The sequence below is a fragment of the Cognatundibacterium crateris genome (genome assembly GCF_010078235.1).
GTDB lineage: Bacteria > Pseudomonadota > Gammaproteobacteria > Burkholderiales > Burkholderiaceae_D > Undibacterium > Undibacterium crateris.
Window position 1 is genome coordinate 1 of sequence record NZ_JAABOS010000011.1, and the last position, 57671, is coordinate 57671.

Annotated in this window: 43 protein-coding genes and 1 tRNA gene (1 of these 44 running past the window's edge); 28 read left to right on the forward strand and 16 right to left on the reverse strand. The window is 52.1% G+C overall.

The features are described 5' to 3' along the window. The first annotated feature begins 132 nt into the window (after nucleotides 1–132). From EYB48_RS17115 to EYB48_RS17170, 12 genes are all read left to right on the forward strand, one after another. A tRNA-Trp gene (locus tag EYB48_RS17115) sits at nucleotides 133–208 on the forward strand. A gap of 36 nt (nucleotides 209–244) precedes the next feature. Further along, nucleotides 245–628 carry a preprotein translocase subunit SecE gene (secE, locus tag EYB48_RS17120; RefSeq protein WP_162021606.1) on the forward strand — a complete coding sequence of 128 codons (384 nt, stop codon included), beginning with the start codon at nucleotides 245–247 and terminating at the stop codon, nucleotides 626–628. Next, nucleotides 628–1221, forward strand: coding sequence for a transcription termination/antitermination protein NusG (gene nusG / locus EYB48_RS17125; protein ID WP_162021607.1), 594 nt, complete (start codon nucleotides 628–630; stop codon nucleotides 1219–1221). Before secE ends, nusG begins: the two co-directional genes overlap by 1 nt. Before the next feature lie 128 nt (nucleotides 1222–1349). Next, complete coding sequence (gene rplK / locus EYB48_RS17130) at nucleotides 1350–1781, forward strand: 50S ribosomal protein L11 (RefSeq protein ID WP_162021608.1); 432 nt, start codon at nucleotides 1350–1352, stop codon at nucleotides 1779–1781. Then, a complete protein-coding gene (gene rplA, locus EYB48_RS17135; protein ID WP_162021609.1) occupies nucleotides 1781–2473 on the forward strand; it encodes a 50S ribosomal protein L1 in 693 nt (230 codons plus the stop codon). Before rplK ends, rplA begins: the two co-directional genes overlap by 1 nt. 291 nt (nucleotides 2474–2764) lie before the next feature. After that, a complete protein-coding gene (gene rplJ / locus EYB48_RS17140) occupies nucleotides 2765–3262 on the forward strand; it encodes a 50S ribosomal protein L10 (protein WP_162021610.1) in 498 nt (165 codons plus the stop codon). Nucleotides 3263–3321: 59 nt separating this feature from the next. Further along, nucleotides 3322–3693 carry a 50S ribosomal protein L7/L12 gene (gene rplL / locus EYB48_RS17145; RefSeq protein WP_162021611.1) on the forward strand — a complete coding sequence of 124 codons (372 nt, stop codon included), beginning with the start codon at nucleotides 3322–3324 and terminating at the stop codon, nucleotides 3691–3693. A 215-nt stretch (nucleotides 3694–3908) separates the two neighbouring features. After that, entirely contained in the window at nucleotides 3909–8015 is a 4107-nt protein-coding gene (gene rpoB / locus EYB48_RS17150) for a DNA-directed RNA polymerase subunit beta (RefSeq protein ID WP_162021612.1), read from the forward strand. Nucleotides 8016–8297: 282 nt separating this feature from the next. Beyond that, nucleotides 8298–12527 (forward strand): DNA-directed RNA polymerase subunit beta', encoded by a 4230-nt coding sequence (rpoC, locus tag EYB48_RS17155; RefSeq protein ID WP_162021613.1) that lies wholly within the window; start codon nucleotides 8298–8300, stop codon nucleotides 12525–12527. A 104-nt stretch (nucleotides 12528–12631) separates the two neighbouring features. After that, complete coding sequence (locus EYB48_RS17160; RefSeq protein WP_162021614.1) at nucleotides 12632–13435, forward strand: biotin--[acetyl-CoA-carboxylase] ligase; 804 nt, start codon at nucleotides 12632–12634, stop codon at nucleotides 13433–13435. A 12-nt stretch (nucleotides 13436–13447) separates the two neighbouring features. Further along, nucleotides 13448–14251: a type III pantothenate kinase gene (locus EYB48_RS17165; protein ID WP_162021615.1), complete on the forward strand. Its 804-nt coding sequence runs from the start codon at nucleotides 13448–13450 to the stop codon at nucleotides 14249–14251. Between the two features lie 15 nt (nucleotides 14252–14266). Further along, the gene (locus EYB48_RS17170) at nucleotides 14267–14944 is read left to right on the forward strand and encodes an SPOR domain-containing protein (RefSeq protein ID WP_162021616.1); all 678 of its coding nucleotides are present in this window, start codon (nucleotides 14267–14269) and stop codon (nucleotides 14942–14944) included. 56 nt (nucleotides 14945–15000) lie between these two features. Here the strand turns inward: EYB48_RS17170 and EYB48_RS17175 are convergent, their stop codons facing one another. The 6 genes from EYB48_RS17175 to EYB48_RS17200 form a co-directional block, all read right to left on the reverse strand. Further along, complete coding sequence (locus tag EYB48_RS17175) at nucleotides 15001–16305, reverse strand: M56 family metallopeptidase (protein WP_162021617.1); 1305 nt, start codon at nucleotides 16303–16305, stop codon at nucleotides 15001–15003. Further along, entirely contained in the window at nucleotides 16295–16672 is a 378-nt protein-coding gene (locus EYB48_RS17180; RefSeq protein WP_162021618.1) for a BlaI/MecI/CopY family transcriptional regulator, read from the reverse strand. Before EYB48_RS17180 ends, EYB48_RS17175 begins: the two co-directional genes overlap by 11 nt. A gap of 246 nt (nucleotides 16673–16918) precedes the next feature. Continuing rightward, nucleotides 16919–19093, reverse strand: coding sequence for a S9 family peptidase (locus tag EYB48_RS17185; RefSeq protein WP_162021619.1), 2175 nt, complete (start codon nucleotides 19091–19093; stop codon nucleotides 16919–16921). 78 nt (nucleotides 19094–19171) lie between these two features. Then, nucleotides 19172–20119 carry a hypothetical protein gene (locus tag EYB48_RS17190; RefSeq protein WP_162021620.1) on the reverse strand — a complete coding sequence of 316 codons (948 nt, stop codon included), beginning with the start codon at nucleotides 20117–20119 and terminating at the stop codon, nucleotides 19172–19174. A 261-nt stretch (nucleotides 20120–20380) separates the two neighbouring features. Next, on the reverse strand, nucleotides 20381–22873 hold the full coding sequence (locus tag EYB48_RS17195; RefSeq protein WP_162021621.1) for a zinc-dependent metalloprotease: 2493 nt from the start codon (nucleotides 22871–22873) through the stop codon (nucleotides 20381–20383). A gap of 193 nt (nucleotides 22874–23066) precedes the next feature. Continuing rightward, nucleotides 23067–23495: a GNAT family N-acetyltransferase gene (locus tag EYB48_RS17200; RefSeq protein WP_162021622.1), complete on the reverse strand. Its 429-nt coding sequence runs from the start codon at nucleotides 23493–23495 to the stop codon at nucleotides 23067–23069. Between the two features lie 278 nt (nucleotides 23496–23773). Here EYB48_RS17200 and EYB48_RS17205 point away from each other — a divergent pair, with 278 nt between their 5' ends. From EYB48_RS17205 to EYB48_RS17220, 4 genes are all read left to right on the forward strand, one after another. Then, nucleotides 23774–24586 carry an IclR family transcriptional regulator gene (locus EYB48_RS17205; protein ID WP_162021623.1) on the forward strand — a complete coding sequence of 271 codons (813 nt, stop codon included), beginning with the start codon at nucleotides 23774–23776 and terminating at the stop codon, nucleotides 24584–24586. A 40-nt stretch (nucleotides 24587–24626) separates the two neighbouring features. Then, entirely contained in the window at nucleotides 24627–25436 is an 810-nt protein-coding gene (gene hutG / locus EYB48_RS17210; protein ID WP_162021624.1) for an N-formylglutamate deformylase, read from the forward strand. Beyond that, nucleotides 25433–26803, forward strand: coding sequence for a formimidoylglutamate deiminase (locus EYB48_RS17215; RefSeq protein ID WP_235935238.1), 1371 nt, complete (start codon nucleotides 25433–25435; stop codon nucleotides 26801–26803). Before hutG ends, EYB48_RS17215 begins: the two co-directional genes overlap by 4 nt. A gap of 399 nt (nucleotides 26804–27202) precedes the next feature. Continuing rightward, nucleotides 27203–29965, forward strand: a complete 2763-nt coding sequence (locus tag EYB48_RS17220) for a M16 family metallopeptidase (RefSeq protein ID WP_162021625.1) — start codon at nucleotides 27203–27205, stop codon at nucleotides 29963–29965. A gap of 81 nt (nucleotides 29966–30046) precedes the next feature. Here EYB48_RS17220 and EYB48_RS17225 read toward each other — a convergent pair whose 3' ends face one another. After that, nucleotides 30047–31111 (reverse strand): 3-deoxy-7-phosphoheptulonate synthase, encoded by a 1065-nt coding sequence (locus EYB48_RS17225; protein WP_162021626.1) that lies wholly within the window; start codon nucleotides 31109–31111, stop codon nucleotides 30047–30049. A gap of 362 nt (nucleotides 31112–31473) precedes the next feature. Between EYB48_RS17225 and EYB48_RS17230 the strand changes: the two genes are divergently transcribed. The 3 genes from EYB48_RS17230 to EYB48_RS17240 all read left to right on the forward strand — a co-directional run bounded on the left by EYB48_RS17230 (nucleotide 31474) and on the right by EYB48_RS17240 (nucleotide 34312). Then, nucleotides 31474–32229, forward strand: coding sequence for a phytanoyl-CoA dioxygenase family protein (locus EYB48_RS17230; RefSeq protein ID WP_162021627.1), 756 nt, complete (start codon nucleotides 31474–31476; stop codon nucleotides 32227–32229). Between the two features lie 40 nt (nucleotides 32230–32269). Continuing rightward, on the forward strand, nucleotides 32270–33199 hold the full coding sequence (locus tag EYB48_RS17235) for an alpha/beta hydrolase (RefSeq protein WP_162021628.1): 930 nt from the start codon (nucleotides 32270–32272) through the stop codon (nucleotides 33197–33199). Between the two features lie 366 nt (nucleotides 33200–33565). Next, nucleotides 33566–34312, forward strand: a complete 747-nt coding sequence (locus EYB48_RS17240; RefSeq protein ID WP_162021629.1) for a substrate-binding periplasmic protein — start codon at nucleotides 33566–33568, stop codon at nucleotides 34310–34312. A gap of 42 nt (nucleotides 34313–34354) precedes the next feature. Here the strand turns inward: EYB48_RS17240 and lysA are convergent, their stop codons facing one another. Further along, nucleotides 34355–35602, reverse strand: coding sequence for a diaminopimelate decarboxylase (gene lysA, locus EYB48_RS17245; RefSeq protein ID WP_162021630.1), 1248 nt, complete (start codon nucleotides 35600–35602; stop codon nucleotides 34355–34357). 128 nt (nucleotides 35603–35730) lie between these two features. On the opposite strand from lysA, the gene EYB48_RS17250 reads away from it, so the two are divergent. The 3 genes from EYB48_RS17250 to EYB48_RS17260 all read left to right on the forward strand — a co-directional run bounded on the left by EYB48_RS17250 (nucleotide 35731) and on the right by EYB48_RS17260 (nucleotide 37556). Next, a complete protein-coding gene (locus tag EYB48_RS17250) occupies nucleotides 35731–36186 on the forward strand; it encodes an Lrp/AsnC family transcriptional regulator (protein ID WP_162021631.1) in 456 nt (151 codons plus the stop codon). A gap of 9 nt (nucleotides 36187–36195) precedes the next feature. Further along, entirely contained in the window at nucleotides 36196–36960 is a 765-nt protein-coding gene (locus tag EYB48_RS17255) for a transporter (RefSeq protein WP_235935240.1), read from the forward strand. A 74-nt stretch (nucleotides 36961–37034) separates the two neighbouring features. Beyond that, entirely contained in the window at nucleotides 37035–37556 is a 522-nt protein-coding gene (locus EYB48_RS17260; RefSeq protein WP_162021632.1) for a peroxiredoxin family protein, read from the forward strand. A gap of 85 nt (nucleotides 37557–37641) precedes the next feature. Here EYB48_RS17260 and EYB48_RS17265 read toward each other — a convergent pair whose 3' ends face one another. From EYB48_RS17265 to EYB48_RS17275, 3 genes are all read right to left on the reverse strand, one after another. Continuing rightward, on the reverse strand, nucleotides 37642–38763 hold the full coding sequence (locus EYB48_RS17265; RefSeq protein WP_162021633.1) for a beta-ketoacyl-ACP synthase III: 1122 nt from the start codon (nucleotides 38761–38763) through the stop codon (nucleotides 37642–37644). Between the two features lie 287 nt (nucleotides 38764–39050). Continuing rightward, nucleotides 39051–39680 carry a YitT family protein gene (locus tag EYB48_RS17270; RefSeq protein WP_162021634.1) on the reverse strand — a complete coding sequence of 210 codons (630 nt, stop codon included), beginning with the start codon at nucleotides 39678–39680 and terminating at the stop codon, nucleotides 39051–39053. A gap of 188 nt (nucleotides 39681–39868) precedes the next feature. Continuing rightward, nucleotides 39869–42073: a site-specific recombinase gene (locus tag EYB48_RS17275; protein WP_162021635.1), complete on the reverse strand. Its 2205-nt coding sequence runs from the start codon at nucleotides 42071–42073 to the stop codon at nucleotides 39869–39871. A 352-nt stretch (nucleotides 42074–42425) separates the two neighbouring features. Between EYB48_RS17275 and EYB48_RS17280 the strand changes: the two genes are divergently transcribed. Continuing rightward, the gene (locus EYB48_RS17280) at nucleotides 42426–43739 is read left to right on the forward strand and encodes a hemolysin family protein (RefSeq protein WP_162021670.1); all 1314 of its coding nucleotides are present in this window, start codon (nucleotides 42426–42428) and stop codon (nucleotides 43737–43739) included. 376 nt (nucleotides 43740–44115) lie between these two features. After that, entirely contained in the window at nucleotides 44116–47769 is a 3654-nt protein-coding gene (locus EYB48_RS17285; RefSeq protein ID WP_162021636.1) for a sensor domain-containing phosphodiesterase, read from the forward strand. A gap of 15 nt (nucleotides 47770–47784) precedes the next feature. Here the strand turns inward: EYB48_RS17285 and EYB48_RS17290 are convergent, their stop codons facing one another. Continuing rightward, nucleotides 47785–48894, reverse strand: coding sequence for a 6-phosphofructokinase (locus EYB48_RS17290; RefSeq protein ID WP_162021637.1), 1110 nt, complete (start codon nucleotides 48892–48894; stop codon nucleotides 47785–47787). Nucleotides 48895–48922: 28 nt separating this feature from the next. Beyond that, on the reverse strand, nucleotides 48923–49783 hold the full coding sequence (locus tag EYB48_RS17295; protein ID WP_162021638.1) for an MBL fold metallo-hydrolase: 861 nt from the start codon (nucleotides 49781–49783) through the stop codon (nucleotides 48923–48925). Between the two features lie 103 nt (nucleotides 49784–49886). On the opposite strand from EYB48_RS17295, the gene EYB48_RS17300 reads away from it, so the two are divergent. The 4 genes from EYB48_RS17300 to mdcG all read left to right on the forward strand — a co-directional run bounded on the left by EYB48_RS17300 (nucleotide 49887) and on the right by mdcG (nucleotide 54991). Further along, on the forward strand, nucleotides 49887–50696 hold the full coding sequence (locus EYB48_RS17300) for a sulfite exporter TauE/SafE family protein (RefSeq protein WP_268895158.1): 810 nt from the start codon (nucleotides 49887–49889) through the stop codon (nucleotides 50694–50696). Between the two features lie 717 nt (nucleotides 50697–51413). Beyond that, complete coding sequence (locus EYB48_RS17305) at nucleotides 51414–52730, forward strand: HD-GYP domain-containing protein (RefSeq protein WP_162021639.1); 1317 nt, start codon at nucleotides 51414–51416, stop codon at nucleotides 52728–52730. A gap of 9 nt (nucleotides 52731–52739) precedes the next feature. Beyond that, complete coding sequence (locus EYB48_RS17310; RefSeq protein ID WP_162021640.1) at nucleotides 52740–54293, forward strand: biotin-independent malonate decarboxylase subunit beta; 1554 nt, start codon at nucleotides 52740–52742, stop codon at nucleotides 54291–54293. Beyond that, a complete protein-coding gene (mdcG, locus tag EYB48_RS17315) occupies nucleotides 54290–54991 on the forward strand; it encodes a malonate decarboxylase holo-[acyl-carrier-protein] synthase (protein WP_162021641.1) in 702 nt (233 codons plus the stop codon). The genes EYB48_RS17310 and mdcG overlap by 4 nt, the downstream gene beginning before the upstream one ends. Before the next feature lie 5 nt (nucleotides 54992–54996). Here mdcG and infA read toward each other — a convergent pair whose 3' ends face one another. The 3 genes from infA to EYB48_RS17330 form a co-directional block, all read right to left on the reverse strand. Beyond that, nucleotides 54997–55257, reverse strand: a complete 261-nt coding sequence (gene infA / locus EYB48_RS17320; protein ID WP_162021642.1) for a translation initiation factor IF-1 — start codon at nucleotides 55255–55257, stop codon at nucleotides 54997–54999. Between the two features lie 440 nt (nucleotides 55258–55697). After that, complete coding sequence (locus tag EYB48_RS17325) at nucleotides 55698–57482, reverse strand: EAL domain-containing protein (protein ID WP_162021643.1); 1785 nt, start codon at nucleotides 57480–57482, stop codon at nucleotides 55698–55700. Between the two features lie 63 nt (nucleotides 57483–57545). After that, nucleotides 57546–57671, reverse strand: partial view of a methyl-accepting chemotaxis protein gene (locus tag EYB48_RS17330; RefSeq protein ID WP_328823475.1) — the 3' portion only. It continues 450 nt past the right edge of the window; the window shows 126 of its 576 coding nt (coding positions 451–576); its start codon lies off the right edge, out of view; the stop codon is at nucleotides 57546–57548.

Genomic DNA, 57671 nt, shown 5'->3' on the forward strand with positions numbered 1-57671 from the left:
TTCGCTATCCGTGAAGGTGGTCGTACAGTCGGTGCAGGCGTTGTTGCTAAAATCATCGAGTAATTTGTAGTAATGAATCAAGCGCGGCAACCTGTTCTGGTTGCCGCTCAAATTCAGCCAGTTTCAAAATGTAGGGGTGTAGCTCAATTGGCAGAGCGACGGTCTCCAAAACCGTAGGCTGGGGGTTCGATTCCCTCCGCCCCTGCCACCATCAAAGCCGCAGGGCGCCGAAAGTAAATACAGTATGTCTAATCATTCCGTCCAGACAGTCAGTACCTCCAATGACAAATATAAAGTCATTCTGGCGGTTTTTGCTGTAGTTGCTGGAATTGCTGCATTTTATGTTCTTGCTGGTCAGTCTACCTGGGTGCGCGCTGCTGCACTGGTGGTCGGTCTGGTAATTGCAGGTGGTTTGTTGGCAGTCTCAGATCTGGGACGCAATTTTGTTGAATTTGCTAAAGAATCTGTTCGTGAAACCAAGAAAGTAGTTTGGCCTACCCGTAAGGAAGCAGGTCAGATCACCGCAGTTGTTTTTGGTTTTGTGCTGGTGATGGCAATTTTCCTTTGGGGAACAGATAAATTCCTCGAGTTTATGTTGTATGACGTAATCCTTGGATGGAAAAAATAATGAGCGAAAACATTCAGGAAAACGAACAAGGTACAGCGCCAGTGGTGTCTGTGCCTAAAAGCGCTAAAAGATGGTACGCCGTCCATGCGTATTCCGGTATGGAAAAAAGTGTACAGCGCGCTCTGGTAGAGCGGATTGAACGCGCAGAAATGCAGGACAAATTTGGCCGCATTCTGGTTCCTACTGAAGAAGTTATCGAAGTGCGTAACGGCCGTAAGGCAGTGACTGAGCGCAGGCTGTTCCCAAGCTATGTATTCGTCGAAATGGAAATGACTGACGATACCTGGCATTTGGTGAAAAACACCAGCAAGGTAACCGGCTTTATCGGTGGTAAATCAAATAAACCATCTCCTATCCCTCAGCATGAAGTGGATAAGATATTGCAGCAGATGCAGGATGGTGTAGAAAAACCAAGACCAAAAGTCTTGTATGAAGTTGGTGAAGTGGTTCGTATTAAAGAAGGTCCATTCACAGACTTCAACGGTAGCGTGGAAGAAGTTAATTACGAGAAATCGAAAGTCCGCGTCACCGTGACTATTTTTGGCCGTGCGACACCAGTGGAACTGGAATTCGCTCAGGTAGAAAAAGTCTGATCAAAATAAAAGAATTAATCGTCAGTCAGTACGATGAAAGCAGTAATTCAGAAACTGATGCAAGCCGAGGAGCCTGGCAGTAGCAGTATCAAGTCAGGCGCTAATACTCATTTTATTTAGGAGCCAACATGGCAAAGAAAATTATTGGTTTTATCAAGCTGCAAGTGCCAGCTGGTAAAGCAAATCCATCCCCACCTATCGGTCCAGCTCTGGGTCAACGTGGTTTGAATATCATGGAATTCTGCAAAGCGTTCAACGCGCAGACCCAAGGTATGGAACCAGGCATGCCAATTCCTGTTGTGATCACCGCATTTGCTGATAAGTCTTTCACATTCGTGATGAAGACTCCTCCAGCAACATACATGATCAAAAAAGCAGCTGGCATCACTAAAGGTTCTGCTAAGCCACATACTGACAAAGTTGGTAAGATCACTCGTGCTCAAGCTGAAGAAATCGCTAAAGTTAAAGCAAAAGATCTGACAGCAGCTGATATGGACGCAGCAGTCCGTACTATCGCTGGTTCTGCCCGTTCTATGGGTATCACGGTGGAGGGTCTGTAATGGCTAAGTTATCTAAAAAAGCAAAGTTGCTCGCAACTAAAGTTGATCGTCTGAAAGTTTACTCTTTCGACAACGCAGTTACTCTGATCAAAGAGTGCGCAACAGCGAAATTCAACGAATCCATCGACGTTTCCGTGCAACTGGGTGTAGATCCTAAGAAATCTGACCAGGTTGTTCGTGGCGCAGTTGTATTGCCAGCAGGTACAGGTAAAACTGTACGTGTAGCGGTATTCGCTCAAGGTGCAAAAGCTGAAGAAGCGAAAGCAGCCGGTGCAGATATCGTTGGTATGGAAGATCTGGCAGAACGCGTTAAAGCTGGCGACATGCCATTTGACGTAGTGATCGCCTCTCCAGACACGATGCGTATCGTTGGTACACTGGGTCAGGTACTGGGTCCACGTGGCCTGATGCCAAATCCAAAAGTTGGTACAGTTACTCCAGACGTTGCAACTGCAGTTAAAAATGCAAAAGCAGGTCAGGTTCAGTACCGTACAGATAAAGCTGGTATCATTCACACTACTATCGGTCGTAAGTCTTTTGCAGATGCAGATCTGAAAGCCAACCTGGTAGCGTTGATCGATGCTTTGAACAAAGCAAAACCAGCTTCTTCCAAAGGTGTTTACCTGCGTAAAGTTTCCATCTCTTCCACGATGGGTGCTGGCGTACGTGTTGACCACGGAAATCTGGCTTAAGTAAGCAATTAAGTCCTCATGGCTAACGTCATGGGGCGATTCTTTGGGCTGGACAGATAGAAATATCTGTCCAGAGTGTCAAAGACCGTTGGGCTGATGTCCGTCAGGAATCAGTTAAACACCAAAGGCGCAAGTCTGAGGAACCCAACGCAGATGGTGTACCCGAACAAGTTTTGTAGTGATTACTGGTCCGCCAGTGAAACTCCTAACTTCGGACGCCGTGTTCGAAACGATACGAAGGAAGCATGTCATCCTGATATGCCTACTGACTATCATTAATGGAGGTTGACCGTGAGTCTCAATCTGAATGACAAAAAGGCCGTCGTCGCTGAAGTCTCTGCAAAAGTAGCAACTGCACAGACTATCGTCGTGGCTGAATATCGTGGCATCCAGGTCGGTCATTTGACGCAATTGCGTGCTTCTGCACGCGCTCAAGGCGTATACATGCGTGTGTTGAAAAACACACTGGCACGTCGCGCTGTTGAGGGAACTGTATTTGCCAGCCTCGCTTCTGAAATGACCGGTCCGTTGATTTATGCAATCTCGGAAGATGCCGTTGCAGCTGCTAAAGTCGTACAAGACTTTGCAAAAACCAACGACAAACTGGTTGTTAAAGCAGGTAACTATGCAGGCAAGTCGCTGGATAAAGCTGGCGTTGTTGCATTGGCAAGCATTCCTAGCCGTGAAGTACTGTTGGCGCAAGTTGTGGGCATGATGCAGGCACCTGTATCTGCATTTGCACGCGCTCTGGCAGCTGTGGCAGCGAAGAAAGAAGCAGAAGCTGCTTAATTGCAGTGTTTGTTTCCGTCAAATACCGTATCAATGTAATTAATTAATTGGAGTTTCAAATGGCAATTAGCAAAGACGATATCCTGGAAGCCGTAGGCGCGATGTCCGTAATGGACCTGAACGACCTGGTAAAAGCTTTCGAAGAAAAATTCGGCGTATCCGCAGCAGCAGTTGCATCTGGTCCAGCAGCAGCTGGTCCTGCAGCAGCAGCTGAAGAACAAACAGAATTCACTGTTGTTCTGGCTGAAGCTGGCGCAAACAAAGTTAGCGTTATTAAAGCAGTTCGCGAAATCACCGGTCTGGGCTTGAAAGAAGCTAAAGATCTGGTTGACGGCGCACCTAAAGCAGTTAAAGAAGGTGTTGCTAAAGCTGACGCTGAAGCCGCTAAGAAAAAGCTGGAAGAAGCTGGCGCGAAAGTCGAAGTTAAGTAATTTCGCATTAAGGCAAATCTTCGGATTTGCCGAAGTCAAAGGCAGGAATCCTCTTGTAAGAGAGGGTTCCTCTTTGGCTTCTTTGTCGTTCAGGGTTGTTTAGCTGTTCATTAAGACCGAGGGCTGAGACTTGAGGTTTTTTGTCGCAGAGTTACTTGAATTTTGTGCCAGGAATCCTGAATTCTCCATCCTTCCTTGTCACTCACGGAGTGTCCATGCACTACTCATTTACTGAGAAGAAGCGTATTCGTAAATCTTTTGCGAAGCGCGCCAACGTCCACAACGTTCCGTTCTTGCTGGCGACTCAAATCGAGTCGTATAAAAGTTTCCTGCAAGAAGACAGAACGCCGGTAAACCGTAAAAATGAGGGCTTGCAGTCAGCCTTCACTTCGATTTTTCCTATCGTTTCACACAACGGGTTCGCTCGTCTCGAATTCTTGTCCTATGTTTTAGGTGATCCGGCATTTGACGTCAAGGAATGTCAACTGCGTGGTCTGACCTTTGCATCGCCACTGCGTGCGAAAGTGCGTCTGGTCATTCTGGACAAAGAATCCCCGACTAAGCCAGTCGTCAAGGAAATGAAGGAACAGGAAGTCTACATGGGCGAATTGCCTTTGATGACGACCACAGGTTCTTTTGTGATTAACGGTACTGAGCGTGTGATCGTGTCTCAGTTGCACCGTTCCCCGGGCGTGTTCTTTGAACATGACCGCGGTAAAACTCACTCATCCGGTAAGCTGCTGTTCTCAGCACGTATCATTCCTTACCGTGGTTCCTGGCTGGATTTCGAATTCGATCCAAAAGACATTCTGTTCTTCCGTATTGACCGTCGTCGTAAGATGCCTGTCACTATTCTGTTGCGTGCTATCGGCATGAACAATGAACAGATCCTGGCGAACTTCTTCGTATTCGACAATTTCAATCTGCACAGCGATGGCGCGGAAATGGAATTCGTTGCTGAGCGTCTGCGTGGCGAAGTCGCACGTTTCGATATTACCGACAAATCCGGTAAAGTCATCGTTGCCAAAGACAAGCGTATCAACGCGAAACACGTACGTGAAATCGAAGCCGGTGGTGTTAAACACATCTCCGTACCTGAAGACTACCTGTTAGGCCGTGTACTGGCCAAGAACATCATTGATGCGGATACCGGTGAAGTCATCGCTAACGCCAACGATGAGCTGACAGAAGAGTTGTTGGCCCGTCTGCGCGATGCACGCGTGACCGATATCCAGACGCTGTACACCAATGATCTGGATCAGGGTGCCTACATCTCCCAGACTCTGCGTACTGACGATACAGCTGACCAGATGGCAGCCCGTGTTGCGATCTACCGCATGATGCGTCCTGGCGAACCGCCAACAGAAGAGTCTGTAGAAGCGCTGTTCAATGGCCTGTTCTACAGCGAAGAACGCTACGATTTGTCCGCGGTCGGCCGTATGAAGTTCAACCGCCGTATTGGCCGTGATGAACTGACTGGCGCCATGACTTTGTCTAACGAAGACGTTCTGGCTGTGATCAAGATCCTGGTTGAGCTGCGCAATGGCCGTGGCGAAGTGGATGATATCGATCACTTGGGTAACCGTCGTGTACGTTGCGTTGGTGAGCTGGCTGAGAATCAGTTCCGTGCCGGTCTGGTACGTGTAGAGCGTGCTGTTAAAGAGCGTCTGGGTCAGGCTGAAGCCGACAACCTGATGCCGCACGATCTGATCAACTCCAAGCCGATCTCTGCTGCGATCCGTGAATTCTTCGGTTCGTCCCAGTTGTCCCAGTTTATGGATCAGACTAACCCGCTGTCCGAAATCACGCATAAGCGTCGTATTTCCGCACTGGGACCTGGTGGTCTGACCCGTGAACGTGCCGGCTTTGAAGTCCGCGACGTGCATCCGACCCACTATGGCCGTGTATGCCCGATTGAGACTCCTGAAGGTCCGAACATTGGTCTGATCAACTCGCTGGCTCTGTATGCGCGTCTGAACGAATACGGCTTCCTGGAAACACCATACCGTAAAGTTATCGACAGCAAGATCACTAACCAGATCGATTATCTGTCTGCAATCGAAGAAGGCCGTTACATCATCGCTCAGGCGAATGCGACGATCGACGGCGCTGGTACATTGACCGATGAACTGGTTTCTTCCCGTCAGGCTGGTGAAACAATTCTGGTATCTCCAGAACGCGTACAGTACATGGACGTGGCGACAGGCCAGGTGGTTTCCGTTGCGGCTTCTCTGATTCCGTTCCTCGAACACGATGATGCGAACCGTGCGTTGATGGGTGCCAACATGCAGCGTCAGGCTGTTCCATGTCTGCGTCCTGAGAAAGCATTCGTCGGTACCGGTATTGAACGTACTGTTGCAGTTGACTCCGGTACGACCGTGCAGGCACTGCGTGGCGGTAAAGTCGATTACATCGATGCGGGCCGTATCGTTATTCGTGTGAATGATGACGAAGCACAGGCTGGCGAAGTCGGTGTCGACATTTACAACCTGATTAAATACACACGTTCCAACCAGAACACCAATATCAACCAGCGTCCTATCGTGAAGGTCGGCGACGTGGTTGCGCGCGGTGACGTACTGGCTGACGGTGCTTCGACCGATCTGGGCGAACTGGCACTGGGTCAGAACATGCTGGTCGCGTTTATGCCTTGGAACGGCTATAACTTCGAAGATTCGATTCTGATCTCCGAAAAAGTGGTTGCTGACGACCGCTACACCTCGATTCATATCGAAGAGTTGTCTGTTGTGGCACGTGACACCAAGCTGGGTGCAGAAGAAATTACCCGTGATATCTCCAACCTGGCTGAGAATCAGCTGGCGCGTCTGGATGAATCCGGTATCGTCTACATCGGTGCTGAAGTGACTGCTGGCGACACACTGGTCGGTAAAGTGACACCAAAAGGTGAAACTCAGCTGACACCGGAAGAAAAACTGCTGCGTGCGATTTTCGGTGAAAAAGCCTCTGACGTGAAAGATACTTCCCTGCGCGTGCCATCCGGCATGGTAGGTACGGTCATCGACGTACAGGTCTTCACCCGCGAAGGTATCCAACGCGACAAACGTGCACAACAGATTATCGATGACGAACTGAAACGCTACCGCCTCGATCTGAACGATCAGCTGCGTATCGTGGAAGGCGATGCATTCGAGCGTCTGGAACGTATGCTGGAAGGTAAGATCGCTGACGGCGGCCCGAACAAACTGGCCAAAGGTACCAAGATCACTAAAGAATACCTGGCAAGCATAGACAAATATCACTGGTTCGATATTCGTCTGGCTGCTGATGATGCTGCCAACGCTCTGGTTGCGATGAAAGATTCCATCGCTGAAAAACGTCATCAGTTCGATCTGGCATTTGAAGAAAAACGTACCAAACTGACACAGGGCGATGAATTACCACCTGGCGTACAGAAGATGGTTAAAGTCTATCTGGCCGTTAAACGTCGCCTGCAGCCTGGTGACAAGATGGCGGGTCGTCACGGTAATAAGGGTGTGGTTTCCCGTATCGTGCCTATCGAAGATATGCCTTACATGGCTGACGGTACACCGGCTGACATCGTACTGAACCCATTGGGTGTTCCATCCCGTATGAACGTGGGTCAGGTTTTGGAAGTGCATCTGGGCTGGGCAGCAAAAGGTCTGGGCTTGCGTATCGGCGAAATGCTGAAAGCAAAAGCCAAAGTGGAAGAACTGCGTGAATTCCTGAAGAAGATTTATAACGAATCTGGTAAACAGGAAGACATCGACAGCTTGTCCGAAGTTGAGATTCTGGAATTGACGAACAACCTGAAACATGGTGTTCCGTTTGCAACACCGGTATTTGACGGTGCCCACGAATCTGAAATTCGCCGCATGCTGGATCTGGCTTTCCCTGACCATATCGCTGAACAACTGGGTATGACACCGTCTAAAAACCAGGTCACCCTGTTTGATGGCCGTACCGGTGAAGCGTTTGAGCGTAAAGTCACACTGGGTTATATGCATGTTCTCAAGCTGCATCATCTGGTTGATGATAAAATGCATGCCCGCTCGACTGGACCATACTCTCTGGTGACGCAACAACCGCTGGGTGGTAAAGCTCAGTTCGGTGGTCAGCGTTTCGGTGAGATGGAGGTTTGGGCACTGGAAGCGTACGGCGCGTCTTACGTCTTGCAAGAGATGTTGACCGTGAAGTCCGATGACGTGAATGGCCGTACCAAAGTGTACGAAAATCTCGTTAAGGGCGATCACGTGATCGACGCCGGTATGCCAGAGTCGTTCAACGTTCTGGTCAAAGAGATCCGTTCTCTGGGTATCGATATCGACCTGGAGCGCGACTGATCGCTATCACCGGCAGGAAGGCCTTCTTGCTGGTGATGCTCACAGAGCAAAGTTTTTGTAGTCTTAGTAGTAAAACCACCGCCCGAACGTGTTTCGGGCGTTGGTCATTCAGCTAGCCCGCAGTTTGGAAGTGGATTTTCGTTCCCGGTATCTGATGGAACCAGTTTTTCAAGGTAAATTCTGGCTCTCCCGTCGATGCGAACAGGGTCAGCGACGAAACAACTTCTCTTGCAGCACTATTCAGCCACCAAGCGTTTGCCGCGCTTAACTGGAGTGATATACATGAAAGCCCTGCTCGATTTATTCAAGCAAGTCCAACCAAACGAACAATTCGACGCGATCAAGATTGGTCTGGCGTCACCGGATAAAATCCGTTCATGGTCTTATGGCGAAGTTAAAAAGCCAGAAACCATTAACTACCGTACCTTCAAGCCAGAACGTGATGGTCTGTTCTGCGCCAAAATTTTCGGACCGATCAAGGATTACGAATGCCTGTGCGGTAAGTACAAGCGTTTGAAACACCGCGGTGTTATCTGCGAAAAGTGCGGCGTTGAAGTCACACTCGCTAAAGTACGTCGTGAGCGCATGGGCCATATCGAACTGGCTTCCCCGACTGCGCACATCTGGTTCCTGAAGTCCCTGCCATCCCGTCTGGGTATGGTACTGGACATGACTTTGCGTGATATCGAACGCGTACTGTACTTTGAAGCATATGTTGTGACCGATCCGGGCATGACGCCGCTGAAAAAATGCCAGATCATGTCGGAAGACGATTACGCTGCCAAATACGAAGAATACGGTGATGAATTCACCGCGTTCATGGGTGCTGAAGGTATCCGCGAATTGCTGCGTTCTATCGACATCGACCGTGATGCAGAAACCCTGCGCACTGAACTCAAAGAATCTAAATCTGAAGCCAAGATCAAGAAGTACGCTAAGCGTCTGAAAGTTCTGGAAGCATTCCAACGTTCCGGCATCAAGCCAGAATGGATGATCATGGAAGTGCTGCCAGTGCTGCCGCCTGAGCTGCGTCCTCTGGTACCGCTGGATGGTGGTCGTTTTGCGACTTCCGATCTGAACGATCTGTACCGCCGTGTGATTAACCGTAATAACCGTTTGAAGCGCCTGATGGAATTGCGCGCTCCGGAAATCATCACACGCAACGAAAAACGTATGCTGCAGGAAGCGGTAGACTCCCTGCTGGATAACGGTCGTCGCGGTAAAGCCATGACAGGCGCGAACAAGCGTCCGCTCAAGTCTCTGGCTGAAATGATCAAAGGTAAAGGCGGTCGTTTCCGTCAGAACTTGCTGGGTAAACGTGTTGACTACTCCGGTCGTTCCGTTATCGTGGTGGGTCCACAGCTGAAACTGCATCAGTGCGGTTTGCCTAAGCTGATGGCACTGGAACTGTTCAAACCTTTCATCTTCAATAAACTGGAATTGATGGGTCTGGCAACAACCATCAAGGCAGCGAAGAAACTGGTTGAGATTCAGGAACCGGTAGTATGGGATATTCTGGAAGAAGTTATCCGCGAACATCCTATCATGCTGAACCGTGCGCCTACGCTGCACCGTCTGGGTATTCAGGCGTTTGAGCCGGTACTGATCGAAGGTAAAGCGATCCAGCTGCATCCACTGGTCTGCGCGGCATTCAATGCTGACTTTGACGGTGATCAGATGGCGGTTCACGTTCCTCTGTCTATCGAAGCACAGATGGAAGCCCGCACACTGATGCTGGCATCCAATAACATTCTGTTCCCATCCAATGGTGAACCATCCATCGTTCCTTCTCAGGATATCGTTTTGGGTCTGTATTACGCAACGCGTGAAAAGATCAACGGTAAAGGCGAAGGCATGATGTTCCCTGACGTCTCCGAAGCGATCCGCGCCTGGGACAACAAGGAAGTGGAACTGACGACACGTATCACCGTCCGTATCACGGAATATCCAAAAGATGTGGCAACTGGTGAATTCGTTAAGACCATCAAGCGTTATGAAACGACAGTTGGCCGTGCCATCCTGTCTGAAATTCTGCCTAAAGGTCTGCCATTCAGCGTACTGAACCGTCCGCTGAAGAAGAAAGAAATTTCCAAACTGATCGATACCTCCTTCCGTAAGTGCGGTCTGCGCGCAACGGTGGTATTTGCCGATCAGCTGATGCAATCCGGTTTCCGCCTGGCGACCCGTGCAGGTATCTCTATCTGTATCGACGACATGCTGGTACCACCGCAAAAAGTCACACTGGTTGCTCAGGCTGAGCACGAAGTAAAACAGATCGAACAGCAATATGCATCCGGTCTGGTGACTGCAGGCGAACGCTACAATAAAGTGGTGGATATCTGGGGCAAAACCGGTGATGAAGTCGGTAAGGCGATGATGGAACAGCTCAAAGTTGAACCCGTCACACGTCGCGATGGCACAGTCGGTACGCAAGAATCCTTCAACGCGATTTACATGATGGCCGACTCCGGTGCGCGTGGTTCTGCTGCACAGATTCGTCAGCTGGCGGGTATGCGTGGTCTGATGGCGAAACCTGACGGCTCCATTATTGAAACACCGATTACTGCGAACTTCCGTGAAGGTCTGAACGTTTTGCAGTACTTCATTTCCACTCACGGTGCGCGTAAAGGTCTGGCTGATACTGCGTTGAAGACAGCGAACTCCGGTTACCTGACACGTCGTCTGGTCGACGTTACCCAGGATCTGGTGGTGGTCGAAGACGATTGCGGCACAACCAATGGCTCTTCCATGAAGGCCCTGGTTGAAGGCGGTGAAGTGAACGTACCGCTGCGCGATCTGATCCTGGGTCGTGTTGCTGCCAACGATATCGTGAATCCTGAAACTCAGGAAACACTGTACGCTGCCGGTACACTGCTGGACGAAATTTCTGTCGAACGCATCGAAGCGCTGGGCATCGATGAAGTCAAAGTCCGTACTCCGCTGACTTGCGACACCCGTTACGGTCTGTGCGCGATGTGCTACGGTCGTGATCTGGGTCGCGGTAATCTGGTTAACTCTGGTGAAGCAGTTGGTGTTATCGCTGCGCAGTCCATCGGTGAACCTGGTACACAGTTGACGATGCGTACCTTCCACATTGGTGGTGCAGCGTCGCGTGCCGCAGTGGCATCTTCGGTAGAAGCAAAATCCAACGGTACTATCCGTTTCACAGCAACCATGCGTTATGTGACTAACGGTAAAGGCGATCAGATCGTGATTTCCCGTTCCGGTGAAGTCCTGATCACTGACGACCATGGCCGTGAGCGTGAACGTCATAAAGTACCTTACGGTGCGACCCTGATCGTGAAAGACGGTCTGGTGATCAAAGCGGGTACTGCACTGGCAACATGGGATCCGCTGACCCGTCCTATCATTACCGAATACACCGGTACGGTGAAATTCGAAAACGTCGAAGAAGGCGTAACTGTTGCAAAACAGGTTGATGAAGTGACTGGTTTGTCCACTCTGGTGGCGATCGATCCTAAGCGTCGTGGCGCAGCAGGCAAATCGGTACGTCCACAGGTTAAGCTGCTCAATGAAAATGGCGACGAAGTCAAAATCGCCGGTACTGAGCATGCAGTGACGATCGGCTTCCAGGTTGGCGCGCTGATTACAGTGAAAGACGGTCAGCAAGTTACCGTTGGTGAAGTTCTGGCGCGTATTCCTACTGAATCCCAGAAAACCCGTGATATTACCGGTGGTCTCCCACGTGTTGCTGAGTTGTTTGAAGCACGTTCACCAAAAGACGCAGGTATGCTGGCAGAAGTCACAGGTACCGTTGCGTTTGGTAAGGAAACCAAAGGTAAGCAACGTCTGGAAATCACCGACATGGACGGTCAGAAGCATGAGTTCCTGATCACCAAGGACAAGCAGGTTCTGGTGCATGACGGCCAGGTTGTCAACAAAGGTGAGATGATCGTGGACGGCCCGGCTGATCCGCAAGACATCCTGCGTTTGCTGGGTATCGAAGCGCTGGCACGCTACATCGTTGATGAAGTTCAGGACGTGTACCGTTTGCAAGGCGTTAAGATCAATGACAAGCATATTGAAGTGATCGTGCGTCAGATGCTGCGTCGTGTTGTTGTGGTCAATCCAGGCGACACCAACTACATCGTGGGTGAACAGGTAGAACGTTCCGAGCTGCTCGATGAAAACGATCGCGTCACGAAGGAAAACGGCATTCCTGCAACATATGAAAATATCTTGCTGGGTATTACCAAAGCTTCCTTGTCGACCGACTCCTTCATCTCTGCGGCGTCCTTCCAGGAAACCACACGTGTTCTGACAGAAGCGGCGATCATGGGCAAGAAAGATGGTCTGCGCGGTCTGAAAGAAAACGTCATCGTGGGTCGTCTGATCCCTGCGGGTACCGGTCTGGCATTCCACCGTGCACGCAAGCTGAAAGAGACTTGGGAAGCCGACGAACGTCAGGCTATGCTGGAAGCAGAAAAAGCAGTTTTTGCACCAGTACCTGAAGTCGCAGCAAGTGATGTGACAGAAGGCGGCGAAGCTTAAGCTGAGCTGAAGTAAAATAGAAACGGCACCGTAGTCAGACTACGGTGCCGTTTTTTATTGGTGCAGGCAGCGCATGCCTGGCCTTGACCCGGAAAATCCAACTTATGACTGATGATCTTGCCCTTTACGATGCGGCCAGCATACGTGCTCAGCGTGATCCCTTCGGCATGCTGGCCGATGTGGAAGTGCTGGCCGAAACCGGATCTACCAATGCGGATCTGATGGCACGTCTGGGCCAGTTACAGCGCCCGGTGTTGCTGGTGGCCGAGCGCCAGACTGCAGGCCGTGGCCGCGCCGGCCGCAGCTGGCATTCTGTGCCCGGTGGCGTACTGACTTTTTCACTGGCCTGGCATTTTCCAGCCGCTGCCCACACCCTGTCTGGATTACCGCTGGCAATCGGGGTTGCGGTGGCGGAGCTGCTGCAGGCACTGGACTTGCCGGTGCAGCTAAAATGGCCGAATGACATTTTGCGCGATGGTAAAAAACTCGCTGGCATACTGGTTGAGAGTGCAGCCGATAAGCAGGGTGGCAGCTGGGTTGTGGCCGGAATAGGTTTGAATTTACAAATTCCAGCTGAACTGGAAGCTCAGATAGGGCGCGAAGTCGCTGATGCCCCTTGGCTGGCCAGGATGGACAAAAACCTGTTGCTGGCACGTTTGCTGAATGCACTCGCGCGCTGCCTGGATCAGTTTGGCCGCGAGGGCTTCGCCGCTTTCGCAGAGCGCTGGAATGCACTGCATGCCTATGCGAATCAGCCAGTACAGATCATGGAAGCAGAGCAGATATTGCAGCAAGGTATTGCGCTGGCGGTGGATACTCAGGGTTGTCTGTTATTGCAAACCCAGGCTGGCATCAGAACTATCGTTGCGGGTGATGTCTCTTTACGGCAGGCTGCCAGTCACGCTTAAAGAAGGATGAATATGTTGTTATTGATCGATGCGGGCAATACACGCGTCAAGTGGGCCATGCACCCGTGTCAGCCAGCCCTTGCTGCGCAGACAGCGCCACAATGGCTGCAACTGGCTTCCATTGCGCATGCAGATATCGCACAACTCAGCGCTGACTGGCAAAGTACAACTTTGCACAAGCAGGTCAGCGCTATCTGGATTTCAAATGTAGCAGGTGCCGCCATGCGTGAACATCTGTTGAGTCAGTTACAGCCCTTATTTGCCAATGTGCCTGTGCACTGGTTTCAGTCACAAGCCAGCTGTGCCGGCGTGATCAATCAGTATAGGCAGCCGACCCAATTAGGCTGTGATCGCTTTGCCTCTGCCATCGGTGCGCATTTTTTGTATCCCGACACCGATAAGCTGGTCGCTACCTGTGGCACGGCAACCACGGTGGATGCCGTGACAAAAGCGGGTGAATTTGCCGGTGGCATGATCTTGCCGGGTCTGAAGCTGATGGCAGAATCGCTGGCCAGAAATACTGCGCAATTACCCCAGGTAGCAGAAAGCATAGGTGTGAGTCAGCCATTTGCTGACAATACAGATCAGGCCATCGTCAGTGGCTGCATACATGCGCAAGCCGGGGCGATACGCATGGCTTATCAGGCCTTGCAGGCCCGTGGCAAGGATTCAGCTGCTGCACAGCTTGCGCCGGTTTGTCTGATTTCCGGTGGCGCCGCCCCTTATCTGACGCCCCATCTGGGATTTTCTGCTCTGCATGTACCGAATCTGGTCTTGACGGGGCTGCTTGTCGTGGCACAATCAAGCCCACTTTGAAAAAGAGATTTGACCATGTTGCGATTTGTATTCTGGACCCTGTTCATCAGTAATCTGGCACTGGCTGGCTATCAGTTCGGACTGGCCGGAAAATGGCCCTTGGAAGCGCGTGAACCTGAACGTTTGAAGCAGCAGGTGCGTACCGACCAGCTGGTGCAGATTTCAGCCAGTGCGGCGCAGACCAGCAGCGAGCCCGCTGCCGCCGAACCTGAAAAGAAAATGGAAGTCATCGCTTGTCTGGAGCTCGGTAACTTCCAGCAAAGCGATGCGGCCAAAATTGAAGAAAAGCTGAAAACCCTGGCATTGGGCGACCGTCAGTCACGCATCAATATTTCAGAAACCGCTTCCCATATGGTGTTTATTCCATCTCAGGGAAGCAAGGAGGGTGCGGATAAAAAAATCAGTGAACTGAAACGTATCGGTGTGACTGATTATTTCGTCATTCAGGATCAGAGTAATCTGCGCTGGGGTATTTCTTTAGGCATATTCAAGACAGAAGAAGCGGCTAAACAGCATCTGAGTAATCTGAATAACAAAGGTGTACGCACTGCCCGCATCATGCCACGCGCGCTGACCACCAATAAATTCGCCTACCAGCTACATCAGTTAAATGGCGATGATAAAGGCAAGCTGGATACGCTGATTAAGGATTTGCCTGCGCATGAAGCGCGTAGTTGTCAGAAAAATTCCTGACCCGGATTCCGGCATTACTCAGATCAGTGCAGGTGGGCACTGATCTGTTTCAACGCTTACTTAATCTTCGCAACGCTGTAGTCGATCGCTATGTCATTTTCCTTTTGATCGCTACTGCTTTCTATACGGCTTTGCTGCCCGAGCTGAGAAATCAGGCTTGGCGTTGCCAGCAGACGATCATTTTTGTAGATTTCCAGCTTGGTATAAGCTGCCCGAGCTGATGAGAATTGCTCTTGCTTTTCTTTACTAAGCTGCTGGTATTTTTCCCCCATCATTGCTTCAGGTGTGTCAACCTGCAGCACAAATTTCCAGGTATTTTTTCCATCTGCCAGCTCCAGACTTGTTTTTGCTCCTTGCACAGCAATGATTGCGGGGGAGACTATGCTGTCTTCGGTCGTAATCTTCGTCTGTATCCGGTAGCGTTGCCGTTCCGTGCTGATTAGACTCACAGGTGCGGCATCCTGCATGCCAGTTACCTTGCTACTGTGACTGGCCCATGCGCTCACAGTACCGGTTAATGCTGTGCATAGTATTAGCAACAAAGAGGGTAGTTTGTGTTGGGCTTTTCCTGTTTTTTTTAACTGCATGATGCGCTCCTTGAGTGGGTGGTGATGTTGCCAGCTACAGTAAATCGAGTGTGCTTGTTCCTGCAGGACGGTATGGAGCATCGCTTGCGCATAGTTGCTTTGTTGCGCAGGGTAGCGCCGTAAAACTTCTGCATCGCAGGCCAGTTCCTGATCCAAACGGAAATAATGATGTGCGATGTAGACCAGTGGATGGAACCAGAAAATACAACGTAAGCACCAAAATGCGGCGTTGGCCCACAGATCCAGACGTTGTTTATGTACCTGTTCGTGACTCAAAATCAGGTCTTGTTGAGAAGTGGAGTAACGCTCAAAAAAATCCGATGGCATGATTATGCGCGGATGTATCAATCCAATCAGCGCCGGACTGATATCACTACGCTCTGATACGAAAAATTCCGCTACCGGGTGTAGACGTCCTAGACCTTTAATGAAACGTCGCTGCTGGTAGATTGATATACAGAGCAGCAGCAGGCTTATCGATAACCAGCCAATGATGATCACTGCGGGATAAACAGGTGAATCAAGGACAGGGACGGATATAACAGTGGCGTTGTTCAATCCGCTTGTGACTGGAGTGACTAAATCAGGCAGGATTGTTCGGGGTGGAGGAAAAAAGAGCGCGATAGCAGATAAGGGTAATGTCCACCAACTGAAATACACCAGGCGGCCATCGGTAAGGCGATATAAGAATATACGTTGGATCAGAATCACGCCCAATGCCAATGTGAGTGCAATGCATATGCTCCAGCCGGCTTGCAGCAAATCAGCGCTCATTTTCCAAATCCTGTATCAGTTTCTTCAGCTCAGCGATATCCGTCTTCGACAATTGTTTGCTTTGGCTGAAATGAGCGACCATTGGCGCTAACTGCCCATCAAAAACACGTTGTAGGAAGCCCTTGCTTTCTGACGCGACCCATTTCTCTTGCTTCAGAACTGGGCTATATAAAAAATACCTGCTTTCCTTCTCCGCACGGATCGCATTTTTTTTGAGTAAACGATTGAGCAAAGTCTTCACCGTGGCAGGTTGCCAGCCCTGCGCTGTACAAAGTGCGGCACACAGCTGTTCCGCCGATTGAGGGTGCTGCGCCCAAAGCAGTTGCATAATGAGGGCTTCGGCATCACTGATTTCAGTTGGATACATATTGATGTTTCATCGTTTACATTTGTAAATGATTACATGTGTAAAAGTTAAAGTCAAGCGAGTGAGTCAGTGTTTGTGGCGCTATTCAGAGCGGGCTCTTTGCTGTACAAGCAAGCATTCAGCACAAGCTGAATACTATTGGCCTGGGAAAGCTTCTCTGAACACTAAGAGTTTTCGACCAGGGAGTTTGATAAACAAAAAGGCTCGCCACTTAAAGCGAGCCTTCTGTTTTTGGACAGCGCCTGATTACTCTTTAATCCCCCACTGTCCCAACATCCAGGCGAAGTTGAAGCTGGATTCTTTCAATGCGTCATAGCGCCCGGACGCACCGCCGTGACCAGCTGCCATATTGATTTTTAATAGCAGAGGATTTTGATCGGTTTTATAGGTGCGCAGTTTGGCCACATATTTTGCCGGCTCCCAGTACATCACCTGACTGTCATTGAGTCCGGTGGTGACCAGCATGGCCGGATAGGCTTTCTTTTCTATATTGTCGTAAGGCGAATAACTGCGCATGTAATCATAAGCCGCCTTTTGATTCGGGTTACCCCATTCCAGATATTCACCGGTTGTCAGTGGCAGGCTGGCATCCATCATGGTATTCATCACATCCATAAACGGCACGGCAGCATGCACGGCTTTGAACAGGCCCGGACGCATATTAGTCACTGCTCCCATTAACAGTCCACCGGCACTGCCGCCTTCGATGATCAGTTTATCCGGGCTGGTCCATTTTTCCTGTATCAGATATTCGGCGCTGGCGATGAAATCAGTGAAGGTATTTTTCTTTTTCATCAGCATGCCATCTTCATGCCAGTGTTCACCCATGTCGCTGCCGCCGCGTATATGAGCTTCAGCATACACGACACCGCGATTGAGCAGACTGAGCCGCTCCAGTGAAAAAGTCGCTTCCGTGGACATGCCGTAGCTGCCATAGGAATACAGCAAAGTCGGTGCGCTGCCATCGAGTGGCACGCCTTTTTTATGAACTATCCATAAAGGCACTTTGACGCCGTCTTTGGCGGTTGCCCACAAGCGGTGGGTTTCGTATTGGCTGGCGTCGTAGCCACCGACCACTTCCTGTTGTTTGAGCACCTTGCGTTCGCCACTGGCCATATCCACATCCATCACCATAGGTGGCGTGATGGGCGACTGGTAGGAGATGCGCAGTTGTGTTGACTGATATTCGGGCGTTCCACCACTCATCGCCAGATAGACAGGATCATTAAAACTGATGGCTTTCCATTGTTTGCTCTTGAAATCATATACCCGCATACGGTTCAGGGCCTGACTGGATTCCGATACCACCAGATAGTCACTGAAAATTTCTATATGCTGCAATAAGACATTCTTGTCATGCGCAATCAGCTCGGTCCAGTTTTTTTCTGAAGGCTTAGCCAGTGGTGTAGTCATCAACCTAAAATTCTGAGCGTGTTTATTGGTTATGATATACAGCAATCCATCGCGGTGTTCTACTTGATAGCGATGGCCTTTTTGACGCCCGAGTACGCTGCGCAGTTTGCTTTGTGGTTGACTCGCAGGAATGAGCCAGGATTCTGTGGTGTCGGTCGCCACGGATTGCAATTCGACGAACTGCTCGTCATGGCTTGTGCCGACTTGCAGTGAAAATTGTTCGACTTTTTCGTCATAGAGCGGTATCGGCTTGCCCCCCAGCGTCAATCTGAAAAAACGGTTCGAGCGCTTGCTGGTTGCATCTTCCTGTACAAAAAACAGTGTCTTGCTATCCGCTGCCCAGGCCAGGCTGGTTACACGCTCAACACGGTCACTCAACATTTCACCTGTTTTCAAGTCTTTGATTTGCAAGGTGTACTGGCGGTATCCGGTGGTATCAGTCAGGTAAGCGAGATAGCGGTCATTCGGGCTGATCAGGCTTTGTTCGAGTTCGAAAAAGGAAAGTCCTTGCGCGAGCAGATTCTCGTCCAACAGTATTTCTTCGGTGGCCTTGTCGTCATAGTTGAGCTGCGCATCGGCCGGACGACGGCAGTAGATGGGATATTGCTTACCTGCCTCAGTGCGGTTGTAGTAATAGTATTTCCTTTTGCGCACCGGTACCGATAGATCGGTCTCTTTCATACGCGCCTTGGTTTCCTGAAACAGCTTTTCTGCCAGGGGCTGAATATCTGCCGTCATGGCTTCGGTATAGGCATTCTCTGCATTCAGGTAGGCGATCACTTTCGGATCGTCTTTCTTTTGCAGCCAGCGATAATTGTCGGTGACGATTTCGCCATGACGTTTTTCCTGCCAGGGGACTTTGGCAGCGACAGGTGCGGTGGTGTTTTGTTTCTTGAGCCAGGGCATAGGTGAATCGACGATATCCGCCAGCGCTAAGCGTGGGGTGCTGATAGCGATTAGCGCGATGGTGCTGATGGTGCTGATGGTGCTGATATGTTTAACTAACATAGTATCCTTTTCTGTCTATAGTCGGCCACGCTGGCGGCCAGATCACGCTTAGTAAGCGGCTATCCGCGCCACTGTATTTCAGCGCCCCTTATTCATCAGATGCATTGCGCGGCTTGGTGTGCTGGCGACCCTGATCCAGCCGCTGCGCACACCTTGATAGGGGTCCTGTGTGACCAGACGGTCGCTGTCTGCGTTCACCGATATAAAGAGCCAGTGCTGACCTTGTCTGTATTCGCTGCCCAGGATCCGGTAGCTTGCCCCTGCCAGATAGCGTCTTACAATATTGCCATACACTGCATGTCGCATCATGCGGCTGAGACCGGTATCGTAATGGTCTTGCTGGCTGGGTGAGGAGCGCAGTATCAGGGCTTGATGCGCGGAGATGCTATTTTTCTGATTTGCGGTGTGTTCAGGCAACTGGGTGTCGGTACGCAATTTCGCAGTAGCGAACTGCCTCAGATTGTCGCTGCTGCCGATGAAATATTCTTCTGTCTGAGCCCCGCAACAGGCATCTGCAATGCTGCTGAACTGACTGCCATCGCTGGATATACGCAAGACCTGTTCGCGAAAAAGTCCATCCTGTTTTACCTTGTAGCCCTGTGCGCTGCCAAACCAGATGAGTGTGGCATTGCCTTCTGCACATAGTGCGCTGCCGGTATAGAGTACATCCTCATGTCCATCCTGATTGATGTCCAGCGTATAGAAGGCAGCGCCCCTTAAGTCATTTAGAAAGGCGCGTTCTGACCAGGAGCAGTCAGCGCTTTCCAACATGTCGGGGTTGTTGATCGCTTGCCGATATGCTGCCAGCAAGGCAGGCTGCCGTTCGGCCAGTACGGCAGCGCTCAGCGTGCGTTGTGCAGAGACAGTGCGCCAGTCTCGTGTTTCAGGAAATAAGCGCAAGCTTTTTTCTGCCGCAGTCAGCGGCGTGGATGCCGGTGCTGCCTGTGAAGCCGGCAGGCCTGTAAGCAGGCTAAAGCAGAGACAGAAATTCAGAACAGAAGCAGGAATCGTGAAACGGATACGCACAACTTACTCCTTCGTTGATCAGTGACATCGTGCATTCATACTCATCAATGCAGCGCACAGCATAATGCAAATGACGCTGCCGGTCTGCGGCAAATTTACGCGGATTGCTACAAACATCAGGCTTGTAGGCAGACCAGATCCGCTTCCGGTGCAGTTTAAAAAAAGCGTTGCAGACGCAACGCTTTTAGCATGTTGGATGCCGCGTATCTGATGCTACAAGCCCAGTCAGACCGGAGCTGTAGCATCCACTAGTAGCTCAGATCAGTGCTCAGGCCAGCACACTTCAGTTTCTGCACCGATAGCACGCGGCAAGACCAAGGCCGGTGTAGCTGCAGGTGCTTGTACTGCATGTGGGTCCAGCGCGCGGCTGGCCAAATCCGTCAACTCGTCCCAGTGTGCTTTTTGGGCACCGGAGGCTTTGCCAGCAAATACTGATTTCAGCGTTTTGATTTCAGCACGTACATAGGCTTTGCTATCGTCATTACCGCTGGCATTCAACCTGTCGGTGAGTGCATTCAGGTAATTACGTTGCAGGGTACGGCGCGCCTGAGTATTCGCATCGCCATACACTGATCCACGTAAGTCAGATAACAGTTCGGCCAGTGTGTAGGCCTTATCACCTGCTGCTGCTTCTTGCTGAATCAGACGGTTACTACGGCTGCGGCTGATCAGATTATTCAGTACCGCTTGCTGTGCCGCTGCCAGTCTGGCGGCCGGTTCGGAAGGGCGCAGACGTTGAGTAATTGCGGGTTCGAATAACCAGTTTGGTGTCTGGAATACCTGTTCGCCGAGGAATTTCACCGCTTGTTTCTGACGCTCTTTAGGTAAGGCAGAGAAAATCGCTCCGGCCTGATCACCATGTTTATTCTGGTTGTCATAACCACCGACTACGCTGACGACGTGGCCGATTTCACGCTGCCATTGACTCCAGGTCGCGCCATATAATTCTTCCAATGTGCGGTCATCACGGTCTGCTTTAATCGCCATCGCAGGCAACTGCTTCACGATGCGTTGCAGATTCTTGATGCCGAGTGAAGTGGCGTAGACCGGATCGGCATCACCGACGGCTTCAGTCAGTTCACCAAAGTCATCCTCTTTTTTCACTGCAGAGAAACGCAGCCAGGGCTTACTATCCTGCTCGCGTATCCAGGCGCGCAGGATGGGCAATTCTTCCTGTGGCGTTTTGGCACTTGGAATCGGTGCATAACCCCAGTGGGTGGCAAACATATCGTAAGGGCCAATTTTTGGAATCAACAGCTGTGGATCGATCTTGTCTTCCGGTTGCACCAGATAATTGATGCGGCTGTAATCCATCAGTGTGGCGACATGGCCCATTTCTTTCAGCCATTTCGGGTCACGCAGTTTGTTTGCCGGATACAGCGAGCTGGATTTCATATTGTGCGGGAAGCCCAAAGAGTGACCGACTTCATGTGTGACCACATAGGCCACCAGATCACCCATCAGATCATCCGGCAGCGGCAATTTCTGTGCGCGTGGATCGACAGCACCAGCCTGTGTCACATACCAGTCGCGCTGCAATTGCATGATGTTGTGGTACATCACGATATTCGCATTCAGGATTTCACCTGAGCGTGGATCGGATAAATGCGGACCATAGGCGTTCGGGATTTTGGAGGGAACCCAGCGGATCACGCTGTAGCGTACATCTTCCGGATCGAATTCAGGATCTTCTTCTTTAGTCGGGAAGGGACGGGCCTGAATCGCGTCTTTGAAACCTGCGCCTTCAAATGCGACATTCCAGGCTTCCACGCCCTTCTTGACATAAGGGACCAGCCAGGCCGGGGTAGATTTATCGATATACCAGACCACCGGTTTGACCGGTTTGGAAATCGCAGCATCCGGGTCTGCTTTTTCCAGGCGCCAGCGCGCAATCAGGCGCTCAGTTTTCACGCCGTGTTCTGTTGTGCCAAAGTCGACCTGACTTAAACCGAAAAAGCCAACGCGGTCATCCGCCAGGCGCGGTTTCATCGCTTGTTCCGGCAATTGCACGATGTTATAGGCGACATCCACCGTTGCGCTGCGTATCGGCGGCGTTGGCAAAGGCGGCAGGCCAGGAATGGTCGGCATTGGTGTCGGCATCAGCCCATAAGTCTGCACTGCATCCACCCGTACACTGCCGGCAAAGGCTTTACTGCGGTCGATATAGCTGCGGCTGCTATCCATGGCAGCGGCACGCAGGGTGGAACGGGCGCTGAAGTCACCGACTTCTGAGGTGAACAGGCGGCTGACTTCAAATACTGGCGCGCCGTCTTTGGCATAGGCCTCGACCGGGAACACCGCCAAAATTGCATCACGCTGTGAGTCTTTCACGGCTGGTGTGATGCTGCTGTCCGGTGCGCTGACATAAGAGTGGGAGACGATCTGCAGATAGACGCGATTCGACTTGACCGTGAAACGCACTACATCTTCATTCAGGGATTTACCGACATGGTCCACATTGGCTGGCACTGCAGTCGCATTGGCGACCATCAGCAAGGGCTTATTGATCAGCGCTTTCGGTAATTCGAAATACAGTTTGCCTTTGATGGTGTGCAGCTTGATCAGACCTGCCTGGGTTTTGGCGTCTGCGGTGACGACTTTATCGTAAGGCTTGATGTCAGATGGCGTTTCAGCAGCCGGTTTTGCCGTTGTGGCAGCGCTGGCTGCTGCGGCATCAGCAGTGACCGCAGGCAGTTTGGCTGGTGTAGTCGGTGCCGGTGGCGTGTCTGCAAAAGCCAGTGTGTGTACTGCCATTGCTAACCCAAGTGCGCATTGTTTTTTTGTAAGTCGCATGTATCGGTCTTTTCGTTAATTGAGGTGTGTCAGGAAGCGCTGACGACGCGTGCAACTCTGACCATGCAGCGCATAAAGAGTTCTGCCATTCCGGATTATATTTGAGCCGCTGGCGCGACGATGGCAGGCTTGCTCTGGCCTGATGGTGTAAGGCTCAGCTTATTTTTTTATTGAAGTATTTGGGCGATTCCGCATAACCTTGCCGTGCATAGAAACGATGCGCGTCTGTGCGTCTTTCATGGCAATGTACTTCTATGCGGTCGCAGCCATAGTCGGCTGCCAGTTGCACAGCACGCTGTTCCAGCAGTGCGCCTATGCCCCGGTTGCGCGCGCCGTCGGCGACGCAAAAGTAACTGATGCGGCAAAAGTCGCCCGCCAGCGCCAACTGGGGAATAAAGTGCAGCGAGATGCAACCCAATACCGCTTGCTCATCGACCGCTACGATCAGGGTCGCATCCGGATGCGATAGTAATTGCTTGATGCGACTTTCGATAAAGGCGTGCGAGCCTGGGTAGTCGAGTTCTGCAAGCAGGTCGGCAACAGCCTGTGCATCCTGGGGGCGGGCGGGTCTCAGACTGATCATGATAGGGCGCTGAAGGGTGGGGCAAGTTAGGCAAAAATTCTCGTTCCAATTAGGGTAGTAAAAAATACAATGTTTGGCAATGAATACATGCTTGTTTTTTGCTTACATGTAAAAAAAAGTGCCTACAGGTATTTATTATTACTAATCAAGCAAATTTGATGTGCTTTGATGTTTTAGCCGGATTGACCAGGTGTAACTGTGCCTTGATTTTTACCGTTATTCTCATTTAATGAGAAAGTGTATATTCGTTTTTCCCAATCTGGTGTTAGCATGGCCTGATGCCTATCCCTGATCCTGCTTCAATCCCTCAAAAGGATGAGCCTGTCATTATTGCTGCCAGCGAGCGTGTGTTGCAGGTACTGACCTGTATCGCGCGTCAAGGACAGCCGGTGCCGGTGCGCGAACTGGTGTCGCTGACTGGTTTGCCACAAAGTACCCTTTACCGTCATTTGCTGGTCTTAAAGAAATGGGGCTGGGTGCAGGAGCATGCCAACAGCGGCTTGTATGAGCCGGGACCATTGGCGGTGCAACTGGCACATGGATTTGATCAGCATTCCTGGCTGATGCAGGCGGCCAGTCAGGAAATCGGGCAGCTAGTACAACGCTCCGGAGAAAGTGTGGGTTTATTGTGTTACCTGCATGGGCAAGTGGTTTGTCTGGACATGCAGGAAAGTCAGCAGGCTTTGCGCTGTTCATTCGCGAAAGGCCGTGCCCACGGCACGGTGCGTGGCGCGTCGGCCAAAGCCCTGCTGGCATTTTCCTCAGCGGAGTTACGTCAGAGTCTGCTGGATCAGAATTTTCTCGGGCAGTCCGCCCAGCACGATCAGCACGATCAGCACAATCGGCGCGATCAGCGTGAGGTGCTGGAACTGGAGCTGGCTGACATACAAAGGCGCGGCTATGCCACCAGTGAGAATGAAGTCGATCAGGGCGTGTGGGGGGTGAGCGCACCGGTGTTTGCAGGAAGAACCCAATTGGTAGCGACCCTGACCCTGATGGCACCGGCACAGCGCAGCAGCTTGCGGCAGCAGGAATTTATCAGCATGACGCGGGCGGCCGCTGACCGTATCAGCCGCGTTTTACAATTCTGAACATCAGCAAATCAATTATTTATACAGGCAGGAGTACAGTATGACAGCAGCTTTTCATTTCCAGGCCGGGACCGTCCCCCTATTGATATCCATGCCGCACGTCGGAACCAGCATTGCACCGGAAGTGGCGGCACAGATGCTGCCAGTCGCTGCAGAAAAAGCCGATACCGACTGGCATTTGCCGCTGCTGTACAACATGGCGCAGGGCTTAGGCGCATCCGTGCTGGTCGCTGAATATTCGCGCTATGTGATCGATCTGAACCGTGCTCCTGACAACGCCAACCTGTATCCGGGCCAGGATACGACCGGTTTATGCCCGGTCGATACCTTCCACAAACAAGCACTGTATGCGCCTGACCAACTGCCTGATCAGGCCGAAGTGCAGCGCCGTATTCAGCACTACTGGCAGCCCTACCATCAGCAATTACAGCGTGAGCTGGAGCGTTTGCTGGCGCTGCATGGACGCGTGGTGTTATGGGATGCGCATTCTATCGCTTCCGTCGTGCCGCGTTTTTTTGAGGGACGCTTGCCGGATTTGAATTTCGGTACCGCAGATCAAAAATCCTGTGCACCGGCACTGCAACAGGCACTCGCAGACAGCCTGCACAGCACGCCGGCTGCGGCTGCTTACAGCCATGTATTTAATGGCCGATTTAAAGGTGGCTATATCACCCGCCATTATGGTCAGCCTGAACGCCATATCCATGCGGTACAGCTGGAAATGAGTCAGTGCGTTTATATGAATGAAGCGGCCCCCTATGCTTACCGGCCAGACCTGGCACAGCAGGTGCAACCCGTGTTGCAAGCCTTACTGTCCAGCTGCATCGCATTCGCGCAAGGAGAGCAATGATGCCCACAAAAAGTTTATATGCACAGCATGCGCTGTTACCTCAAGGCTGGACGCAGCAGGTGCGTCTGCACTGGGATGCCAGCGGTAGCCTGACTCAGATAGAGAGCGGCGTGGCCGCCAGCGCGACAGAACAACAGGTGACATGGCTGCTGCCGGGTATGAGCAATCTGCATTCGCATGCCTTTCAGCGTGCGATGGCGGGCATGACCGAAATGGCTGGTGACACGCAGGACAGTTTCTGGACCTGGCGTGACCTGATGTATCGCTATGCGCTGCATATCAGCCCGGAACAGAGTCAGGCGATTGCCGCCCAGTTGTATGCGGAATGTCTGCGTCAGGGCTACACCGGGGTATGTGAATTTCATTACCTGCACCGTGATCCACAGGGCGCGATGTATGCACGGCCAGCGGAAATGGCGCAGCGCCTGATAGCTGCCGCGCGCCAGACTGGTATAGGGATCACGATGCTGCCTGTGCTGTACAGCTATGCTGATTTCCGTGAGCAGCCTTTGCGTGAGGATCAGCGTCGTTTTGCTACCAGTGTCGACGATATCCTCGGTCTGGTGCAGGCGCTGGAACCAGAACGTGATGCACAGACTGAAGTCGGGGTGGCACCGCATTCCCTGCGCGCAGCCAGCATGACGCAAATCCGCGAACTGGTGAAGGCTTTGCCAGCGCAGCGTCCTGTGCATATCCATATCGCAGAACAGATGAAAGAAGTGCAGGCCTGTCTGGCCGCGACCGGGAGACGTCCGGTTGAGTATCTGCTCGACAGCGGCCTGCTGGACAGCCGCTGGTGTCTGGTGCATGCGACACATATGACGCAACAGGAAGTCAGTGCCGTGGCCGCCAGCGGTGCAGTGGCGGGTATTTGTACCAGCACCGAGGGCAATCTGGGCGATGGTTTTTTCGACCTGCCTGCATATCTGGCTGCGGGTGGCCGCTTTGGCATAGGCAGCGACAGCCATGTATCCCAGAGTCCGGTCGAAGAATTACGCTGGCTGGAATATGGTCAGCGTTTGCGGCTGCAGGGTCGTAATATCGCCAGTACGGCGACCCAAAAGCGGGTTGGTGATTTCCTGTGGCAGGCCGCTTTGCAAGGTGGTGCGCAAGCCAGCGCCCGGCCGGTCGGACAGTTCAGCGTCGGCTACCGCGCTGATATGCTGGTGCTGGATGATACCCACCAGAATCTGGCTGGTTTGCAGAGCGAGCATGTGCTCAATAGCTGGCTGTTTGCCGGTAATGACAATCTGGTGCGTGATGTCTATGTCGGTGGCCGCCAGGTGGTGCAGCACGGACGCCATTTTGCCCAGGATGAGATCGCCGCAGCCTATACCCGTTGTATGCAGGAATTACGCAAACTTTGACGGATGCCTGGATCTGAACCCCCCACCTTAAATAAAGGCACTGAGCTGCTCCGCTCAGTGCCTGTCGCCCGCAAGTCAGTCGGCACTTCCACGCTTTTACCTCCGCTTTCCACAATTTCATTCAGGAAAAAACCTGGTTCATCGCAGGAATACGGGTTTTGGTCACCAGTCCTACCTTTTCTTGTTGGATTTGTTATGCTGCATCCACGTTTTGCGCTTCAACCGGACTGAAGAAAAAATTGCCACAGCGGCGACATGGCGAGTGTTACTACCGGTGCCAATTCCTGAGCCGCTAAGCCTGGACGGCATGACGTTGTATCAGTCTTCATCAAAACGAAAATGCAGAAATGCATCAGAAATTTGCAGTGAATTTAACCGTTTAAATGAAATGGAATCAGAATGAAACTCAAACCTATCTGTTTTGCTGTTGCTCTGGCTGTTAGCAGTGTCGCTGCGATGCCAGCGATGGCCGCCGCACCGAAAGCAGTGGCTGCCGCCACCGCTTATACCTCTGTTGAAGGCATTACTGAATACCGCCTCGCGAATGGCTTGCGCGTCTTGCTGGCACCAGATGCGTCCAAGCCAACCACCACCGTCAATGTGACTTATCTGGTGGGTTCACGCCACGAAAGTTATGGCGAAACAGGGATGGCCCACTTGCTCGAACACATGGTCTTCAAAGGGACGAAAACCAGCGGCAATATCATGCAGGAATTGAGTAAGCGCGGCATGCAGTTCAACGGTACTACTTTCTATGACCGTACCAATTATTATGAAACCTTCCCCGCCAGTGAAGACAATCTGCAATGGGCGCTGAATATGGAAGCGGATCGCATGGTCAACTCCAAAATTGCACGCGTTGACCTTGATACCGAATTCTCCGTCGTCCGCAATGAAATGGAAATGGGCGAAAACAATCCCTTCTCCGTGTTGTGGAAGCAGCTCAGTGCCGTTACCTTTGACTGGCACAATTATGGTCACAGCACCATCGGTGCACGCTCTGACGTGGAAGGCGTGAAGATCGATAATCTGCAAGCCTTTTACCGCAAATACTATCAGCCGGATAATGCGGTGCTGATGGTGGCAGGTAAATTTGATGCGCAGAAAACCCTGGCGCTGATAGAAAAAACTTTCGGTGCAATCGCTAAGCCAAAACGCGAGCTGACCACTACCTGGACCCGTGAAGCACCGCGTGATGGTGTACGTGAAGTGACCGTACGTCGTGTCAGTGATCAGCAATTAGCTGCGGTACTGTATCCAACTGCACCTGGCAGCCATATCGATGCTGCCGCAGTCTCTGCATTGACAGAGATTATCGGTTCCTCGCCAAATGGCCGTTTGCATAAGCAACTGGTAGAAACCAAGCAAGCTGTTGGCGTTGACAATATCGCTTTCCAACTGGCAGAGCCTGGTTATGCGGTATTCCTGGCCAGCCTGTCCAAAGATCAGAATATGGAGCAGGCCAAGAAAACCCTGATCGAGACCGTGGAAGGTGTGGTTAAACAGCCAGTGACCGAAGCGGAATTGAAATTTGCCAAAACCAATCTCTTGAATCAGCTGGAAAAAACCATCAATGACCCACAAAAATTGTGTGTCGCGATGTCTGAATCCATCGCACTCGGTGACTGGCGTCTGTTCTTTATCGAACGCGACCGTATCGAAGCACTCACGATTGCCGATATACAGCGCGTAGCGCAAAATTACCTGAAGCCGGACAACCGCAGCTTTGGTCAGTTCCTGCCTGTAGCACAGCCAGACCGTGCCGAAATTCCAGCTGCACCGGATGTAGCGAAACTGGTGGATGGTTATAAAGGCCGTGCTACCGTCGCTGCTGGTGAGACCTTCGATGCCAGCCCGGCTAACATCGATAAACGCACTGAGCGTCTGACGCTGGCGAATGGCGCCAAAGTCGCGCTGCTGGCCAAGAAAACCCGCGGCGAAACCGTCAATGGCCGCATGGTGTTCCACTTTGGCGATGAGAACACGCTGTTTGGTCAGTCTGTACCCGCCGATCTGACTGCTGACATGTTGTTGCGTGGTGCCGGTAAATTGAGCCGTACTGAGATCGAAACTAAACTGGGTGAGCTCAAAGCCAAGCTCGATATCAAAGGCTCAGGCCAAAATCTGACCGTCAGCTTTGATACCGTGCGCGCTAATCTGCCAGCCCTGATGGATTTGATCCGTGATGTCTTGCGTGCCCCGACTTTCCCGCAAGCTGAATTTGACTTGCTGGTGAAGGAAAATGCAGCGGCGATCGAAGCGCAGAAAAACGAGCCTCAGGCAGTTGCCAGCCGTGCTTTAAATGCCTTGCGCAATGCGCCGTATAAGAAAGGCGATATTCGCTACACGGCGGATCTGGAGGACTCACTGGCCGCCTACAATGCAGCCAAACTGGACAGCGTAAAGAACTTCTACAAAAACTTCTACGGTGCCAGTTCAGCAGAGATCAGTCTGGTCGGTGATTTTGACGCTGCCGCAGTCAAAGCCAAATTGGCGGCAGTAGTGGGTGACTGGAAGAGCCCGTCCAAGTTCACCCGCGCTCCGGAACTGAATGTGGATGCGGCTGGTCAGGCTAAATTGCTGGAAACACCGGATAAAGCAAATGCCTTCTACCTTGCTGCATTACCATTCCAGATGAATGATCAGGCCGCTGATTATCCAGCCCTGCGTCTGGCGAACTCAATACTGGGTGGCGGTATTAAATCGCGCCTGTTCAACCGTCTGCGCCAGAAAGAGGGCATCAGCTACGGTGCTGGCAGTGGCTTGAACGTGCCTGCACTGGATAACAATGCGAGCGTCGCCTTGTATGCGATTTACGCACCGCAAAACCTGCAGAAATTGCAGAATGGTGTGAAAGAAGAGCTTGCTCTGCTGATTAAGGATGGCGTGACTGCAGAAGAACTGGCCGATGCGAAAAAATCCATCGCTCAGGAAAATAATGTGCGCCGTGCTCAGGACCCGGCACTGGCAGGCGCCCTGCGTGGACAGTTGTACCTGAACCGTACGATGGCCTTTGAAGCAGAGATGGATGCCAAGCTGGCTGCAGTGACTTTGGAACAGGTGAATGCGGCGATCCGCAAATACCTGAAACCGGACAGCTTCGCCCACTTCTACGCGGGTGACTTTGCCGGCGCTGCGAAGAAAGCGGCAACAGCGAAGTAAGTTGCACAAGACCGCCGCGGCTGGCGGTCTGAGCAAGAAAAAAGGCACCGGGTTTCCGGTGCCTTTTTTTGTATCGGCGACTTATTCAGCCTGTTTCTGACGCAAACGTTCGGCAGCAGCGCGCAACATGCTGACTGTGCTATCCCAGTCGACACAGCCATCCGTTACCGAACAGCCGTACTTGAGTTCGCTCAGATCGGCAGGAATAGCCTGATTACCTGCCGCCAGATTCGACTCTATCATTACCCCCACAATAGATTGGTTGCCATTCGCGATCTGGTTCACCACGTCGGCCATGACCAGAGGTTGTAATTCCGGTTTTTTATAACTGTTGGCATGCGAGCAGTCAACCACGATATTCGGTGCCAGTTTGGCTTTCACTAAAGCTTGCTGCGCCATCGCGACCGATACCGTATCGTAGTTTGGACGGTCGCCGCCGCCACGCAATACCACGTGACCGTAAGGATTGCCGCTGGTACGCACGATCGCTACCCGGCCCTGACCATTCAGTCCCAGGAAGGAGTGCGGGTGGGAGGCAGACAGGATCGCATTGATCGCGATGCTGATATCACCATCAGTACCATTTTTGAAGCCTACCGGTGTCGACAAGCCGGACGACATTTCCCTATGTGTTTGCGATTCCGTGGTGCGGGCACCAATCGCAGTCCAGGCGATCAGGTCGCCCAGATATTGCGGAGAAATCGGATCAAGTGCTTCGGTTGCCGTCGGCAAGCCCAATTCGCACACATCGAGCAGGAAGCGGCGCGCTTTTTCCATGCCTTCATCGACGCGGAAGGAATCATCCATATAAGGATCATTGATATAGCCTTTCCAGCCTGTGGTAGTACGTGGTTTTTCAAAATACACCCGCATCACCAGCAGCATCACATCGCTGAGCTCTTCCTGCAAAGCCTTCAGGCGCCGCGCATAATCCAGACCCGCCACCGGATCGTGGATAGAGCAGGGGCCGACTACCACGAACAGGCGCGGATCTTTGCGGTCCAGGATGGCGCGCAGGGTTTCGCGGCTTTTTTCCACGACATCGCCAGCCAGTTCGCTCAAAGGCAGGCGGGCATGCAGTTCTTCCGGTGTCGGCATGGTGTCGAATGCGCTGACATTAATGTTTTCTAATGCGGCTTGAGTCATTGTTATTTCTTAAATGAGAAGTGAGTGTTAGGGCTATACGCTAAGTGTACTAAAGCAGGTCCCAGGCAAGCGTGGGACTGCATGGGCGACGGGGGTGGTGTCTCCACGCTTAGTTCCGGATAGGATGTAGCGCTTCAGCTGAATAAATCGCTGTTTATTATGACGCAAAACCCTGTTGCGCTGCAAAACCCGCTGTTTTCCTGGTTTTACCGGCACTGTTGTTGATCTGCGTAAGAAGATCTGTTCCGGTATGCAGTTGCTGTACGTGGCACAATGGCATTCTTTTGGACTTCCGGCATGGCCAGGTTTGACCTGGCTTGCCACTGCGTCTGTCCTCAGTATTTTACAAAGCGATAGTGATTATGTTGAGCAGTTTACAAATCCAGACCTTTCAGGATCAGGGCTATCTGATTTTACCCGGGCTGGCGGATAAAGATTTTTGTGAGCAGGTATTGGCCTATGCGCAGCAGGCGGTACTGCAACAGAGCCAGCCCATCGAGTACGAAGCAGATACCCGCTACCCAGGTGCTCCGGTATCACGCGATGCAGAAGGGGGGCTGACTTCGCGTCGCTTGCTGCAGGCGTATGCGCGCGATCCTTTGCTGGCTGACTGGGCGACCGGCGCTGCGCTGAGCCAGCCCTTATTGCAATTACTGGGAGATGGCGCCTTGCTGTCGCAGGCTCACCATAACTGCATCATGACCAAGCAGCCACAGTATTCGACCGCAACCGGCTGGCATCGCGACAGCCGCTACTGGGGCTTTGCGCGCGCAGAACTGGTATCGGCCTGGCTGGCTTTGCGCAATGAGACGATACAGAATGGCTGTTTGCTGGTGATTCCAGCTTCGCACCGCTGGCAGGTGCAGCCGGAACAGCTCGATACGGCCCAGTTCCTGCGCAGCGATGTGGAACAAAATCAGGCCTTGCTGGCACAGGCCGTGCCTGTGCCTTTGCAACAGGGTGATGTCTTGCTGTTCCATAGTAATTTGTTCCACGCTGCGGGTAAAAACCATACCGTGCAGACGAAGTTTTCTATGGTGTTCACTTACCGAGCCGCCGATAATCCGCCGCAAGCGGGTAGCCGTTCCGCCAGCCTGCCTGAGATTGCATTGACCTGAATTTTTTGCGTGTTCAAGACAGTAAAACTGAGAGGAAATCATGGCGGAACACAATGTTGCCCGCTCCGTTGGACTATGCACTGCACGCATTTTTAAGACGCTTTTCTGGCTGACGCTGATGACTGCTGCGAATCAGACAGCAGCGCAAACGCAGCCATGGCAGACCTTCACCGCTTGCGGTGGATTGCAGTTTGATTTTTTGCCAGCCGCTGCCAACAGCACGAAAGCAGAAGCTGCTCCAGCACCTGCACCGCTGGTACTGGTGGTGCATGGCGGTGGCTGGAGTAGCGGTTCGCGTGAGGATTATCACGGATTACAGAGCTGGCTTAGTCAGCAGGGACTGGCCTCACTCAGCATTGATTATCGGCTGGCACCAGCCGCAAGGTTTCCTGCGCAGGCAGAGGACACGCGTTGCGCTCTGCAGTGGGTGCAGCAACAGGCGCCGGCCTTGGGCATACAGCCTGACCGCCTGGCTGGCTTTGGTATTTCAGCCGGTGCGCATTTGCTGGCGCTGACTGCGCTGCCTGCTTCGGCAGCAAAGCGCTCGCCAGTAAAGCAGGCCGCCTTGCGGTGCGTGGTCTTACATGGTGCGCCTACCGACTTACTGGCCTGGTGGCGCAGTTCGTCCGACGATATGAGCGGGCCCATGTCTCAGCGCCGGATGTTGATGCAGTTATTTGGGCAAGGCGCGGATCAGGCCGAGCCAGCTTATCGCGCTGCCAGTCCGCTGTATCACGTAAAAAACCTCAGTTTCGGTTCTGGCGGGCCGCGCTGGCTATTACTACATGGTGAACAGGATGTGACCGTGCCCGTACAGCAAGCACAACGATTTACCGATGCCATCAAGGCAGCCGGTGGGCAGGCTGAGCTGCTGCGTTTGCCGGATACCGGTCATATCGGTTTTGGCACGCACGACCGACAAGTCGCCGCGCGTGTCAGTCGTTTTTACCAAGACTGTCTGAAAAAATAGGAATAGGAGTTACGCAAAATCGTCCCGGCAAGGCATGGCGACGCAGACAGTACGCATAGTACGACAAGGAGCCATAACGCAGCTGGGGCGGTTTTGCGTAAGTTCTAAGGAAAAAAAAGCGACATTTTCCCTTTTGTAACTGAAAAAAAATTATCGTTTAAAAATGTTTCTGTGTCAGAATCGGGCAAATATATTAGTTCTTATTGACATGTAAATTGTGTGAAAGCCATTTTCCTCGTCGCTACGGCCTAATGTCGCAGGCGCTTAGCTGGTACGTCTGCATCCGACTAACCCAGCTTGTGATCCAGAATGCGACCCGCTTATTTTTTCCGTTTGTTGACTCAAGTGGTATTGCCGTGCAGTGTGATGTTGATCATGTCTGTCTGGCATCGTGACGTCGCAGCGCAACCCGGGACACGCCTGCCCATCCCGGTTTTCATGCAGGAAATGGTCGATGCAAAAGGCCAGGCTCCGAAAATGATGCGGATGGAGAATTTCCTGGATTTCGCTGCGATCAGTGAAAATCTGCAATTGCAGCCTGTGTTCTATCCATGGCGTCGTGCGATCAACAAAGCGGCAAACGGTGAGGGTTTGATTTTCGGAATGGCGCGCAATAAGCAGAACGAAAAAAATTTCCATTTTTCCCTGCCAGTGCATAGCCGTTACATTTTTCTTGTGACCCGCGCTGATGCTCAATTCCCTTTTCATGATTGGAATGATCTGAAGGGCAAGAGTGTAGGCGTTCCGCGTGGCGCTCAATTTAATGAGGCTTTCGAAGCGCATCAGGATAAGTTGTTTAAGCTGGAACAAGACAGCCCGGAGCCGCTGTCCCGGATTTACAAGCTATTGTTTAAACGCATGGATGCTGCCGTGTTTGCCAGTCCTGTAAAGAATCCCAAAATGCTGGAAAACCGTTTGCAGACTTTGCGCGAAGAGAATAAAGCCGGCTTGCCACAAATTGATGATGTGGAACTTGCGGTATTACCTAATCCCTTGATGACGGAAAATCTGCATTTCGCAATCCGATCAGACAAGGATGACGGCGTGATCGAACAATTGAATGACGCGATATTACGCGCGCGCAAAGCGGGTATCCTGGAAGATATCCGCTAAGTTCAACTGGCTCGTCAAGCTGACTTGACCGTTAGCGCCAACTCATAGTTCCAGCGCGATCAGTTCCTGTACTGTCTGGCGACGCCGGATCTGACGTATTTGCTCTCCATCGACCAGCACTTCCGGTATCAGTGGTCGCGAATTATAGTTGGATGACATCGAGGCGCCATATGCACCGGTGTCATGAAACACGAACAAATCACCGATTTCGCTGGCTGGCAAATCCTGGCTGGTCACGACACCGCCATCTTCCTGAGTGAACACATCACCGGACTCACACAAAGGACCCGCGACGACGGTCGGCCGCAGTTCAGTAGTGCGTGCCTCGCCTTCGGCTGTGAGTACGCTGATCTGATGGTAGCTGCCATACATCGCTGGACGCGCCAGATCGTTGAAGCCTGCATCCACCAGTGCAAAGAAATTATTGCCTACCTGTTTTTGCGCGCGTAATTCTGCGATCAGCAAGCCCGATTGCGCGACCAGGAAACGGCCGGGTTCGATTTCCATACTGATGCGATGACCCAGATGTGCCTCTATCTGCATTCTGGCCTGATTCCATAATTCGAAGTAGTGATCGGTATCGACAATAGCTTCACCTGCGCGATACGGTATCGATAAACCGCCACCGACTGAGATCGCCTGGATATCGCAATCGAGTAATTTGACCTGAGCAATCATCGCATCGCATACGCTTTGCAAATGGCTGTAATCCACGCCGGAGCCGATATGCATATGCAAGCCGACCAGTTGCAAGCCGTATTGCCTGATCAGGCTCAGCGCTGCCGGTAATTCTTCAAACCAGATGCCATGCTTGCTTTGTTCACCGCCGGTATTGGTTTTGCGGCTGTGACCATGACCAAAGCCGGGGTTAATTCTCAGCCATACCGGATGGCCGGGATGGGCTTGTCCCAGTTGCTCCAGCATTTGCGGAGAGCCACAGTTGACCGGGATATTCAATTCCACCACGCGGCGCAAAGCCTGACGATCCAGCAGATCGGCGGTAAATACGATAGGCGCATGGCCAGCATCGCCAGTTTGCAGCGGTGTATAACCTGCCGCCAGTGCACGTTCCACTTCGCCCAGCGAGACAGAATCCACCAGCACACCTTCTTCGCGCATCAGGCGTAACAAGTGAATATTGCTGGAGGCTTTCTGGGCAAAGCGAATCACATCAAACTGTTTCAAACGCGCGATCTGGGAGCGGATGACGCTGGCGTCATAGGCCCAGCACGGGGTCTGGTAGGTGTGGGCAATTTCTGCAATCTGACTCGGTGTGATGTGGTGGCTCATGGCTGTTTTCCGGGGCTGAACTTAGTGTAAGCTCTACTTTAACAAGCACACTTGCGGCTCTGAAGGGGCATTCATCAGTAAAATGACTGATTCCCAGCGCAATCAATGGAAATTTCACAGAAAAGCTTATGAATTCCAAGATCGATCAGTTTGATCATAAAATTTTACTTTTATTGCAACAAGATGCGCGCATTTCCCATGCCGAAATTGGCCGTCAAGTGCATTTAAGTCAGCCCGCGGTCTCTGAGCGCATCAAGCGGCTGGAAGCTTCAGGGGTGATACGCGGCTATAAGGCCGATATTAATCCGAGGGCGCTGGGTTACCAGATCACCGCCATGATCCGCGTTTCTACCCAGCAGGGACGGCCCTACGCGCAATATGTGGCAAACTGTCCGGAAATCATAGATTGCTATACCGTGACCGGCGAAGATGGCTGCGTGATGCGGGTGCTGGCCAGTGATGTAGAGCATTTACAGCGCATCATCAATGAATTGAACGCATTTGGCTCCACCTCAACGGCCATCGTATTGACGACCCATGTGGCGGGAAAAACCATTACTCCCCCTCAGATCGCTAACCACTGAAAGCCAGCTATGCATCTCAGAAATGCCCAATTCCCTGTCATCAGCTTGTTACTGGTCGCGATGCCCATGGTCTGTGTCGCTGAAGAAGAGCCGATTTCACCGTATCGGCCATCGGTATCCAATTCTGCTCAGTTACCCGCAGTGGGACAATTAGAGCTGGAGCTGGGCATGCTGACTGCCAGCAGCGATAGCCGGCGGCAAAGTCTGCCGTATCTGATGAAGCTGGCCTGGTCAGAACAATGGGGTGTATTGCTCGGCGGTGAAGCCAGAATACGCAATACACAAGCCGGAGTGCTGGAACAGGGTGTGGGCGACACCAACCTGGTACTCAAGCGCGCCTTTATCATGAATAAGGAGACCGCATTCGGACTGGAACTCAGTGTGAAATTGCCGACTGCCGGTTCCGTGCTCGGTTCCGGTCAGCGTGATTATGGCCTCAACAGTATTTACAGCCAGGATCTGGGCGACTGGCATGTTGACAATAACCTCAATGCGACGCGCCTGGGTGTTTGCGATCCGGGTACTTCATGCTGGCAAACTGGCTTGTCTTCAGCCTGGACGTATAGCCTCAGCGATAAAACCAAATTACTCGGAGAATGGTCAGGTACCCAGCGCCGTGGTAGCAAGCCGCAATCGCAAATCCTGCTGGCAGCCAGCTACAGTCCGACACCGCGCCTGAGTTTCGATCTTGGCGTGACTAAGGGCATGAGCCAGGCAGCGAATAACTGGACCTGGTTTACAGGTGTTGTCGTGCCGCTGGCTAAACTGTTCTGAGTCAAGCTGGCGACCTGCGCAACTCGTATAATAGGCAGCCTTGCTAACCGTTTTATTCATACCCTGGATACCCTATGTTGGAACCCTCTTCTCCACGTAAATTGAAAATTTTCATCGTGATCGCGGTACTTGCGCTGGCTGTGCTGGGGATAGTGCTGGTGAAATCGGATTCCGCCAAAGCGGTGATGCCTGAAGTGAGTTTCACCAATCTGAAAGGTGAAAAAATCAGCGCACAAAGCCTGCGTGGCAAAGTGGTGATGGTGAATTTCTGGGCGACTTCCTGCACTACCTGTATCGCGGAAATGCCGGAGATGGTGAAGACCTATCAGCGTTTTCATGCGCAGGGTCTGGAGTATATAGGCGTAGCCATGAGCTATGACCCGCCGAATTATGTGATTAATTATGCGGAAACCCGTCAGCTGCCGTTTCATATCGCACTGGATACCAATGGCGGTATCGCACGCGCTTTCAATGATGTGAAACTGACGCCGACCACCTATGTGATCGGCAAGGATGGCGTGATCCTCAAGCGTTATGTGGGACAGCCTTCTTTCGAGGAATTGCATCAATTACTGGAGCAAGCTTTAAAGGTCTGAATCTGCTTGCCAGCGTTGCTGAGCGCCCGAAAGTAAAAATGCCGCGATGTTGTTCGCGGCATTTTTTTTGCTGTCAGTGTTGCGATCAGCGTTTCTTGACGACGACGCAGCCTATGGAGTAACCAGCGCCGAAAGAGCAGATTACACCGAGCTGACCACTATCCAGATTTTCCTGGTGTTTGTGGAAAGCGATGATGGAACCAGCCGATGAGGTATTGGCATAAGTATCGAGGATGGTCGGCGATTCTTCCGCAGTCGCATCGCGACCCAGGATCAGGCGTGCGATCAGCAGGTTCATATTCAGATTCGCCTGATGCAGCCAGAAGCGCTTCACATCGGTGATCGCCAGGCCGGATTGCTGCACGGTGCTGGTAATCATTTCTGCGGCCATAGGACAGACATCTTTGAATACTTTACGGCCTTGCTGGCGGAACAGTTTATCGGACTTGCCGACACCGCTTTCATCCGCGCGGTTTAAGAAGCCGAAGTTATTGCGTATGTTATTGGAGAACGAAGTTTTGAGCTTCAGACCGACGATTTCAAACTGATTGTCAGAGCTGGCCAGATCAGCACGCTCGAGCAGAATCGCGGTACAGGCATCACCGAAAATAAAGTGGCTGTCGCGATCACGCCAGTTCAGATGACCGCTGGTGATTTCCGGATTCACGACCAGCACGGCGCGAGCCTGGCCGGACTGAATCGCAGTAACAGCCGCCTGAATACCAAAGGTGGCTGAAGAACAGGCCACATTCACGTCATAGCCATAACCATCTATTCCAAGTGCACTCTGGATTTCGACTGCCATCGCCGGATAGGCGCGCTGCATATTCGATGCGGCGCAAATCACTGCATCGACATCAGCTGCGTTACGGCCCGCATTTTGCAAAGCCTGGGTAGCTGCAGCGACGGCCATTTCGCACATGATGGAATGTTCTTCATCGCTGCGCTCAGGCAGCACCGGTACCATACGGTTTACGTCCAGTACACCGGATTTATTCATCACATAACGGGATTTAATACCGGACGCTTTTTCGATAAAAGCCACGCTGGATTCTTCCAGTGCTTTCACGCTGCCGTCCGCGATTGCTGCCGCATGTTCCGCATTGAATTGATTGACGTAGGCATTGAAGCAGACGATCAGTTCTTCGTTGGAGATGGATTCGGAAGGGGTGTACAGGCCGGTGCCGCTGATGACGACTGTGTGCATCGCTGGATTCATCGTGTTCTTTCTTAGTCCGGACACCGTGAGTCGTCGCTGTTAGCCGCTGTGGCATGCGCAGGCTGACTGGCTGATTGTGCCCTTGAGTTGTACGGAGGTTGCGCAAAATGCGCGACGTTGTCGCTCAATTCTACACAGAAACCTTCTTTGTTTTACTGTCATTTTCCAGAAATAGAGTGCTTGTTCCAGAAAATCCTGAATCTGATTTTGTTGCAATACAGCATACGTAAGCTGATTTACAGTGCCAATTTACGCCGCCGATTTATACCGCCGATTTATACCGCCATATAGCGACCCGGCCTGTGATTCAGACTGATCGCCAGATTCAGTGCAAAGGCACCCAGCACCGATGCCAGCAAGGCGACTGGCGTGACCACGCTCAGCGAAGCCATTACGATGCAAATATCTACGCCCATTTGCAACTTACCCGCACGTATGCCTCGGCTTTGTTGCAGATACAGCGCGAGGATATTGATGCCGCCCAGACTGGCCTGATGGCGAAACAGCACAATAAAACCTACCCCCATCAGCAATCCGCCCATCAGTGCCACATAAAATGGCGTGACCAGATTGCTGTCAAGCAGATGCAGTAAGCGCGGATGCAGGCCAGACAATAGCGACACCAGCGCTACCGAGCAAAAGGTTTTCAAGGTGAACTTCCAGCCCATGCGCTTCCAGGCCAGATAGTAGAAGGGCAGGTTGATGACAAAAAATACCGTACCAAAACTGAGTCCGGTGCGGTAATGCACCAGAAACGCTAAACCTGCGGTACCGCCGGTCAGTAAGCCGGCCTGATTGAACAGCGCCACGCCTAAGGAAACAAACAAGGTGCCAGTTAGTATCGCCAGTATGTCTTCGAGCACGGTGTGCGGCACAAAACGGCGGGATAAGGGGGGTGTCGACATAGGGAGATGGGCGAAGTCTGCTGTGCGCTAGGGAAGGCCTATTGTAGGTGCCGCCACAGTCGCCGTTCTGCCCTTAGAACGCAGGATTGCGCTGCATCAAGTGCTCTGTTCTGGAAAAAAAGCGTCTGACCACAATGCAGGTGGTCAGACGCCTGTTTTTACAGCAGCGATTCTTACAATAGTGATACCTACAGCAGCGATTGCTGACGCGCTGGAGTAGTGGATTCCGACGAGTCGCCATTGTTTGCTGGCGCTTCGTCGCCAGTGATGGCCTGATCGGCTGCTTGTGTGCCAGCTTCAGGCAGGTCGTTGAAATTTGGCTCGGTGCGATGCTCGTCACCGGTAGCAGGGGTGGATGCTAACCCATCGCAGTCGTCTGCTGCAGGCTGCTTTGTTTCTGCTGCTGGTTGTGGCGCTTTTTCGGGTAGAAAGAAGTCACGGGCACCGGTTCTGAAACGACGCCATAGCAAGCCCAGTAAATGGCTGCCCTTGCCAAAACTGACGCGGCGCGAACGCAGGGCCACCAGCAGGGCCAGGCTGAAACTCACACCCAGGTTGACCAGGCCGATCAGCAGTATGCTCAGCAAGGTGTACAGTATCAGGTGCCAGTCCATCTGATGTTCCAGTCCGACCAGTGCAAACGCGAAGTTGGCGCTGGAAAAAGTGATATGGCGTATATCGACCGGCAAACCAAAGAACTGACCGAACTGGCCGATGGAACCCAGCATGATGCCGAAGAAGAAATTCCCTGCCAGCGCACCCAGATTATTGCCTATGTATTCGGTCACGCGCTGTAATCTGGCTTCGCCCAGCACCGCACGCAGCCAGCCGAGTTGCCGCAGACGGGCGGGGATGTGCGCATAGCTGGCCTTGTTATCGTAGTAGCCGGAAATCAGTCCCGATAAAAACAGACAAACCCCGGCTATTGCCGCATGCGGCAGCGCCAGACTATGCAGCGGGTCCAGATCATGCAGTAAGTGCTGCGCCTTTTCCGGGCTGACCAGATGGTTGCCGCTGACCCCATACCAGAGCCAGGCAATGATATAGGCAGTTGGCATGGCTAATCCAATATTGCCGACTATCGCGATCAGTTGTGAGCGGAAGACTTTGACGATCAGTTCAACCAGTTCATCCAGCTTTTGTTTGCCTTCATCAATCGCACGCGCGATCAGCGCAGCTGTCATGGCGGGCTGTTTGGTGGCAATCGTGTAGTGCAGCACATGGACCAGCATGAAGCCGGATGAATAGTTCAGGCTGTACAGCAAGGCGTAGCCAAAAGGCGCCATACTCATCGCGCCGAACAGTATTTTGATCAGGGCCATGAAGCCGACGATAAAGCCAGCCCCCAGGGCTGAATGCAGCATGCCCAGCCATTCGGCGCGGGTATTGGTCACGTAATGCTCACCGCTTTTGCCAGCTCTCTCTGTGACCTGCAAGGACAATAGCTCGGTATTGCTTTGCATGAGCTCGCGCAAGCTGTGTTGCTTATTATCTGCGCAGACTAATTCCTTAAACAGCGGAATACTGATGTCTATGGTTTGTGTTGCATCCTGGCTATCGAGTATGGCCAGCAAGGTGCGCAGACGGTCCATACTCTGGGTCAGACGCAGCAGGAGCCGGGTCAGGCTGATGGAGACACCGGTGACGGCGGCGGTTTTGCGGATGCGTTGCACGATGTCTTCGCATTGCGTCAGCAGCACTTCCATTTGACGGCAATCTTCGCGACGCTGGCTGCGGTCCAGCAACCAGCCGCGATATGCCAGCACATAGTCATTGATCTCATCATTTTGGCGCAGAAAGGGAGATTCAAATTTCTCTATCGCCGGGTAATTGCGTACCAGTTCTGCTTCCAGGCCAATGGTGGTGATACGGTAAGACAGTACTTGCACCGCATTCAGAACTTCATTGGTCAGCGCCGCATGGGTAGCGCGTGGAGTGCGTGCGCGTAAGCCAGTGCTGAGTATCAGATCATGCCAGACCGAATTGGCAACCCCATTCACCCACAGATAATCTTTGGGATGATGGAAGATCTGACCGAAGATGTCTTTCACATAGTCATCGTTGATTAATGGCGGCAGCATGCGGTTAACGATACGGGTCGCCGCTGCACCCCAGAAACCGTTGTTGAGGGTGATGCCGGTGTCGGTCAGCAAATGCACCAGTTTGCGTTTGCCGATCAGATTGATCAGATACTGACGCAAGGCCAGGCGCCAGCTTCTGTGCTGGCGCAGCACGAAGCACAGCGCACGTACATTATCGGTGGCACGCTGCACATCAGTGATGCGTTCCGGGCGCAGCGCTGCGATCAGGGCACGTGCATGACCTAACTCTTTGCACTGCATATCCTGTTGCAGCGCCTGTTCTATCTCTGTCAGTATGATGTCAAAAGACATAGCTTCTCCTTCTTAGATGTTCAGAGGATATTCACGATGCGTTCGTCATGGCGGTATCCCACATATCCCACCATACTTGTCGTATTCATAGGCGCAGAATATGCTTGCGGCAAAGAATTGTCTGATGAATAAGCAGGGTTGTATCGTATTTTGCTGGCTTTGTCATGCAGCTTTGCTGGATTTAACACGATAGCCACGGGCCTCGCTGCATGTGAAGGCGTAAGAATCAGCGCCTGTTCAGACCTGTTTCTTGTAAGAAAAGTTCCTATTCGCAGATAAAACCGGCTTAGACGTATGCAAATGCTGCCAATTTAGTCTACAGTAGCGTGGTGTTCATTCTGAGAGTATGGCGTTGAATAATTTATTGCTGGTCATTGCTGCTTTTTTTCTGGTTCTGTTAAATGGCTTTTTTGTTGCTGCAGAATTTGGTCTGGTGAAGCTGCGGCAGACAAGGGTGCGCAGTATTGCGAGAAGCGCGGGATTCCGCGGCCGCTTATTGGCAACCGTACATCAACATCTGGACACCTACCTGTCCGCCTGCCAATTGGGGATCACGCTGGCCTCGCTGGGACTGGGCTGGATCGGTGAACCAGCTTTCGCGCGCCTGCTTGAGCCGCTGTTTGCACTGGCCGGTGTCACTTCTCAGGAATTGATACACGGCGTCTCATTTTTCTTCGCCTTCTTTGTCATTTCCTTCCTGCACATCGTCGTCGGTGAACTCGCGCCGAAATCAATGGCGATCCGCATGCCGGAAAAAGTCTCGTTGTGGACTGCACCAGCCTTGTATGCGTTCTACTGGGGCATGTTCCCTGTCATTTGGGCACTGAATAAAAGTGCTAACAAAGTTTTAAGCTGGCTGGGGCTGGATGCTTCCCATGGCGGCGATGCCCATTATTCTCCGGAAGAACTGAAGCTGATCCTGCGCGGCGGACATGACGGTGATAAGGAAACCCGCGATGAGTGGAGCATCATGGCGCAGGTATTGGATTTTGGCGGCCTGGAAATTTCTGACCTGATGCGACCGATTAACGAAGTGGCAGCGATGTATAAGTCCGCCAGCCTGGAAGAAAACATGGCGACGGCCATGCGCAACCGCTTCAGCCGTTATCCGTATTTCGATGAAGACGAAAAAACCGTCTTAGGCATGTTGCACATGAAAGACTTGTTTCTGGCGCAGCAGGCCGGTAAGCCTTTGGATGACCTGAGCAAACACTTGCGTCAGGTCGAATATGTGCCGCCTACCATGCCCGCGCTGGAATTATTCCGTCGCTTCCGAAAAGGCGCGCCGCATTTCGCGATTGTCGGGCACAAAGGCAGCAAGCCGGTCGGCTTTCTGACCCTGGACAATCTGCTGGGTGCCTTGGTCGGACAGATACGGGATGAATTCCGTCAGAATGAAAATGACTGGACACTGCTGGATGATGGCACCCTGATCGGTAAAGGCAGTCTGCCTTTATATACGCTGGGCATGGCGCTGGGCTTCGATCTGGATAATGATGAGGTGGAATCTATTGGTGGCCTGATTATGCAAAAACTAGGCGATTTACCGGCTGAGGGGCAGAAAATTGCTTTCGAGCGTTTCGATGCCGTTGTAAAAAAAATGAATGGACCCCGTATCGTGCTGGTTCGTATTCATCCCAAGCTGGATCCGGAACTCAGCGCCTGATCCTCTGCCTGCCGGCTGGATGGATAGCGTCAAACATCCACATCCAGCCTGAGCTGAGCAGCAATTGAACGCCGCTCAGCGCCATAGCCGCCCGCCAAACTGCCTTTGCTCGCCGCACAACCGCTTTCCCCGCTCTTCCACCTTCTCTGCCTCGCCTGAATACGTACAAAGCTGATCGTCAATGAAAACAATTGTTTCCTACAGGAATTAATTGACTCTCGTGAACCGGAGTCTTGTTGTCTAAGTCTGACACTTGATTGACAATGGGCAATAAGTCTTCGGTATTTCCTAAAAGTATTTGTTGCGCGAACTAACATAGTAAAGGGCAGTTCACGTATTCGTCACGCCCTGCCATCGCGAACCTGAGGATAGTGGAATGATTGCTGACCAGAGTTTATCTGTCTTTACCCGTAGCTTCTGGCTGACGCTGGTGTCATTTGCGCTGTTCGCGCTGGCTTTCGTATTTTATTTTCAAGCGGAAAAAAATATTGATCATATCAATGAGAATCGTTTTTTATCGCATGACTTATCGGAAGAGCTGTTACAGACTTCGGATGATTTAACACGCATGGTGCGTAGTTATGTCGTCACTGGTGATCTGACCTATAAAAATTACTATTTCTACATACTGGATGTGCGTGAGGGAAAGCGACCACGTCCCGCTACTGGCCGGCACAGTTTTTGGGACCTGACGCCGGGAGAAGGCGGACATCAGCAAGCAGCCAATAGCGGTATTCCTTTGATGCAATTGATGCAAAAGGCAGGGCTCAGTGAAGCGGAATATGCGCAGCTGGAGCTGGCAAAAACCAATTCAGACATTCTGACCAAGATAGAGCGCGAAGCGATGCATCTGGTTGAAAATCCCGGTCCCTATGTAGATCGCAGCCGTGACCGCGCGATACGGATGTTACATGATGAAGCCTATCGCGCTGCTAAGTTTTCCATCATGCGTCCTATCGAAGAAGCGCATGATCTGATGGAACACCGGCTACAACAGGCGTTGATGGATGCAGAAAAACGTTCTGATCAGTTACGCCTGCTATTCGTACTGATAGGCTTTGTTACGGTGGGCTTGTTGTGGCATGCCTATCGCTCTTTGTCACGGGTATTGGGTGCGAAGGTCAGTGCCGTGCATGCAAGTCTGGTTAGTCTGGGCAAGGGAGAGTTTGAACAGCGTGCCCCAGAATCGGACTATCACCATGACAGTGTGATGGGATGGATCCAGGTCACGCAGGGCAGGCTGGCACAGATACAGCAGCAGAAGAATGCCGAAGAACAAAAAAATCAACGCATCAATCAATTGTATCTGGCGCTTGCGCAATGCAACCAGTCGATACTGCGTATCACAGAGCAGCAAGATCTGTTTCCGCGTATATGCCGTGACGCGGTGATACTGGCTGGACTAAAGATGGCTTGGATTGCAATTCACGACAAAAAGCAGAATCGATTCTTTGCACCCGCCTGGTTTGGTGTCGGCGTGGACGATATTGAGTACAACCAGTTCTTTCAGAGTGAACAATCGGGACAGAGTCACTTATTACAAACGCAGGCATTTACCTCCAATCAGCCGGTATGGTGTCAGGATCTGAGCGACCCTGCATTACCGCTTGAAATGCGCGTATTAGCACAGCGCCATGGCTGGGGTTCTGCGGCAGTGCTGCCTTTGTCTACGCATCAGCAAGTGGTCGGCACTTTCAATCTCTATGCAGAGTCCCAAGGCGCATTTGATGAGGTGGTGCAGACTTTGTTATCCGAATTCGTGATCGACGTAGGTCATGTATTAAACCGTTTCGAACTGGAAGCAGAAAAACAGCATGCTTTGCAGATGGAAGAATTGCGCAGCTTTATGCTGGAGAAAATTACCGCAGCAATCAGCTTGCCTGAACTGTACAGGGATGTGGTACTAAAAGTGGAAGCGATGCTTCCTGATTCTATTTGTTCTGTGCTGTTGCTCGACAGTGATGGAGTCAGTATCAAAACAGGCGCAACGCCAAGCTTGCCGGACTTTTACAGTAATGCGATTCAGGGTGTGCATGTTGGGCCCGGTGTTGGTTCCTGCGGTAACGCCATCGCGACCGGCCAGCGAACTATCGCTGCCGATTTGTCTACCCATCCTTACTGGAAAGATTATTGGCCGCTGGCAGAAAAGGCTGGCTTGCGTGCCTGCTGGTCCGAGCCTATTTTCTCTTCCTCCGGTCAGCCCATAGGTGCGTTCGCGATTTACCATGAAGAAGTGCGGGAGCCCTCTGAGTTCTCGTTGCAGTTGCTGGAAATGGCGGCAGGTCTGATTTCTATTGGTATAGAACGCAAGCAGTCAGGCGAGACCTTACGCAAGTTGTCGCTGGCAGTGGCGCAGAGTTCGAATGCCATCATTATTGTTGATCAACGTATACAAATTGAATATGCCAATACCTGCTACCTGGAGAATGTAGGTATGACGCTGGAACAGGTCAAGGGACAGAAACCCAGCATTCTGAGGTCAGGCAAAACACCTGCGACTACTTATTTGGAAATGTGGGATTGTTTGAAACAGGGGGAGAGCTGGAAAGGCGAGCTGATCAACCGCTATGCGGATGGAGTGGAGCATGTTGATCTGACGCATATTTCTCCTATTCGCGATGAACACGGTGTGGTCACCCATTTTCTGGCAATTCAGGAAGACATCACCGACAAGAAGAAAAATGATGAGCGCATTCGTCACCTCGCACATTATGATGCGCTGACCGGCTTGCCGAACCGGACACTGCTGGAAGAAAAAGCGCATGCCGCAATCAGATTGGCTGAGCGCAATCAGGAAAAAATTGCCTTGATGTTTCTCGATCTCGATCACTTCAAGGATGTGAACGATACGCTGGGGCACAGCACGGGTGACGCGATGCTGATCGATCTCGCCGGACGTCTGAGTCATAATCTGCGCGAAGACGATGTGGTGTCGCGACTGGGTGGTGATGAATTTATTGTTCTGCTCAATAACATCAATGAACACAAGGTTGAGAAAGTGGTGCAAAAAATGATCGATGTGGTCAGTGCGCCATTTATGATCAATGGTTTTGAACTCAATATCACACCATCCATAGGCATCGCAGTGTATCCATGTGATGGGCAGGATTTAGAGACGCTGTCGCGGAATGCAGATGCGGCGATGTATATGGCGAAGCACTCCGGCCGTAATACTTTCCGTTTCTTTACGCAAGAGATGCAGGACCGTTCATTGCGGCATCTGGAACTGGTGAATGCCTTACGTCATGCCTTGAGCCTGAATCAGTTTGAACTGCATTATCAGCCGCAAATTTCTTTGCACAATGATCAGGTGATCGGTACAGAAGCCTTATTACGCTGGCGTCATCCGGTGTTAGGCATGGTTTCACCAGCTGAGTTCATTCCGGTCGCTGAAGAAAGCGGCATGATATTGGAAATTGGTGAATGGGTGATGCGCACAGCAGTCAACCAGCTGCGTGACTGGCGCGCACAAGGGATGCCGGACTTGCTGATGGCTGTGAATTTGTCTGCAGTTCAGTTCCGTCATAAAGATTTGCCGGAGATGGTCGCCAGAATACTGCGCGAAGCGGCGGTGCCGCCATCTTGTCTGGAACTGGAACTGACCGAGAGTGTAGCTATGCATGAACCTTTGGCAGCAATTGCTATCATGAATCAGTTACATGAGCAGGGCGTCAGAATGTCGATTGATGATTTCGGTACCGGCTATTCTTCACTCAGCTATCTGAAGCAATTCAAAGTGTATAAGCTGAAAATTGACCAGTCCTTTGTGCGTGACATTAACAGTGACCCTGAAGATAAGGCTATCGTCAGCGCTGTCATCAGTATGGCGCGTAACCTGGGGCTGATGACGATAGCAGAAGGCGTGGAGACCCAGGAGCAACTCGCTTTTCTGCAGCAACATGCTTGTGATGAAGTACAGGGTTATTTCTACGCCAGACCGCTTCCTGCATTGCAGTTCGAAGAATTCCTGCGGCAATGGAAGTTGCCCGAATCCGGTATCACAAGCGGCCAGCTCAGTGACTTGCACTGACGCAGGGCCGCCGGCTCAGTCACCCAGACAGATGCCCAGATCGCGCGCGGTCTGCAAGGTATCGCTGTCTGCCGGTACTGCCTTCATGCGTCCGGCCACTTCTGCCAGCGGTACATAATTCACGTTAGGAAAGGCTAAAGCCACCATCACGCCTGACATATCCTGTTCCAGCGCACGCACTGCTGCTGCACCGAAGCGCAGTGCAGATACGCGGTCAAATGCAGTCGGGCTGCCACCACGCAGTAAATGTCCGAGCACCACAGCACGGGCTTCCTTGCCAGTACTGGCCTGCAGGCTATGTGCCAGTTGTTCACCTATGCCGCCCAGACGCTCAACATAGCCCGCGCTGGCTGCTTGTTGTACTTCGCGTTGTCCCTGTATGGTTGTTGCGCCCTCGGCTGCTAAGACGATGGAATAGTGATGACCAGCTTGTTCTCTGGCGATCAGGAAATCACTCAGCTTAGCGCTGTCGTAAGGAATTTCCGGCAGCAATATGGCATGCGCATGGCTGGCCAGTCCGCTGTGTAAGGCGATCCAGCCAGCATAACGTCCCATCACTTCGACCACCATAATGCGCTGGTGTGCCGCTGCCGTGCTGTGCAAGCGATCCACGCATTCCGTGGCGAAGGCGACTGCGGTATCAAAACCAAAAGTAGTAAAGGTTTTATCCAGATCATTGTCTATGGTCTTGGGAACCCCGATCACCCGCAGCCCCTGTTCATGTAAGGCATTCGCAATCGTCAGCGTGCCATCACCGCCGATGCAGATCAGCGCATCAATCTGGTGCTCTTGTAAAGCACGGTGTATGTCTGGTGTGCGGTCGCATTCCTGCACGCTGCCATCGGGCATGGTGGTCGGATAGTGCAGCGGATTACCATGATTAGTGGTGCCGAGTATGGTGCCGCCCAGATGGGAAATCTGTTCCACCATCTGCGTGCTGAGCGGGATGATGCCATCCTGTGGGTAGCGGTCCGGCCGCAGGATGCCATTGAAACCTTCACGGATACCATAGCATTCCCATTGTCGCTGATGAGCCGCTTTGACGACCGCATGGATCACCGCGTTTAAGCCAGGCGCATCACCGCCACCGGTACTGATTGCGATACGGCGAATGGCAGAGTTCATGCTGATTTCCTTCTTCCCTAAGACTGATTTAAAACTGATTGAGCGGAATTTTTAAATAATGGACGCCATCCGATTCCGCCGGAGGAAAAGCACCGGCGCGGATATTCACCTGTACCGATGGCAGCAAGAGGGCGGGCATGTCGAGCCCCGCATCGCGTTGCTGCCGCATTTGTACAAAGTCCGTTTCGCTGATGCCATCCCTGACGTGGATGTTATTTGCTTTTTGTGCAGCTACCGTCGTTTCCATGCAGACCGGTCGGCCAGCTGGCGGATAATCATGGCACAGGAACAGACGCGTCTCAGGTGGGTAGGCCAGCAGCTTCTGTATCGACTGATACAGCTGATGCGCATCGCCACCGGGAAAATCACAGCGTGCCGTGCCCACATCAGGCATGAACAGGGTGTCGCCAACAAAGATCGCATCGCCTATCTGATACGCCATATCTGCCGGAGTATGACCCGGCACCGCCAGCGCACGGCAGCTCAGGCTGCCTATTTGAAAAACCGACTGATCTTCAAACAACACATCAAACTGACTGCCATCGATAGCAAATTCAGGTTCGAGATGGAAGATGGTTTTGAAAGCTTGCTGAACCTGGCCTATGCGCGCACCGATGGCGATTTGTCCACCCGCCTGCGCACGCAAATAGGCTGCGGCTGACAGATGATCTGCATGGGCATGGGTTTCCAGTATCCAGCGCAATTGCAGATTGTGTTCGCGCAGGAAGCTGAGCAGCAGGTCCGCATTCGTCGTTTTCGTCCGTCCTGCTTTGGCATCATAATCGAGCACGGGATCGATTATGGCGGCTGTGCCACCGTCCTCATCAAACACGAGATGGGTCGCAGTACCGGTCTGCGTATCGTAGAAGCTGTGTATGTGCGCAGCCATAGAGAGGTTTGCCTGAAAATAAGAATGTCAACTATCATAACAAAGTTGTGCCGTTTGCCAATTGCTTTGTTCGCCGGCAAGTGGCCTGTTTTTAGGAGACACCTTGTTGCTATTTGCTGAATTCACCGCACTGATCATCGGTGCCTGTATTGGTCTGGTCATGGGCCTGACTGGTGCCGGTGGCGGCATACTGGCGGTTCCTGCGCTGGTTTACAGCCAGGGATGGAGCATGCAGCAAGCAATGCCAGTTGCTTTGCTTGCGGTGACTGCGGGCGCTGTGATCGGCAGCATAGAAGGCTTTAGTAAGGGCCTGGTACGGTATCGCGCTGCTATTGTGATGGCTTTGGCGGGTGCAGTGCCGACCTGGCTGGGCGTGCAGCTGGCGCATCGTTTGTCACAGACCTGGCTGATGGGAATATTCGCGCTGGTCTTGCTACTCGCTGCTGTGCGTCTGACGATGCAACTGGAACAGGACGAAGCCGGGGCTGAGCAAAAGCCAACGCTGGCGCGTATCAATCAGCAAACCGGACGTTTTGACTGGAATGCCGGAACCGGTGCGCTGATCGCGTCTATCGGCGGCTTGGCAGGCTTGATGACGGGCTTACTGGGGGTGGGCGGCGGCTTTATCATCGTGCCCATGCTGCGGCAATTTACCAACTTGAGTATGCATGGCGCAGTCGCGACTTCACTATTTTTTATTTCGCTGGTAGGCAGTATGGGGGTGGGGTCGGCACTGATGCATGGGGTGCAATTGCCCTTGGTCTTATCCACGGTTTTTGTCGCAGCGACTATCTGTGGCATGTTACTGGCGCGTCGCCTGATCGGCCATTTACCGGCACGTATCGTACAAAAACTGTTTATCGCTTTGCTGTGTGTGGTTGCCAGCAGTCTGATCTGGCGTGTCGTGCACTGAGTTCAAACGCTGTGCCAGTTCGGCCACATTTTGCTCACCATCCAGCCGGCAATTCAAGGTGTACGGACTGATTGCTTTTGCCATTACAGAAAAATATACGGTCAGATTTAGCGCTGGATCAGATAGAGCTTCGATTACACCAATCAGCCAGTTAATCAGCTACTGAATAGAACAAAGATGAAAGCTGTTCAGCATCTGTGCATTTTTAAATCTGATGGCGCATCAGCCTCGCACAGAAATACTCAGATGGACATTGTCATCGGCTGGCAGGTCATTCACACGGCGACCTATCGATTTTCTCCTGCCCTGCGCTTTACGCGTGTTAAGCAGGATAGCGCTTTGTGAGCCTCTTCGTTCCAGCTGGCGCCGGTCGTTAATCCGCCTGTCCCTTAGCGGCCAGTCAGTCTGCTGTTGATCGTCCCTGTCACCGCTACTTTTTTTTGTGAGGGCGACAGGTGTGCCTGACGGATGTTGTTCCAGAGCAGGCTTTAACGGCAGCAGGGGTTTTAGCGGGAACATGGTTTTTTACGGGGGTGAGTCTAGGAAAATGTTAACGATGGACTTAGGTAAAACTTGAGAAAAAACAGTGCAAAACATAGTTAATTTACCCAAATATCGTTTTTTTTCATGTTGACTCCCGCTGTCTGACTATCCCGGAAAATGCGCCAGGGGCGAAAGTGGCAACAAGTTGGGAAAGTTGCTTTGCGGACTGCTAGAATGAGTAGACTTTTTTTACTCAAAACCAATATGTGCGCTGCACCAATAACTGTGAATGTCCCCATTGAGCAATTATGCATAGGTTTATATGTGCATATTGATTTGCCATGGTTAGAACACTCCTTTGCACTCAACAGTTTTAAGATCAAAACCGAAGCCGAGTTGCAGGCCTTACGCCAGTTGGGCGTAAAAACCCTGCGCGTCAATCCTGCCCGCTCAGACTGCAGACCACTGACACCAGCTGCAGTGGTAGCGCTGGAAGTACCAACTGCGATTGCGCAGCCTACGCCTGAGGAACAGGAAAAAATCCGTGAGAAGAAAGCCAGAATAGACCGGCTGATCAGAGAACGTGAAGCGATTGCTGCCTGTGAAAAACAATTGATGAAAGCGGCGGGCACCTTAAAAAATATCACCCGGAATTTGTTCGCACGACCCCAGGAGTCGGTGCGCCAGGCGGATGAATTGATACAGCAAATGCTGGAGTCTTTGCTGGTCGATAAAGACATTGCGATTCATCTCATGAATGACAAAATAGCGGGTGAAGAAGCTTATTTTCATTCTTTGAATGTGACCGTCCTGACCATGATGCTGGCCAAAGAGCTCGCGTTTTCCGAACAGGATATCAAGCTGCTGGGCATAGGCTGTCTGTTTCATGATATCGGCAAAATAGAAATTCCTGACCGGATTGCCAATAAAGCCGGAGAGCTGAGCCGGGCGGAGCAAAACCTGTTGCAGCAGCATGTGAGGTACGGCTTACAGATCGCCGATAAACTCGGTTTGGCTAAGCCTGTGCAGGACATCATCGCTCAGCATCATGAATACGCGGATGGCGCTGGTTATCCGAATTATTTGCGCGGCGATAAAATCAGCCCGTTGGCCAGGATAGTAGCAATCACCAATACCTACGATAATTTATGTAACCGGCCTGATCCCGCTGACTCACTGAGTCCGTATGAGGCCATGGCACATATGTTCGGTCATATGCGCAAGCAGTTCGATACCGCTGCGCTAAATCTGTTTATCCGTAGTATGGGCATCTACCCGCCGGGTACCATTGTCAAGCTATCCGATGGCACGCTGGGCATGGTGGTGGCGGTGAATTCCGCCAAACCTTTACGTCCCAGTGTGTTGATTTACGATCCGTCAGTCCCCAAAAGCGAAGCCATCATTTTGGATCTGGAGCATGAAATCTCTGTCGAAATCGCGGCCAGTCTGAAACCCGGCCAGCTGGCACCAGAGGTGTATGACTATCTGAGTCCGCGTAAGCGCATGACTTACTTTTTCGATACCCAGCGCCAGGCTGCGACCCAGCACTAAGTGGCTAGCATGACATCCTGCCCATACAATCCGGCCCTGAACTTTGCCAACGCCAGTCCACGTGAGCGGCTGGCAGGTCTGGTTGATGCGTTTTGTGAAATTCTGCCACCCTCTGAACTTCAACATAGCCCGCAGCTACAGGCATTGGGATTGCCGGTGGCTGCGGATGATGGCGTGGTGATCGGCAGTGGCTATCTGAACGGACAATTGCTGTATCTGGCGGCGCAGGATGGCCGTTTCATGGGTGGTTCTGTGGGCGAGATTCATGGCGCTAAATTGCTGGGCTTGTGCCGCCTGGCATTACAGGACAGACCCGCAGCATTGGTGCTGCTCGGTGATTCAGGCGGTGTCCGTTTGCAGGAAGCAAATGCAGGATTGCTCGCCATCGCCGAATTGCTGCGCGCCGTGTTGGAAGTGCGTGCCGCCGGTATACCTGTACTCATGCTGATAGGCGGGCAACGCGGTTGCTTCGGCGGTATGGGCTTAGTCGCTTACAGTGCAAATGCGATCGTGATGTCGGCCAACGCCAGATTAGGCATGTCCGGCCCGGAGGTCATTGCCAGTGCCTGTGGTCGCGCTGAATATGATCCTGCTGATCAGGCGCAGATCATGGCGACGACAGGAGCGCAACACCGTTGGGAACAGGGCGATATCGTGCAATTGGTGTCTGCTGATATCGCCAGCTTCCGCGCCGTTCTGCCTGAATTGATACAAGCTTATAGCTCTGCTCCATCGCTGTCGCTGAGCAGTTGCAGGGACGAGCATCAACTGCTGCAGCGACGTTTGCAAGCCGCATTGTTATCTGACCAGCTGCCCGCTACTCCCTATACTGCGCAGACGCTGCATGATGATCCCTTGCTGCAGGTCTTACTGAATGTATCGGCATCGGATTGGCAGTTGCAGGGCGACGCACAACTGGTGCATGGTGAGTTGTCGATCATGGCAAAGCGCTGGACCCTGATCGCCTTACGTCGGCATGCAGCGATAGGTGTGGAACTCGCCTGGCAGATGGCGGCACTGGTAATGCAAGCGGTACAACAGCAGCCACAACGGCCGCTGTTACTGCTGATCGATACTGCAGGGCAGCGCCTGCGGCGGCAGGAAGAAATGCTGGGACTGCCACGTTTTATGGCCCATTTGGCTAAGAGTCTGCAACTGGCGCGTATGGCCGATATGCCAGTCCTGGCTTTGATTTACGATCAGGCCTTATCTGGCGCGATAGTCGCCACCGGTATGATGGCTGATCAGTGCTATGCGCTGGAAGACGCGCAGATACACGTGATGGCAGCGTCAGCGGTGGCCAGTATCACAGGCATGAGTGAAGACAAAGTGCGCACTTTGAATAAGCGTGATCCTGGCTTTGCGCCGGGTGTTGCGCATTATTGGGCGATGGGGGGCATTGATGCCATCTGGTCGCAGCCGACATCTGAACTTCTGTTGGCCGCTTTGGCGAAGTGTGCGGGACCGGATCGCCGCTCGTCGCTTGGTCAGCAGCGTGGTGGCAGAAGGTTGGCGCAAAACATCGCAGATGCCGTATTATCCTCAGCAAAACGCAATCAATGAGCGCATACGTGGAACAGGTAGAACAATTTCAAAGGCATGATCTGGTCTGGCTCTCCCATCAGGCTTGGGAAACTCTGGCAGCTGCACAATCCTCCCCTTGGCAAAGTGCGGTACGTGACTGGCAACAGCAGGAGTGGCCTGCAGTGGTTCGCAGACGCGACAGCGACGCGGCAGATGATGAAATATGTATAGGGCTGGAGCTGCCCGGTCAACATGGCCAGCGCCGTCGCCTGGCAGTCCGGGTGCAGGTCGAACACATCATAGAACATCAGTCCGGACTGGCACTCAATACGGTATTACCACTGGCTTTGCCAGAATGGCAAAATGACTTGCGTACCTTGCAGCAGAGCGCGGCTGCTGCTGGCTTGCGCTTTCGGGTCTATGGTGCGCTGTCCTGGCAATTTCTGACTGGCCAGCCTTATCTGCAGGCGCTATCCCCGATCGATTTACTCTTCCGGCCAGCCGATCAGGCGCAATTGCAGCAGGCCTTACAGTTGCTGAGTCGTTTTCAGCAGCAATTACCACTGGATGGTGAAATTTTGTTCCCGCAAGGACAAGCCGTATCCTGGCGAGCATGGAATCTGGCAGATGCCGCCGGGGATGCACAGCAGGAGCAAAAAGTATTGGTTAAAGATCAGATGGGCGCGCGCTTGTGCAGTCAGCGCGAGATGCTGGCGCTGCTTACACAGTCAGCCTGAACTGATTAGTAACGACGGCGTGGCTGTCCGCCACCACCTGTGTGTTTTTCGATGTGGCGGAAAGTAATTCTGCCTTTGCTCAGATCGTAGGGCGACATTTCCAGGGTGACTTTGTCACCAGCCAGAATACGGATGTGATGCTGACGCATTTTGCCTGAGGTGTAGGCGATCAGTTGGTGACCATTTTCCAGATTGACGCGGAAACGTGAATCGGGCAGGACTTCTTCAACAACGCCTTGCATTTCCAATAATTCTTCTTTTGCCATGTTGGCTCTTTCTAATGATGACGTAAGCCAGCAGCTGGCTGGTGTTACGCCGGTACGCATCAGACTGCGCACGGATAATCGGGATGAGACGCACGTATGCGTTTCGCTGGTGAGGAGTAAGGGCTGAACTTGTGCTGCGTGATACGCTGCAAGACAAAAACAGGACTTGCTGGCAGAGCGTTCATCTGAACTGAGCCTCTGCAGTAAGCGACCGGATCAGACCAGACAGGGGCTGGCAAACATGCGGAAACTTGCTGAACCCACGATTATACCCTGACTGGGTCGGGAAAAAACTGAAATATCGCCGATGACTTGCGGGCTGCTATATCCCACCGCCTGAGTACGTATCTCCTGCCGCTTGGGTACTTTGCTCTTTTGAGGGTTTGCGAGTCCCACAAATCCGCTTAGCCGATAGCCAGGGCCTGCTTCAGTGTGGAATACTACATTTTGCGCTGAACATACTGATTGCGACATTGCTTGAAAGACAAAGGTGTCAGCGGTTTTGCAAAAAAATAACCTTGCGCCCCGTCACAGCCCCAGGTGCGTATCAGTGCCAATGCTTCTTCCGTTTCTACTCCCTCAGCAATCACTGTGTAGCCCAGCTCTTTGGCGAGCTTTATTAAAGACTGTACGATGCGTTGATCATATTCGCTGCGATGCACATGGCGTATCAGTGACTGATCCAATTTAACGAAGTTTGCCGGTACTTTTTGTAAGTAAGAAAAATTACTGTAGCCGCTGCCAAAATCATCCAATGCTATTCCCATACCCATGGCCCGGATTTCATACAGGGTTTGCAAGCAGCGTGCACTCTCCATCCAAATCCCCTCAGTACATTCTATGTCTACCAGGTATGGATCTATCCCGAAATCCTTGCAGGCTGCCTGCAAACGCTCACATAAATCTTCCTCTTCGAAATTACGCGGGGAGAGGTTAATCGCGATTCGCATACCTGGGTCACTGAGATTCCAATCGCGCAGTTGCCTCATCGCGGTACGGATGACCCAATCAGTCAGCGGACGTATAAACGCGGTTCTTTCAATGAGCGGTATAAATTCAGCTGGAGAGATGGGGCCCAGTTCCGGATGATCCCAACGCAGCAGTGCCTCAGCTGAATGGCATAGACCTGTCCGTAAATCGTGTTTTGGCTGATACACCATATATAAGGCATCATCTCTGATTGCTGTTTGCACATCATTCAGCAAGTGGAATGAACGCTGACTCAGCTGGTCATCCCTGGCGTTATAGACCAACCAGTCTTGCTGCACTAATCTGGCCTGATTGACAGCCGATAGCGCTTTTCTGGGGGCCTCGGTTGCTGCATCAGGTCCTGCCGTAAAGACGACGATTCCTCCACGCACAGACAGATTCAAAGGAACAGGCATTTTGCGCAGAGGTTCATGCAGCATCTGATCCAGACTATAAAGGCAACTGATCAATTCCACTGTTGCAGAATCCGTGGATAGCACGGCAAAGCGGGTAGTCGTTATATGATACAGATTCGCCTTGCCGGAAAACAAAAGCCTGAGTTGTTGAGTTACTGCGTTGACCAGTTCATCACACGCGCTGGCGCCCAGCGCAGCGGCGATTTCTGAAGCGCTTGCGGCATCCGGTATATCAATATATGCCAGTAAGCGCTCCTCTCCGGCCGCGATGGATGATACGGCCACCAGATCTTCTAACAGTTGCGATTGATTGGGTAAGCCACTGACTGGATCAATATGACCGACTGCGCGTCGCAGTGAGATATGCGCCATCGCCAGATTAGCCAGTCCTTTTAACTGAATACGTTGTGCCTCATCCAATTGGCGCGGCTGGCTATCGGTGATACATAAAGCTCCGATAGCGTGACCTGTCGCAGTGACCAGTGGTGCGCCTGCGTAAAAGCGTATCTGTGATGGGCCGGTCACCATAGGATGATGTTTGAAACGCTCATCCATGCTCGCGTCTTCAATCACCATCACTTCCGGACGCTGTATCGTATAGGTGCAAAACGATAATTCCCGGGCGCTGCAGCTATAGCCGGATCGTTGACCCGCATCAATGGGGGATTTCAGCCATTGACGGTCACTATCGATCAGTGAAATATAAGCGTTGGGCAGACCGAATAAATCAGCCGTCAGGCGGGTCAATGCATCGAAATACGTTGAGCTATTGCTGTCCAGGATTGCCAGATCATGCAGGGCAGTCAGCCGCGCATCCTTTGTGATAGTGTGTGTCTTCATTGTTTCCTTCCATTCCTCGTTAATTAATTTATTGACGGTTCCCGCGTTCATATCTGTGTGCGACTACGCAATGGCTGGTTGCGCTACATAAGGCGTGTACGTCGTATCAGAAAGACGCAGTACAGTCTGCTTAGCGAGAGGCTTGGTCTTGAAGATACTGACTAGTTGATTCAGGTCACCGGCTTGTGA

Coding starts and splice junctions, on each gene's coding strand:
- secE (WP_162021606.1), top strand. CDS start 245: ATGTCTAATCATTCCGTCCAGACAGTCAGTACCTCCAATGACAAATAT.
- nusG (WP_162021607.1), top strand. CDS start 628: ATGAGCGAAAACATTCAGGAAAACGAACAAGGTACAGCGCCAGTGGTG.
- rplK (WP_162021608.1), top strand. CDS start 1,350: ATGGCAAAGAAAATTATTGGTTTTATCAAGCTGCAAGTGCCAGCTGGT.
- rplA (WP_162021609.1), top strand. CDS start 1,781: ATGGCTAAGTTATCTAAAAAAGCAAAGTTGCTCGCAACTAAAGTTGAT.
- rplL (WP_162021611.1), top strand. CDS start 3,322: ATGGCAATTAGCAAAGACGATATCCTGGAAGCCGTAGGCGCGATGTCC.
- rpoB (WP_162021612.1), top strand. CDS start 3,909: ATGCACTACTCATTTACTGAGAAGAAGCGTATTCGTAAATCTTTTGCG.
- rpoC (WP_162021613.1), top strand. CDS start 8,298: ATGAAAGCCCTGCTCGATTTATTCAAGCAAGTCCAACCAAACGAACAA.
- EYB48_RS17160 (WP_162021614.1), top strand. CDS start 12,632: ATGACTGATGATCTTGCCCTTTACGATGCGGCCAGCATACGTGCTCAG.
- EYB48_RS17165 (WP_162021615.1), top strand. CDS start 13,448: ATGTTGTTATTGATCGATGCGGGCAATACACGCGTCAAGTGGGCCATG.
- EYB48_RS17170 (WP_162021616.1), top strand. CDS start 14,267: ATGTTGCGATTTGTATTCTGGACCCTGTTCATCAGTAATCTGGCACTG.
- EYB48_RS17175 (WP_162021617.1), bottom strand. CDS start 16,305: ATGAGCGCTGATTTGCTGCAAGCCGGCTGGAGCATATGCATTGCACTC.
- EYB48_RS17180 (WP_162021618.1), bottom strand. CDS start 16,672: ATGTATCCAACTGAAATCAGTGATGCCGAAGCCCTCATTATGCAACTG.
- EYB48_RS17185 (WP_162021619.1), bottom strand. CDS start 19,093: ATGTTAGTTAAACATATCAGCACCATCAGCACCATCAGCACCATCGCG.
- EYB48_RS17195 (WP_162021621.1), bottom strand. CDS start 22,873: ATGGCAGTACACACACTGGCTTTTGCAGACACGCCACCGGCACCGACT.
- EYB48_RS17200 (WP_162021622.1), bottom strand. CDS start 23,495: ATGATCAGTCTGAGACCCGCCCGCCCCCAGGATGCACAGGCTGTTGCC.
- EYB48_RS17205 (WP_162021623.1), top strand. CDS start 23,774: ATGCCTATCCCTGATCCTGCTTCAATCCCTCAAAAGGATGAGCCTGTC.
- hutG (WP_162021624.1), top strand. CDS start 24,627: ATGACAGCAGCTTTTCATTTCCAGGCCGGGACCGTCCCCCTATTGATA.
- EYB48_RS17215 (WP_235935238.1), top strand. CDS start 25,433: ATGATGCCCACAAAAAGTTTATATGCACAGCATGCGCTGTTACCTCAA.
- EYB48_RS17220 (WP_162021625.1), top strand. CDS start 27,203: ATGAAACTCAAACCTATCTGTTTTGCTGTTGCTCTGGCTGTTAGCAGT.
- EYB48_RS17225 (WP_162021626.1), bottom strand. CDS start 31,111: ATGACTCAAGCCGCATTAGAAAACATTAATGTCAGCGCATTCGACACC.
- EYB48_RS17230 (WP_162021627.1), top strand. CDS start 31,474: ATGTTGAGCAGTTTACAAATCCAGACCTTTCAGGATCAGGGCTATCTG.
- EYB48_RS17235 (WP_162021628.1), top strand. CDS start 32,270: ATGGCGGAACACAATGTTGCCCGCTCCGTTGGACTATGCACTGCACGC.
- EYB48_RS17240 (WP_162021629.1), top strand. CDS start 33,566: ATGTTGATCATGTCTGTCTGGCATCGTGACGTCGCAGCGCAACCCGGG.
- lysA (WP_162021630.1), bottom strand. CDS start 35,602: ATGAGCCACCACATCACACCGAGTCAGATTGCAGAAATTGCCCACACC.
- EYB48_RS17250 (WP_162021631.1), top strand. CDS start 35,731: ATGAATTCCAAGATCGATCAGTTTGATCATAAAATTTTACTTTTATTG.
- EYB48_RS17255 (WP_235935240.1), top strand. CDS start 36,196: ATGCATCTCAGAAATGCCCAATTCCCTGTCATCAGCTTGTTACTGGTC.
- EYB48_RS17260 (WP_162021632.1), top strand. CDS start 37,035: ATGTTGGAACCCTCTTCTCCACGTAAATTGAAAATTTTCATCGTGATC.
- EYB48_RS17265 (WP_162021633.1), bottom strand. CDS start 38,763: ATGCACACAGTCGTCATCAGCGGCACCGGCCTGTACACCCCTTCCGAA.
- EYB48_RS17270 (WP_162021634.1), bottom strand. CDS start 39,680: ATGTCGACACCCCCCTTATCCCGCCGTTTTGTGCCGCACACCGTGCTC.
- EYB48_RS17275 (WP_162021635.1), bottom strand. CDS start 42,073: ATGTCTTTTGACATCATACTGACAGAGATAGAACAGGCGCTGCAACAG.
- EYB48_RS17285 (WP_162021636.1), top strand. CDS start 44,116: ATGATTGCTGACCAGAGTTTATCTGTCTTTACCCGTAGCTTCTGGCTG.
- EYB48_RS17290 (WP_162021637.1), bottom strand. CDS start 48,894: ATGAACTCTGCCATTCGCCGTATCGCAATCAGTACCGGTGGCGGTGAT.
- EYB48_RS17295 (WP_162021638.1), bottom strand. CDS start 49,783: ATGGCTGCGCACATACACAGCTTCTACGATACGCAGACCGGTACTGCG.
- EYB48_RS17305 (WP_162021639.1), top strand. CDS start 51,414: ATGAGTAGACTTTTTTTACTCAAAACCAATATGTGCGCTGCACCAATA.
- EYB48_RS17310 (WP_162021640.1), top strand. CDS start 52,740: ATGACATCCTGCCCATACAATCCGGCCCTGAACTTTGCCAACGCCAGT.
- mdcG (WP_162021641.1), top strand. CDS start 54,290: ATGAGCGCATACGTGGAACAGGTAGAACAATTTCAAAGGCATGATCTG.
- infA (WP_162021642.1), bottom strand. CDS start 55,257: ATGGCAAAAGAAGAATTATTGGAAATGCAAGGCGTTGTTGAAGAAGTC.
- EYB48_RS17325 (WP_162021643.1), bottom strand. CDS start 57,482: ATGAAGACACACACTATCACAAAGGATGCGCGGCTGACTGCCCTGCAT.